The organism is Sediminibacterium sp. FW305-C-269, assembly GCF_058231045.1.
On sequence record NZ_JBIQXQ010000003.1, the window covers coordinates 1 to 46,953 of the forward strand.

Here is a 46,953-nt window from a genome sequence, read left to right on the forward strand (position 1 = left end):
TCGACCAATGCAACAATCACGAACCTGAGCGGCTTGAGTGGCCTGACCACCAGTGGCACAGTAACAGCTGGAACTCTGAGTGCATCAACTGCGAATATCACTACTTTAAATGGTCTGAATGGCCTGACTACTAGCGGAACCGTATCTGCTGGAACAGTAAGTACAACTACTCTTACTGGTCTGAATGATCTGACAGCAAGTGGCACAGTAACAGCCGGAACTCTGAGTACATCAACTGCGAATATTGCTACCTTAAATGGCTTGAGTGGCCTGACTACTAGTGGAACAGTATCTGCTGGATCAGTAAGCACAACTACTCTTACAGGTCTGAATGATCTGACGGCATCAGGTACAGTAACAGCTGGAACTCTGAGTACATCAACTGCGAATATTACAACCTTAAATGGTTTGAGTGGCTTGACTACTAGTGGAACAGTATCTGCTGGATCAGTAAGCACAACTACTCTTACAGGTCTGAATGACCTGACTGCATCAGGCACAGTGACAGCCGGAACTCTGAGTGCATCAACTGCGAATATTGCTACTTTAAATGGTCTTAATGGTCTGACCACGAGTGGAACTGTATCTGCTGGAACAGTAAGCACAACTACTCTTACTGGTCTGAATGATCTGACAGCAAGTGGCATAGTAACGGCCGGAACTTTAAGTTCGACCAACGCAACGATTACGAACCTGAATGGCTTGAACGGTCTTACCACCAGTGGCACAGTGATAGCTGGAACTCTGAGTGCATCAACTGCGAATGTCACAACCATAAATGGTCTTGGCAGCTTGACTACTAGTGGAACTGTATCTGCTGGAACAGTAAGTACAACTACTCTTACAGGTCTGAATGACCTGACTGCATCAGGCACAGTAACAGCCGGAACCTTGAGTACATCAACTGCGAATATTGCTACCTTAAATGGCTTGAGTGGCTTGACTACGAGTGGAACAGTATCTGCTGGAACAGTAAGTACAACTACTCTCAGTGGTCTGAATGATCTGACAGCAAGTGGCACAGTAACGGCCGGAACTTTAAGTTCGACCAATGCAACGATCACGAATCTGAGTGGCTTGAGTGGTCTGACAGCGAGTGGCACAGTGACAGCTGGAACTCTGAGTGCGTCAACTGGGAATATTACGACCTTAAATGGTCTGAGCAGCTTGACAGCGAGTGGCACAGTGACAGCCGGAACTTTAAGTTCATCAACTGCGAATATTGCTACCTTAAATGGCTTGAGTAGCTTGACTACTAGCGGAACAGTATCTGCTGGATCAGTAAGTACAACTACTCTCAGTGGTCTGAATGATCTGACAGCGAGTGGCATAGTAACGGCCGGAACTTTAAGTTCGACCAATGCAACGATCACGAACCTGAGTGGCTTGAGTGGTTTGACAACCAGTGGCACAGTAACAGCTGGAACTCTGAGTGCATCAACTGCGAATATCACAACCATAAATGGTCTTGGCAGCTTGACTACGAGCGGAACTGTATCTGCTGGAACAGTAAGTACCACTACTCTTACAGGTCTGAATGATCTGACTGCATCAGGCACAGTAACAGCCGGAACTCTGAGTACATCAACTGCGAATATTGCTACCTTAAATGGCTTGAGTGGCTTGACTACTAGTGGAACAGTATCTGCTGGAACAGTAAGTACCACTACTCTTACAGGTCTGAATGATCTGACAGCGAGTGGAACTGTAACGGCCGGAACTTTAAGTTCGACCAACGCAACGATTACGAACCTGATCGGCTTGAGTGGCCTGACCACCAGTGGCACAGTGACAGCTGGAATACTGAGTGCATCAACTGCGAATATTGCTACCTTAAATGGCTTGAGTGGCTTGACTACTAGTGGAACAGTATCTGCTGGAACAGTAAGCACAACTACTCTCAGTGGTCTTAATGATCTGACAGCAAGTGGCACAGTAACGGCCGGAACTTTAAGTTCGACCAATGCAACGATCACGAACCTGAGTGGCTTGAGTGGCCTGACCACCAGTGGTACAGTAACAGCTGGAACTCTGAGTTCATCAACTGCGAATATCACAACCTTAAATGGTCTTAGCGGCCTGACTACGAGCGGGACTGTATCTGCTGGAACAGTAAGTACCACTACTCTTACAGGTCTGAATGATCTGACAGCAAGTGGAACAGTAACAGCTGGAACTCTGAGTGCATCAACTGCGAATATTGCTACCTTAAATGGTTTGAGTGGCTTGACTACTAGTGGAACAGTATCTGCTGGAACAGTAAGTACCACTACTCTTACAGGTCTGAATGATCTGACAGCGAGTGGAACTGTAACGGCCGGAACTTTAAGTTCGACCAATGCAACGATTACGAACCTGAGCGGCTTGAGTGGCCTGACCACCAGTGGCACAGTAACAGCTGGAACTTTGAGTGCATCGACTGCGAATATTACTACTTTAAACGGCCTTAATGGCCTAACCACGAGTGGAACAGTATCTGCAGGAACAGTAAGTACAACTACTCTTACTGGTCTTAATGATCTGACAGCAAGTGGAACAGTGACAGCCGGAACCTTGAGTGCATCAACTGCGAATATTGCTACCTTAAATGGCTTGAGTGGCTTGACTACGAGTGGAACAGTATCTGCTGGAACAGTAAGCACAACTACTCTCAGTGGTCTGAATGATCTGACAGCAAGTGGCACAGTAACGGCCGGAACTTTAAGTTCATCAACTGCGAATATCACAATCTTAAATGGTCTTAGCAGCCTGACTACCAGCGGCACAGTATCTGCCGGAACAGTAAGTTCGACCAATGCAACGATCACGAATCTGAGTGGCTTGAGTGGTCTGACAGCGAGTGGCACAGTAACAGCTGGAACTCTGAGTGCATCAACTGCGAATATCACAACCTTAAATGGCTTAAGTGGTCTGACCACGAGTGGAACTGTATCTGCTGGAACAGTAAGTACCACTACTCTTACAGGTCTGAATGATCTGACAGCAAGTGGTACAGTGACAGCCGGAACTCTGAGTGCATCAACTGCGAATATCACAACCTTAAATGGTCTTAGCAGCCTGACTACCAGCGGCACAGTAACGGCCGGAACGGTAAGTTCGACCAATGCAACGATTACGAACCTGAGTGGCTTGAGTGGTCTGACCACCAGTGGCACAGTGACAGCCGGAACTTTGAGTGCATCAACTGCGAATATTGCTACCTTAAATGGCTTGAGTGGCTTGACTACTAGTGGAACAGTATCTGCTGGATCAGTAAGCACAACTACTCTTACAGGTCTGAATGATCTGACAGCAAGTGGCACAGTAACAGCCGGAACGGTAAGTTCGACCAATGCAACGATCACGAACCTGAGTGGCTTGAGTGGTCTAACAACCAGTGGCACAGTAACAGCCGGAACCCTGAGTGCATCAACTGCGAATATCACAACCATAAATGGTCTTGGCAGCTTGACTACGAGCGGAACTGTATCTGCTGGAACAGTAAGTACCACTACTCTTACAGGTCTGAATGACCTGACTGCATCAGGCACAGTAACAGCCGGAACTCTGAGTGCATCAACTGCGAATATTGCTACCTTAAATGGCTTGAGTGGCTTGACTACCAGCGGCACAGTAACTGCCGGAACTTTAAGTTCGACCAATGCAACGATTACGAACCTGAGTGGCTTAAGTGGCCTGACAACCAGCGGCACAGTAGCTGCCGGAACTTTGAGTGCGTCAACTGCGAATATTACTACCTTAAATGGTCTTAATGGCCTGACCACGAGTGGAACTATATCCGCTGGTACTGTAAGTACTACAACGATAAATGGTGTGAATAACCTGACTGCATCAGGCACGGTAACTGCTGGAACCCTAAGTGCATCAACTGCGAATATTACTACCTTAAATGGTCTGAGTGGCCTGACTACTAGCGGAACCGTATCTGCTGGGACAGTAAGTACTACGACAATAAATGGTGTAAATAACCTGACTGCATCAGGTACAGTAGCAGCTGGAACTTTGAGTGCATCAACTGCAAATATCACAACCTTAAATGGTCTTAGCGGCCTGACTACGAGTGGGATCGTATCTGCTGGAACAGTAAGTGCTACAACGATCAATGGTGTGAATAACCTGACTGCATCAGGCACGGTAACTGCTGGAACCCTGAGTGCATCAACTGCGAATATTACTACCTTAAATGGTCTGAGTGGCCTGACTACTAGCGGAACCGTATCTGCTGGGACAGTAAGTACTACAACGATAAATGGTGTGAATAACCTGACTGCATCAGGTACAGTAACAGCTGGAACAGTAAGTGCGACCAATGCAATGATCACGAACCTGAGTGGCTTGAGTGGTCTGACAGCCAGTGGCACAGTAACAGCTGGAACTTTGAGTGCATCAACTGCGACTATTACTACTTTGACTGGTCTTAGTGGCCTGACAACGAGTGGTACCATATCAGCAGGGACTCTTAGTGCATCTACACTGAACGGTTTAAGTAGCTTGACAGCCAGCGGAACCATCACTGCGGGTACCTTAAGTGCCAGTACGGTAAATGCTTCTACGCTTAGTGGAGTAAATAACCTCACTGCCAGCGGAACGGTTTCTGCAGCAACTTTGAGCGCTACCACGCTTACTGGTACCCTCAGTACGGCTGCGCAACCCAATGTTACCAGTATCGCAACCTCAACCAGTATTGGAACGGTAAGTATTGCCAATGCCGGCACAGCCAGCAATACAGTTACTATAGGTAACGGAAATACTTCGGTAGGTATTGGTGCAACTCCAAGTGGAAGCTATAAACTGGAAGTGGCTGGTAGATTAAAAACCAGTGCCATCAATGAAACTTCTGATCGCCGGTATAAAAAAGATATCACCGTGCTCACCAATGCATTGACCAAGGTTATGGCATTGCGAGGGGTGAATTACAACTGGAGAACAGATGAGTTTCCAACGAACGGTTTTGATACTACCAAACAAATGGGTTTAATTGCCCAGGAAATTGAACAGGTGGTTCCTGAAGTTGTTCGTACCGATGAGAGAGGATTTAAAACAGTAGAATACTCCAAATTGGTGGCACTGCTTATTGAAGCGATGAAAGAGCAGCAGCAAACCATCGAACAGCAGAAATCAGATATCCAAAATCTGAAAACTGAGGCATCAAGGGTAGATAAGCTGGAGGCAGATTTGAATGCGATCAAGACTATGTTGCAAAATAAGCCCAAGGATGCCAAACCTGTTGAAAATAAAAAGTAATATCCTGTAGTTATAAAGAGGTGAATGAACTGCAAGAAGATCTTCTTGCAATATGTGTCATCTAATTTTCTTAAAATGTGTTGTTTCTATTCTAAATATTATTTGCCGGCAAAAAAACTGCAGAGGAATCCTGTTCCGAAAAAAGTTGTGCTACGAGTGGCTGTTTTTTTACTGATAATATTTTTCATTCCGGCCTCTTTGAAGGCGGCGACTTATTATCTGACGACGGCAGGCAGTGGTACTGCTAATACTGCTACGAATTGGAATACAGGTGGTATAGGCGGAGGGGGGACTGCTGCGAGCTCATTTACTACGTCAGGTGATGTGTTTATTATAAGTGATGGCATCGCCGCTACATTTGGTTCGAACACTACATTCGGAGCTGGTGTTACACTTCAGGTAGCTCCAACGGCAACGTTAACTATAACTAATAATGGTGCGACTTTGACAATTAATGGAATCGTCGATTTTGCATCAACCAGTTCTACACAAGTTACTTTAGCCGGTTCGGGACCTGGAAATACATTTGCTTTTTCCGGTACTTTATTTCGAACGGCTAATGCCAATGGCGTGTCTGGCACAAATTGTTCTTTGCCAGCATCGGCTTCCAAAAAAACCGTTACGCTGAGTTCTACAGCCGATTATGAATTTTATAATGCAGGCGCTCAGGCTATGGCAGGGATTCCATCAACAATAAATAACCTCACGCTTAGCGGAAGTGGTATAAAAACCGTTTCACTTTTGACGACAATTAATGGAGACCTGACTGTGGGTTCAGGTACTACCTGGGACAATTCTGCAAATAATCTTGCACTTACTATAGCTGGTAACATTTCTAATTCGGGATCTTTTACTGCGGGTACAGGGGTGTATACATTAAGTGGAACTAGCAAGACTATTAGTGGAACATTGACCATACCCAGTGTAACGGTGAGTGGAAGTTACCAGAACAACGGAACCCTCACGGTTTCCACTGCTCTTGCAGGAGCGGGTATACTTACGCAGGGGGCAACCGGTATACTCAATATCAATTTTACCGGTACACCGGGTATCACCACTTTAGATGCATCCTCTGCCGGTAATACCGTTAGCTATGGTTTTGCCGGAACCCAGACATTACTAGGCATTACCTACCATCATCTTACACTCGCCGGCAGCGGGGTTAAAACCATGCCTGCAGGACTGACTATCATCAACGGTAACCTGACCCTCAGCGGAACAGCTTCTACCGCAGCAGCAGCTACATTGACAATCGGCGGAGATTTTGTTATGGGATCTGGGACCGGTTTTACAGCCGGTTCGCGATCCCATAATGTTGCCGGTAACTGGACCAACAATGGTGGCACCTTTACGAATACCGGCTCAACCATTAATTTTAATGGCACTACACAAACAATTGGAGGCTCTGCCGGCACAACATTTAATAACCTTAGTACAAGTGGGGCAACAAGTGTTTCTACAGGTATTGCCACAACCATTTCTGGAACGCTTACCGTGGGTGATGGTACCACATTTACAGCAGGTGCTTTTGCCTTAACGGTTTCAGGCACCACAACAGTGGGCGGTGGTACGAGTGGTGTATTAACCATTGCTTCGGCAACCGGTACGAAGGCTTTTAACGGAGACGTAATTGTAAATGCGGGTGCCACCTGGAACAATACAGCAGCTAATGTGGCTCTAACACTTCCTGGTAATATTTCAAATACAGGAACTTTTAACGCGGGTACAGGTGTTTATACTTTGAGCGGAACCAGTAAAACCATTTCCGGAACTTTAACCATACCCAGTGTAACGGTGAGCGGAACATACCAAAACAATGGTACTTTAACAGTTACAACTGCACTCGCCGGTACAGGAACATTTACGCAGGGGAGCAATGCAACACTCTTTATTGGCGGTACAATCAGTATTAGCGCATTAGCCGCTACAGCATCTGGCAATACGGTTGATTTCAACGGAACAGCCGCCCAAAACATTCCTGCAGTCAATTATTATAACCTTACTATTTCCGGTAACAAGGGGAATGGGGCCATTACTCTGGCTAGCAGTGGTACGATTGGCGTGGCAGGCACCTTCTCTGTTACCGCTACCAGTACATCCTACATCATTACTGGCAGTACCATCAGCTTTAACGGAACAGTCGCTCAGGGAATCCCTGCTTTTAATTATAATAATCTCACTATCACAGGCGACAAAGCAACGGGCTCCATTACTTTCGCCAATGTCGGAACCATCGGCGTAGCCGGCACTTTCACCGCCTCAGCCACCAATACTAACTATGTTGTTACCAACAGTACCTTTGATTACAATGGCTCCGGTGCACAAACCATCACAGCCAATGTCTCCCCGTTTACAACATATAATAATTTGGTCATCAGCAATGCAGGCGTGAAAACTATTTTAACGGCCACCAATGTAACCTGTCTTACCTATACCATCAATGGCTCGGCAACTCTAACCATTGCCGGAACGGGCACCATCAATGTAACACAATAAAAGATCTGGTTAGGGTAGGGTTACGTTTGTGTGAAACAATACCATGAAAAAGACCGGGTGTTTCATCATGTTACATAGCTCCTTTGTATCGACAACCTAAATGGCCGGTATTTATTCTATGCCTGCTGGGTATGACGAAAAAGGGAATAACCAGATTCCACCCAACAGTGCGCTGCTGATACTCGTAGAGCTGATCGAAATTCAGCTACCCCCAATAATGCCCCTTCTTCAGGCTCAGTCAAGCTCCTGCAAAATGTTATCCCTGCAATATTTTATGTGGCCTTAACATTTTTTGGTATTTAAATAATTGTCTGCTTATCCGATAAACATACCCCCCTGTCCGTAACTTAACCTGAACAGGGGGCTATACCTGTGGCCCAAGTTCGTCTGTACACTTTCGTTCCACACCTAAAGGGCCTTCCTAATTCTGTGAACTGACCATATATTACATTACATTACATTATATTATATTATATTATATTATGCTGCTTATATTCCGCCCTTTGAAGAAGTAGGTTATCTGCAGGTCATCAACCTGATATATGCCTATTATTTACATAATCAATAGATTCCGGGCTGGTGATGTACTTTACAGGGTAGAGCAAGGCGCTATTTTAAGGGCCATCCTGCCTGTGGCTACGGCTTATGGCGAACAGGGTACGGCTGCCATTCCGTCGAATTCTGCCGTCATCTATGATATTGCCCTGGTAATTGTGAAACCAAGTAAATAATCAAGTTGTTGATAATCAATTGTTTGAATGCATTAATGTAAAAATCAAAAGTGAAAAGTCAAAAGGTACGAGTGCTCATTTGGGCTTTTGACTTTTGACTTTTGCCTTTTCACTAGTTTTCCACAGGATAATTTAATGGCAGCCAAAGAATCGAACAATCGTTAGAATTACTACCTTTGCGGCTCGAAAAAATTTGGACACCTGGCCAAACATCAAACTTAAAACAAGAACTTTTTTATGGCTGACTTGAAATTTCAACGCAACTTCGGTATTGCCGCCCACATTGATGCCGGTAAAACCACCACTACCGAGCGTATCCTGCGCTATACCGGTATGATCCACAAGATTGGTGAGGTGCACGATGGTGCCGCCACCACCGACTGGATGGAGCAGGAAAAAGAAAGGGGTATTACCATCACTTCTGCGGCTGTTAGCTGCCAGTGGAATTTCCCGACCGTACTGGGTAAAACAACCCCTGATACCAAAAAATACTATTTCAACATCATCGATACTCCCGGACACGTGGACTTTACCGTTGAGGTAGAGCGTTCTATGCGTGTACTGGATGGTCTGATCGCCCTGTTCTCTGCTGTGGATGGCGTTGAACCACAGTCTGAAACCGTGTGGCGCCAGGCAAACCGTTACAAAGTACCCCGTATCGGTTTCGTGAACAAGATGGACCGTTCCGGCGCTGACTTCCTGAACGTGGTAAAACAGGTGAAGGAAATGCTGGGTGCCAAAGCGGTGCCTTTGCAGCTGCCGATCGGTGCTGAAGATAACTTTAAAGGTGTGGTTGACCTGATCAAAATGAAAGGGATCATCTGGCACATGGAAACAGAAGGAATGACCTTTGACGAGATCGACGTTCCTGCTGATATGGTGGAAGAAGCCAATGAATGGAGGCAGAGCCTCGTGGAAGCCGTAGCTGAGTATGATGACAAACTGATGGAGAAATTCTTTGAAGATCCTAACAGCATTTCTGAAGCAGAGATGCATGAAGCGATCCGCAAAGCTACCATCGACCTGAGCATCGTTCCGATGATGTGTGGTTCTTCCTTCAAGAATAAAGGGGTACAGACCGCACTGGATGCCGTTTGCCGCTACCTGCCTTCTCCTGTTGATATTGAAGATACCGTAGGTACCAATCCTGATACCGGTGAAACGGAAGTTCGTAAGGCTGATGCCAAAGAGCCATTTGCGGCCCTGGCATTCAAGATCATGACCGATCCTTTCGTGGGTCGTCTGGCGTTCTTCAGGTGTTATTCCGGTCACCTTGATGCCGGTTCTTATGTATTGAACGTAAGAAGTGGTAAGAAAGAGCGTATCAGCCGTATCATGAAGATGTTTGCCAACAAACAGAATCCTGTGGATTTCATCGAAGCTGGTGATATCGCTGCTGCCGTTGGTTTCAAAGAGATCAAAACCGGTGATACCCTTTGCGATGAAGATCATCCAATTACTCTCGAGAACATGTTCATTCCTGAGCCTGTGATCGCGATCGCTGTTGAGCCTAAAACACAGGCCGACGTTGATAAAATGGGTATGGCCATTGCTAAACTGGTAGAAGAAGATCCTACCCTGCGTGTCAATACAGACGAAGATACCGGTCAGACCATCCTGCGTGGAATGGGAGAGCTGCACCTGGAGATCATCATCGACCGTATGCGCCGCGAATTTAAAGTAGAAGTAAACCAGGGCGCTCCCCAGGTTGCCTATAAAGAAGCATTCGGTACCACTATTGAACACCGCGAAGTGCTGAAGAAGCAGTCAGGTGGTCGTGGTAAATTCGCCGATATCCAGTTTGCTATCGGACCTGCTGATGAAGAGTGGCTGAAAGAAAACGAAGGAAAACATTTCCAGTTCGTGAACGACCTGTTTGGTGGATCTATCCCTAAAGAATTCGTTCCTGCCATTACCAAAGGTTTCGAAACCGCCATGTCTACAGGTGTTCTGGCGGGCTACCCGGTTAACAATATGAAGGTCCGCGTATTCGATGGTAGCTACCACGATGTGGACTCTGATGCGATGAGCTTTGAATTATGTGCCAAGTCTGGTTTCCGTGAAGCTGGTCGTAAAGCCAAACCAACCCTGCTTGAGCCGATCATGCGTGTGGAGGTGTTGACTCCGGATCAGTACATGGGTGATGTAACAGGTGACCTGAACCGTCGTCGCGGTATGCTGGAAGGTATGGATAGCCGTGCCAACCTGCAGGTGATCAAGGCCAAAGTTCCTTTGAGCGAAATGTTCGGTTATGTAACCCAGCTGCGTTCATTGTCTTCCGGCCGTGCTACTTCAACCATGGAGTTCAGTCATTATTCTCCAGCACCAAACAACGTTGCGGAAGAGGTAATTGCCAAGAACAAAGGGAAAGTAAAAGTAGAAGACTAGTCGTATTGTGAAGTGAATAAGGAAAGAAAAAGCCCCGTTATTGTAACGGGGCTTTTTCGTGATGTAAGTGAGTAGGAAGTTGCGGCAATGGACAATGATTAATTTATTGACAATTGCCCATTCACGCCTCACTACTCACCACTCACTACTTACAATTGGCGTTTATGATGGTTTCAGCATCTTTCCATCCCTTGGCCAGCGCAGCTTTCAGGTTGGTACAGCCGGCATCTTTCTGTCCCAGGTTATACAGGGCAACCCCTTTGAAATATTCGGGTTTACCATTTACGGATTGTTTGGTAGCAAGTACTTTATTAAAATAAGTGATTGACTTTTCCCACTGTTTCATATTGAAATAGCAGATGGCTGCATTTTCATAAGCTACATAATTTCCGGGATTGAGGGCAGCGGATTTTAAAAAGTAACTGGCAGCTTTTTCCAGATCGTCTTTGCCAAAAACACCGGCACCGAAACTGGCAACCCCATCAGTATAATATTTGTTGGCCATGGCAAGATCTGCAGAATTGATGCCATTTGCTGCAGTTGTAGTAGACGCTGGTGTATTCATGAACTGGATGATCTCTTCCCTCACTTTTGCAATGGCAGCCACGCCTTCCTGGTTGGCAAACATCTTCAAGGCACTATCGGCCATCATAAGCAGGTGTTTACTGCCCTGGCCCTGGGCATTCAGCATGCCGCGCAGGTACAGATCCCATCCAATGGGCTCATGCCGGTATTTATCAAATTCGGCAAAAGCTTTTTTGATGCCACTGGTATCTTTCACTTTGGCTAACACTGCGATCAGGGTCTGGTAATACGTTTTTGCTTTCGGACGTGTATAGTAGGCATACGTGGCATTTCTTAAAGCGCTGTCTAATTTGCCTGTTTTGAAATACAGTCCGGCTTTCAGAAATTCACTGTACGCGATAAAGGGGTTGGCCACACGGCCTTTGTCCAGTAAAACCAGGGCCTCTTCGTACTTACCTGCTTCATACAGGTATCTGCCTTTAATGGCTTCAACGGGTTGTGCCGTTGCAGTCAGGTTAGGGATGGATGGAAAGGACGCAACGGTTGTTTTCCAATCCAGTTTAAGCGGTTCATTGTTCAGATCGGCCATTACCGTTTTTTGAACCGAGAGCGATTGATAAGTAAGGTATGCAATATAGGATGCCGGTATTAACAGGAGTAATGCTGTGATACCAAACAAAGCTGCCCGGGCTTTTTTTGCGGGCTTGCTTTCGGGTGATGTATCTTCTTTTGCTTCTTTGCCGGAAAGATAGGCGGATACATTCAAAGCAGCGATGAATACAAAAAACATCTGACTGATCGGTCTTTCCATGGGGAAGTTGAAGAATGCGTCGACAGCGTATCCGATGAAAGCCAGGAATGAAATCAAGGAGATCAGTTTGGTATCTTCCGTGGCTTTTCCAAAAAAGGTTTTGAAAGTGAATACCACAATACAGGTGAACATGGCCAGGTAGAGTAATCCGCCGGCAATACCCATTTCGGCAAACTGCTCTACGAAATCATTATGCGAATGGATCGGAACAAAGAGGTCATTGGTAATTACCCGTTGATAGGGGATAGAGGCGATTTTCCAGTTGCCATAACCACAACCCAGCCAGGGATGTTGTGAAGTATAATCCAAAGCATGGCGCCAGAGGTCGATCCTCACCTGGTTGCTGGTGACAGTAAAAGTAGCCACCCTTTCTGCTACGGTACCAAAACCTTCCCCTTTCTGCTCCTGGAGGCTTTTTACATTACTCAGTTCTACCTGCGAAATAAATAAAGCCACCATAACAGGTATCAGGACATAGCCCAGGCGGGACAGCATTTCTTCTGTCTTTTTCTCTGTGCGGTAATTCCACAAGCAGTAGAGGATATAGACAATTGTGATCAATGCTAAACTGACGTAACTGGCACGGGCATTTACCAGGAAGATGGTCAAAACTGCCAGCAGCAGTATGATGGCATTCAGTATTCTTCCAACCAGCCTTGATGACTGGATACAATAAATGGCAAAAGGTATTTTGACAATGGTACTTGCCGCAAAAATGTTCTTATTGCCGGTGGTACCTTTTAATTCCAGGATGACCGTGGTCATATCCGTTGTCTCAACACCTTTCAGGAAATGAGCGATAGCCTGGCAGGATTCTACTAACAGCACCAGGGCAAGCAGCTGGGAAAGTATCTTAAATAAGTCATTTCTTTTATATAAAAGGATACTCACATTAAAAAAAGCCACGATCGTGGCGATCAGCCTTGCATAACAGACCCAGCTCTCAGTTGGATTGATAGCTGTTATAATGGAGATCCCTGCCAAAAGAAAAAAAGCGATATAGAGCCGGGAGAAAAGGTTGCCGAAGACCTTTGAAGCAGCTTCATCGTACCTATTCTTGCGGGTCAGGATGAAAATGACCACCAACATATCTACGATGATCATATATAACCATTGTGAACCCATGGCGTCATATGCACCAAAGTCAGGCACAAAGTGAATGGCAAAATAGAGCAGGGCTGTTACAAGGGGAATTAGGTTATGCGCTTTCCAGCTGAACCCCTGGGATGTTGTAACTGTCTGTGAATGAACAGCTTTGCTTTCTTTCGTCTTGGGTATTTTTGCCATGATGGTAGTCTTGCCGTAAAATTATCAAATTGATGCTATTCCCCTGTCAATCACCCTTGAATGGGTGGGAAATTCTTGCTGTCTGATAAACGTTTGGAATCATTCCTTTATGCGGGTTTGCCCGTCGTCTAAGCATAGGCCGGCCCGGGATAACTGGATAACCCGGTTTTTCCGGGACAGATTCACCTGGCCACAGGGCTTTTTGGGGGATATTTTTTCGGATTTATTTGGGAAATGCACAAAAAAACTTCCAAAATACTTGTCGGTTCAGTTGCAGGCTCTTACCTTTGCAACCCCAATCAGAAAATTGGGTTTCGACTATGTCTCAACGAATCAGGATCAAATTACAATCATACGATCACAACCTGGTGGATAAATCTGCCGAAAAGATCGTTAAAACCGTACGTAGTACCGGTGCCGTGGTAACAGGACCTATTCCTTTGCCTACTCATAAGAGAATTTTTACCGTTCTGCGTTCACCACACGTGAATAAGAAGAGCCGTGAGCAGTTCCAGTTGTGCACGCACAAGCGTTTGCTGGATATCTACACTTCTTCTTCAAGAACTGTAGATGCACTGAGCAAGCTGGATTTGCCTTCAGGTGTGGAAGTTGAGATCAAAGCCTGATAAAGCAGCTGTGAGCCGGTAGCTGTAAGCTATGAGCCACTTAGTTCTTATAAATTATTTTCATCTGCCAAACCCGCTTCAGGCGGGAGAAAGCAGCTCTGAATAGAAACGATCCGGGGTTGAAAGAGAGGCTTCATCATATGAATCTTTTCAAAATCATACAATCCGCGATCATAACATATAAACAGGCCCTTCGAGGTTTGTTTACTACCGGTACTTCCTCTTCCTGCTTACAGCAGGAAAACAACGGAAAAGGTCGGTAGCGAACAAGGATTGAATCCCGATTCATCATCGGGATGTCCTCATAACCAAGCGGGGCTATAAACCGCAAAAGATGAAAGGTATTATTGGTAAAAAGATCGGGATGACCAGCATCTTCGCCGCCGATGGAAAGCAGACCGCCTGCACCATCATCGAAGCTGCTCCCAACACAGTGACCCAGGTGAAGACGATCGAGTCTGACGGGTACACTGCCATTCAATTAGGCTTAGGCGACAAGAAAGAAAAACACTCCACAAAAGCCGAGCTGAATCACTACGCTAAAGCGCAAACTGCCGCTAAGAAATTCGTTAAAGAATTCCGCAATTATTCCATAGAAAAAGCATTGGGCGAAACCATTACGGTTGATATTTTCTCTGAAGGAGAAAGTGTTGAAGTAGTTGGTACCACCAAGGGTAAAGGTTTCCAGGGTGTTGTAAAACGCCACGGATTCTCCGGTGTGGGTGAAGCATCGCATGGTCAGCACGACCGTCAGCGTGCACCCGGTTCTGTGGGTGGTTCATCTTATCCTTCCCGTGTATTCAAGGGAATGAGGATGGCTGGCCGCATGGGCGGTGACCGCGTGAAAATGAAAGGTTTAAAAGTGGTTAAGATCTTCCCTGAAAAGAATTATATCCTGATCAGCGGTTCGGTTCCTGGCCATAACGGTTCCATCGTTTTAATCCAGAAGTAATCACCTATTTAACTGAAAGAACATGCAAGTAGACGTATTAAATATAAAAGGACAGAAGACCGGCAGAACGGTTGAATTACCTGCTGATGTATTCGGTATCGAACCGAACGATCACGTGATTTACCTGGCTGTGAAACAATACCTGGCCCAGGGCCGTCAGGGTACACACAAAGTGAAAACCCGTGCCGAAGTACATGGTGCCAGCCGTAAGCTGCATAAGCAAAAAGGAACCGGTGGTGCCCGTAAAGGTAATATCCGTAACCCGCTGTACAAAGGTGGTGGTACCATCTTCGGACCTAAGCCGCACTCTTACGATTTCAAATTGAACCGTAAAGTGAAGGACCTGGCCAAGATGTCTGCCCTGAGCTACAAAGCCAAGGATAACGCCATCGTGGTTCTGGAAGACATCAACATGGATGCTCCCAAGACCAAGCAGGTGGTTGATATCATGAATAACCTGAACGTGGCTAATAAGAAAACATTGATCGTATTACCAGAGTACAATGACAACCTGTACCTGAGCACACGCAATATTCCAAATATTACCAGTTCATTACTGGCTGATATCAACACTTATGAGATCATGAATGCTGATGTCCTGGTGATCACTGAAAACACCGCCAAGATCTTCGCAGAAGAAGAAGGCGTAACCGCTTAATTTAAGTAACGTTTCAAACAGATACAAATGAAACTGACTGAAGTACTGATAAAGCCCATTTTAACTGAGAAAGCCAACGCTCAACAGGAAAAATTAAGAAGGTATGCTTTCCGAGTAGACCGCAGGGCCAACAAACTGGAGATCAAAAAAGCAGTAGAAGAATTCTACGGAGTAAATGTAGTGGATGTGAATACTGCTGTTGTTCCAGGTAAGAACAAAACCCGTTACACCAAAGCCGGTTTCATACAGGGTATGAAAAGTGCTTACAAGAAAGCGCTGGTGACCGTAGCAGAAGGTGAAACGATCGATCTGTATTCAAACATTTAATTATAGCACGCGGAGCTGAAAAGTCCGTAGTAAAAAGAGTAAAAAATGGCACTTAAAAAGTACAAACCAATCACAGCAGGAACACGTTGGAGAATTGGTAATGCTTATGCTGAGATCACTACCAATGAGCCTGAGAAGAGCTTGCTGGAGCCTCAGAAGAACACTGCCGGCCGTAACTCATCCGGTCGCCGAGTATCCCGTTATATGGGTGGTGGTAACAAACACCACTATCGTATCATCGATTTCAAAAGGAACAAGACCGGCGTTAGCGCTACGGTAGCTTCTATCGAGTACGATCCGAACAGAACAGCTTTCATTGCCCTGCTGCAATATGCGGATGGTGAGAAAAGATACATCATTGCCCCACAGGGCTTACAGGTAGGCGCCACTGTTATCTCTGGCGACGAAGTAGCTCCTGAGATCGGTAACGCCCTGTTGATGAAGAATATGCCTTTGGGTACTATGATCCACAACATCGAATTACAGCCTGGTCAGGGTGGTAAACTGGTAAGAAGTGCAGGATCTTCTGCACAGCTGGCCAACAAAGAAGAGAAATACGCAGTATTGAAGATGCCTTCTGGCGAATTGAGAAAAGTATTGATCAACTGTTATGCTACTGTAGGTGTGGTTTCCAACAGCGACCATAACCTGGAAACTGCCGGTAAAGCGGGTAAGAACCGCTGGAAGGGTATCCGCCCACGTGTTCGTGGTGTTGCGATGAACCCGGTAGATCACCCGATGGGTGGTGGTGAAGGTAAAGCTTCCGGTGGACACCCACGCAGCAGAACCGGTAAGTATGCAAAAGGTGAGAAGACTCGTACCAAAGGAAAGGGTAGCGATAAACTGATCATCCAGCGCAGAGACGGAAAAAAATTAGCAAAATAGCAATTTGAAAATACGGCAATTTGAAAATTTGAAAATGATTTTCAGATCGCCACAAAAACAAAATTTTCAAATTTTCAAATTTTCAAATTAACCAATATGGGTCGTTCGATAAAAAAAGGTCCTTACGTAGACGCAAACTTAGAAGGTAAAGTGGTTGCGATCAACGACGGTAAAAACAAGAAAGGTGTCATCAAAACTTGGAGCCGCCGTAGCACCATCACGCCTGATTTCGTAGGTCACACATTTGCTGTGCATAACGGAAACAAGTTCATCCCTGTTTATGTAACAGAATTCATGGTAGGTCACAAACTCGGTGAGTTTGCCCCAACCAGGAACTTCAGAGGACACGCAGGAGCCAAAAAATAGTAAATAGTCTGTGGTCGCGAGATCACACACCATAAACAAAGAAAGAAATGGAAGCAGTAGCTAAACTGAACAATTACCCGACCGGCCCACGCAAAATGCGTTTGCTGGCTGATGTGATCCGCGGTATGGAAGTAGAGAAAGCCCTGGCTATTCTTGAACACCATCCACAGCACAATGCCACTCCTTTGGCAAAACTGCTGAAAAGTGCCATCAGTAACTGGGAGCAGAAAAACGGCGGAGCCAGTGCGGCGGACAGCAGCCTGGTGGTAAAGACCGTATTTGTAGATGGAGGCCGTGTACTGAAGCGTATGCGCCCTGCACCACAAGGCCGCGGATACAGGGTTCGTAAACGCAGCAACCACGTAACATTAATCGTAGATTCTAAAAACTAATTGTAAAACCATTATATGGGTCAGAAAGCAAATCCAATTGGTAACAGGTTAGGTATCATCCGCGGATGGGACAGTAACTGGTATGGCAGTAAGAAAGATTACGCATCCAAACTGATCGAAGATCATAAGATCCGTACTTACCTGAGTGCCCGTATTAACAAAGGTGGTATTGCCAAAATTGTTATTGAGCGTACACTGGGTAAGTTAATCGTAACCATCCATACTTCCAAGCCTGGTATCATCATCGGTAAAGGTGGTGGTGAAGTTGACCGTATTAAGGAAGAATTGAAGAAATTGACCGGTAAGGATGATGTTCAGATCAACATCCTCGAGATCCGTCGTCCTGAGCTGGATGCCACCATCGTAGGTGACACCATCGCACGCCAGATCGAGAACCGTATCAACTTCAAACGTGCTACCAAGATGGCGATCGCTTCTACCCTTCGTATGGGTGCAGAAGGTATCAAGGTGAAACTGAGCGGACGTTTGGGTGGATCAGAGATCGCCCGTAGCGAAGAGTTCAAACAAGGACGTACACCTTTGCATACTTTCCGTATGGATATCGATTACGCTAATGTATTTGCACAGACTGTTTACGGAAAGATCGGTATCAAAGTGTGGATCTGTAAAGGGGAAGTATTAGGCAAGCGTGAACTGAATCCGAACTTTGTAGGTGGTAAGAACGACATGAGCGACAGAAGGGATGGTGGCCGTGAAGACCGCAGACCAGGTGGCGACAGGAGAGATGACCGCAGAGGTGGTGGCGATCGTGGTGGCCGCGATAACCGTGGAGGCGGAAGAGGTAGAAGTTAAAAACTGAATTTGAAAATGTGGCAGTTTGAAAATTGGAAATTGATTTTCAGATAACCACTCTCAGCAGACCATTTTCAGATTTTCAAATTAACAAATTTTCAAATTGAAATAAATGTTACAGCCTAAAAGAAGTAAGCATAGGAAGCAGCAAAAAGGACGCATTCGCGAAGTAGCAAAGCGTGGTACTTCCATTTCATTCGGATCTTTTGCCCTGAAGGCACTGGAGCCAATCTGGTTGACCAATCGCCAGATCGAGTCTGCCCGTCAGGCGATGACCCGTGCTATGAAGCGTGAGGGAAATGTATGGATCCGTATTTTCCCTGACAAGATCATTACCCGTAAGCCAGCCGAAGTGAGGATGGGTAAGGGTAAGGGTAATCCTGAATTCTGGGCTGCTGTGGTAGAACCAGGACGTATCATCTTCGAATGTGATGGTGTTACAGAAGCTGTTGCCAAAGAAGCAATGGGCCTGGCCGCACAGAAATTACCAATCGCAACCAAATTCATCGTAAGAAGAGATTTGCAAGCATAAAGACAATTTGAAAATGTGTTGATCCGAAAATTTAAAAGAAATTTTCAAAAAAGCACAAGCCAAATTTTCAAATTTCCAAATTCTCAAATTTTCAAATTGACCCAATGGCAAACAAACAGACATACGAATTTAACAGGTCTATCAAGGATCTGAATATCGCAGATCTGAAAACAAAGATCCAGGAAGACCAGTTACGCCTGAAAAAGCTTGAGTTCGCCCACGCGATCTCTCCGCTGGAGAATCCAATGAATATCCGCGGTCTCCGCAGGGATATCGCCCGTTTGAAAACGGAATTGAAGAAAAAAGAAATGGGTATTTAAAAAGCTGTGAGCTTATAGCTGTGAGCTGTGAGCTTATAGAAAACATACAGTTGCTCGAGGCCCGAAGCTCGTAGCTCAAAGCTTAAAAAACTTAAACAATGGCTGAAGTAAGAAATTTGCGTAAAACAAGGACCGGGGTGGTTACAAGCGACAAGATGGATAAAACCATCACCGTGGCTGTAGAAAGAAAAGTAAAGCACCCTATCTATGGTAAGTTCGTAAAGAAAACCACCAAGTTCCATGCTCATGATGAAAAGAGTGAGTGTGCCATCGGTGATGTAGTTAAGATCATGGAAACCCGTCCGCTGAGCAAAACAAAGCGCTGGAGACTGGTGGAAATCATAGAAAAAGCGAAGTAAGCTTTTTACATGCTGTGTGCAGTTGGTAGACCAAAGCCACAGCCTCTGAAACAAATTGTTATAAATGCCGGGATCTAGGTCCCAGGCTCAAAGCTAAAAAAGATGATTCAGCAAGAAAGCAGACTAAACGTAGCTGATAACAGTGGTGCCAAAGAGGTCCTGTGTATCAGGGTACTCGGAAACAGTGGTCAGGACTATGCCAAGATCGGCGATAAGATCGTAGTAACCGTAAAGGATGCGATCCCTGCAGGTGGTGTTAAGAAGGGTACTGTATCAAAAGCAGTGATCGTTCGTACCAAGAACAAGTTGCGCCGTAAAGACGGTTCATATATCCGCTTCGACGACAACGCGGTTGTGTTGTTGAACAACGCAGATGAGCCTCGTGGTACACGTATCTTCGGACCAGTAGCACGTGAATTGCGTGATAAGGGTTACATGAAGATCATTTCACTGGCGCCAGAAGTATTGTAGAAAACTGCCGTTAGCTGTTGGCGATAGCTGATAGCCGATACGGTTGATATAATAAATTGGTCAGCGAAAGGCTGACCGCTAAAAGCTAAAAGCTCAAAATAATGAGTACAAGATTCAAACCCAAATTCAACATCAAAAAAGGAGATACCGTTGTGGTGATCGCCGGTGATGACAAGGACTTGAAAAAGCCCCGTAAGGTGTTGGAAGTTATCGTTGACAAGGGACGTGTAGTGGTAGAAGGTGTTAACATCGCTACCAAACACACCAAACCTTCTGCTGCCAACACAAAGGGTGGTATCGTAAAGATCGAAGCACCTATCAGCATCAGCAATGTGATGTTATGGGATGCCAAGAAAGGTGAGCCAACGAAAGCAAAACGCACCCGTGAAAATGGCAAATTAGTACGTATCTCTAAAAAATCAGGGGAGGTAATCAAATAATGAGTACTGTAAAATATACTCCGAGATTAGCAGATAAATATACCAAAGAGGTTATTCCTGCTTTAATGAAGAAGTTCGCTTACAAAACTGTAATGCAGGCTCCTAAACTGGAAAAGATCTGTATCAACCGCGGCGTTAACGGTGCGGTGACTGATAAGAAACTGGTTGACATCGCAGTTGAAGAACTGAACATGATCACCGGTCAGAAAGCAGTTCCGACCATGTCTAAGAAAGACATTTCTAACTTCAAACTGCGTAAAGGCATGCCGATCGGCGCACGCGTTACACTGAGAGGGGAGAAGATGTATGAATTCCTGGACAGGCTGGTTTCTGTGGCCTTACCACGTGTGCGTGACTTCAAGGGTATCAGCGACAAGGCATTCGACGGACGCGGTAACTACACCCTGGGTGTGACCGAGCAGATCATCTTCCCTGAGATCGATATCGATAAAGTGAACAAGATCACCGGTCTGGATATCACTTTCGTTACTACGGCGAATACCAACGAAGAAGCTTACGAGCTGCTGAAAGAACTGGGTATGCCATTCAAAAATGCTAAAAAAGAAAACAACTAATATCACATGGCAAAGAAATCAATTACCGCCAGGCAAAACAAGCGTGAGAAAATGGTTGCCAAATTCGCAGAAAAACGTGCTGCTCTGAAAGCTGCCGGTGACTATGCTGCTTTGGACCTGCTTCCTAAGAACGCTTCACCTGTAAGGTTGAAAAACCGTTGTCAGTTAACCGGCCGTCCAAAAGGATACATGCGTTACTTCGGTATCTCAAGGATCGTGTTCCGCGATATGGCACTGAACGGCCAGATCCCTGGTGTGAAGAAAGCCAGCTGGTAAATTAAGACATGTTTCCAGGTGCGGGCAGCCGCAAACCGGTAACAAACAAAATTTTGAACAAGATTTAATTCTAATAAACATGGTAACTGATCCTATAGCAGACTTCTTAACCAGAATTCGTAACGCTCAGTTGGCTGGCCACAGGCTGGTTGAAATTCCTGCTTCTAATCTGAAGAAGCGCTTAACAGAGATCCTGTACGAACAGGGTTATATCCTGAAGTACAAGTTTGAAGATGACAACAAGCAAGGTCTGATCAAGATCGCCCTGAAATACGATCCTCAAACCAAACAGGCTGCTATCCGCTCTCTGGAAAGGGTTAGTCGTCCGGGTCTGCGCCAGTACGCCAAACCTTCTGAGATCAAACGTGTGATCAATGGCCTGGGTGTTGCTATCCTGAGTACATCAAAAGGTGTATTGACCGATAAGCAGGCAAAAGCTCAGAACGTAGGTGGTGAAGTATTGTGCTATATCTACTAATTGAATTACGATGGCATACAAGTGCCATTGAGAATAAACCCTGGACTGACAATTAAGCTTTTTAGTCGGAGCTGAACACGGAACAGGATATTGCATCAAATAAAAAAAGAAAACGACTATGTCTCGTATTGGAAAACAACCGGTGGTAATCCCAGCAGGCGTTACCGTTACCGTTAGCAGCGATAATGTTGTTGCTGTGAAAGGTCCTAAAGGTGAATTAAAGGAAACTATTGACAGGGATATCACTGTAACTGTTGTGGATGGCCAGGTTAACCTGACCCGTCCTACAGACCAGATCCGTCACCGTGCTATGCACGGTCTGTACCGTTCACTGGTAAGCAACATGGTGAAAGGTGTAACTGAAGGGTACAAGAAAGAACTGGAACTGGTGGGTGTGGGTTTTAAAGCCGCCAACACCGGAAACCTGCTCGATCTGGCCCTGGGTTATTCTCACAATATCGTGATCGAAATTCCAAAAGAACTGAAAGTAGCCACTGTTACTGAAAAAGGACAGAACCCGAAGATCATGCTGGAAGGTATCGACAAACAGCTGATCGGACAGGTTGCCGCTAAACTCCGCAGCTTACGTAAGCCTGAGCCATACAAAGGAAAAGGTGTGAAATACGCTGGTGAGATCCTGAGAAGAAAAGCAGGTAAAGCAGCAGGTAAATAAATAAAACAATAACAAACTTTCCGGCAGAATCGGAAGGCTAAAAAATAAAACAATGGGTAAATTAATTCAAAGGCAGAAGATCAGGTACCGCATCCGTAAGAAAGTGGCTGGTACAGCAGTGAAACCCCGTTTATCTGTTTTCAGAAGCAACGCGGAGATCTATGCTCAGCTGATCGACGATGATAACTCGGTAACCCTGGCAGCTGCTTCATCAAGAGATAAAGACATCGCTGCTCAGAAGGTAACCAAGATCGAGAAAGCGAAACTGGTTGGTGCTGCAGTAGCCCGCAAAGCCATCGAGTTAGGGCTGACTACCTGTGTATTCGACAGGGGTGGTAACCTCTACCATGGTCGTGTGAAATCAGTAGCGGATGGTGCCAGAGAAGGTGGTCTTCAATTCTAATTTGCTAACAACAATTAATCGTTAGATAAATGTCTAAAGTAAACGTAAATAAGGTAAAATCCGGTGGCGAACTGGAACTGAAAGAGAAAGTAGTTGCCATTAACCGTGTAGTGAAAACTACCAAAGGTGGTCGTACTTTCAGCTTCTCAGCATTGGTAGTGGTAGGAAACGAAAATGGTGTGGTAGGCCAGGGCTTAGGTAAAGCGAAAGAAGTACAGGAAGCAATTTCAAAAGGTATCGAAGATGCCAAGAAGAACCTGGTGAAAGTTCCGGTTATGCATGGAACCATCCCTCACGATCAGTGGGCGAAAGACGGTGCAGCCAAAGTGTTGATCAAACCAGCTGCTCATGGAGCGGGTGTGATCGCCGGAGGCAGCATGCGTGCTGTACTGGAAAGTGCCGGTGTGACCGACGTGTTGGCCAAGAGCCTCGGTTCTGCCAATCCGCACAACGTGGTAAAAGCAACCATCAAAGCATTGGGTCTGTTAAGAGAACCCATCCAGGTTGCCAAGAACCGCAGCTTGAAACTGAGCAAAGTATTTAACGGATAATACCTGGCGCCTGTCGCTAGCCGACAGCAGTCAGTTCAAATGATAACATCATGAAAAAGATTAAGATCACACAGGTTAAGAGCGGTATCGACAGATCTGAGCGTCAGAAACAAACCCTGATTGCTTTGGGTTTGAAAAAGCTGAATGCTTCCAAAGAAGTAGAAGCTACTCCCCAGATCCTGGGTATGGTTAACAAAGTTAGCCACCTGGTGAAGGTAGAAGAGATCGCATAGCAATTTCAATTTGAAAATGTGAAAATGTGCTAATTTGAAAATGAGTCAGCTTCTGTTGATTCATTTTTGTTTTCATTTTCAAATTTTCAAGTCCTCAAATTTTCAAATCATTTGCGAGGGGAGATACCCCGTAAGTTCAAATCAGATACACATGAAACTACACACACTCAAGCCTGCAGCAGGCTCAACTCACAAGGAAATCCGTATTGGTCGTGGTGAAGCATCCGGTAAAGGTGGTACATCAACAAAAGGTAACAAAGGTGGACAAAGCCGTGCCGGTTACAAAAGCAAAATGGCTCACGAAGGTGGTCAGATGCCAATTCAGCGTCGTATCCCCAAGCGTGGATTCAAGAACAACAACCGTGTTGAGTTCAAAGTATTCAACCTGGGTCAGATAGATCAGCTGGCAGAAAAATATGGTTTTACCGAGTTCAGCCTTGAGAACCTGTATATCAATGGACTGATCAGCCGTACCGACAAAGTTAAAGTACTGGCAACCGGCGAGTTAAAGGCAAAACTGACCTTTAAAGTGAACGCCATCAGCGAAAAAGCAAAAGGAGCTATTGAAGCTTCCGGCGGTACTGTTGAAATTGTAAAGTAATTTCACGTAAATTGCCAGACGCACCCAGTGCGTCTTTTTGGTTTTGAGTATTAACGCTTTCAATTGCATTTAAGTGAAAAAATTAGTTAAGACTTTACAGAATATTTGGACCATTGAAGAGCTGCGTAACAAGATCATCTTTACGCTGGCCCTGGTATTTACTTACCGCCTGGGTAACCATATCGTGTTACCTGGTCTGGATCCCAACAAAATTGAACTGGCCCAGAAAGCTGCCAAGAGCAATGGCTTGCTGGGTATCTTCGATATGTTTGCGGGGGGGGGGTTCTCTCAGGCATCAATTCTGGCCCTGGGTATCATGCCTTATATCTCCGCGTCTATCTTCATGCAGCTGATGACCATCCTGGTTCCTCAATTGCAGAAAGTGCAGAAAGAAGGTGATAGTGGCCGTAAAAAGATCAATCAATGGACCCGTTATCTCACCGTGATCGTAACGGTATTCCAGGCAGGTGCTTATGTGGCTTACCTGAACAGTCCTGGTTATGCTGAAGCCATCCTGCCTGCCTATAAAGCATTCTTCGGATTCTCTACCGTGATCACCTTAACAGCAGGTACCCTGTTTGTGATGTGGCTGGGAGAGAAGATCCAGGATAAAGGCCTGGGTAACGGTACTTCCATCATCATCATGGTCGGAATCTTATCCCGTTTGCCTATATCTATCATCCAGGAATTTACCGCGAAAGAACAGCGTGGTGGTGGTGGTCTGTTGATCTTCCTGATTGAGATTGCTATTCTGGTTACCATCATCATGGGACTGATCATCCTGGTTCAGGGTGTAAGAAAGATTCCTGTGAACTATGCCAAGCAGATCATCGGAAATCGCCAGTTCGGTGGTGCCCGCCAGTTCCTGCCTGTAAAAGTGAACAGCGCCGGTGTTATGCCGATCATCTTCGCCCAGGCAATCATGTTCCTGCCTACTCTGGTCTCTTTTACCAATATAGATTCAGCGCAGGGTATCGTTAAGATATTCAACGATCACAGTAACGTTTGGTATATGGTCATCTACTCTGTAATGGTGATCGGATTTACCTTCCTGTATACTGCATTGATCTTCAATCCTAAGCAGATTTCTGAAGACCTGAAACGTAACAATGGTTTTATTCCAGGTGTAAAACCAGGTCAGCCTACTGCTGATTATATCGGTTCTATCATGGATAAGATCACTTTACCAGGTGCCATTTTCCTGGCGTTTGTTGGTATCCTTCCTGGTTTTGCGCAGCGTTTGGGTGTTACGCAGGGCTTTAGCTCTTTCTTCGGAGGCACTTCCCTGCTGATCATGGTGGGTGTGGTACTTGATACCTTACAGCAGATCGAAACTTACCTGTTGATGCGTCAGTACGATGGCCTGATGAAGAGTGGTCGCGTACAGGGAAGACAAACCGTATCTACCACAACGATTTAATAGAAATAATCACGAACTTTGTAAACCTGTCTCCCCGCTACCATGGGACGACAGGTTTCTTTTTTTTGAATAATGACAAGACGCAGTAACATGATGATCCATAAGACAGAGGCGGAGATCGCCTTAATGAAAGAAGCAGCGCTATTGGTAAGTAAAACGCTTACCGAAGTGGCGAAAGTGCTGAAGCCTGGTATGACCACCCTGCAGATCGATAAGATCTGTGGTGATTTTGTGAAAGATCATAAAGCCATTCCCTCGTTTTATAATTACCGGGGTTATCCGTTTAATGTCTGTGCGTCTGTAAACGATGTGGTGGTACATGGTTTCCCCAACAATATCGCTCTGAAAGAGGGGGATATTGTTTCTGTAGATATGGGCGTGATTCTGAATGGCTGGCATGGAGATCATGCTTATACATTTATCCTGGGTGAAGTATCACCTGAAGTATTGCAACTGGTTAAAGTGACCAAAGAGTCTTTATACAAAGGGATTGAAAAAGCTATTGTGAATAACCGGGTAGGAGATATCTCTTATGCCATACAGGAACATACTGAAAGGAAGTATGGATATGGTGTGGTGCGGGAATTGGTAGGTCACGGGCTGGGCCGCAGTCTTCACGAAGACCCGCAGGTGCCCAATTATGGCAAACGTGGAACAGGACCCAAACTCAAAGAAAACCTGGTGCTGGCCATTGAGCCAATGATCAATCTTGGCTCACGCGAAGTGTATACGGAAGAGGATGGCTGGACCGTTAGGACCCGCGATGGCAAACCATCGGTCCATTTTGAACATGATGTTTGTATCAAAAGGAACCAGGCATTGGTCTTGTCTGATTACAGCATCATAGAAGCGGCCGAGAAGGCAAACACCAACCTGAACACCCGTTATTACTGATCTTTTCTTGTTATCTTACGGTAAAACCGGTAAGATGAGAAAATTGCTGATATGCTTATTGCTTCCTCTATTTGTTCATTCGCAATCGGATGAGATCCTTCGGATCCGTTCTGTACGCGAGCAGAAGGAGACTATATGGATGCAGGAATATATCCGTTTTTTATCCATCCCCAATATTGCTTCGGATAAAGCGGGCCTGAGCAGGAATGCCGCTTTTATCATGCAGATGATGCAGCAGAGGAATATACAACATGTACAGTTGCTGCACAATGAATCCAGGACCGCCACACCTGCTATTTATGGAGAAGTAATGGTGCCAGGCGCTACCCGTACACTCATTTTTTATGCGCATTATGATGGTCAGCCGGTAGATAGCACACAGTGGGCAAAAGGCTTGAAACCATTTATGCCGAAGTTGGTAAATGGCTCGCTGGAGCAGGGAGCCGCTATCATACCATTTCCCGGAATAGCGGGTAAATATGATCCTGACTGGCGCATGTATGCCCGTGGAGCTTCGGATGATAAAGCAGGTATCATGGCCATACTCAACGGTTATGAAGCCATACAAAAAGCAGGTTTACCGTTGCATTATAATATCAAGTTCTTTTTTGAAGGGGAGGAAGAAGCAGGATCACCCAACCTGGGAAGCCTTTTTGACAAACACAAAGCTTTACTCAAGTCGGATCTTTGGATCATCTGTGACGGGCCTGTTCATCAATCAGGCAAAAAAGCCATATTATTTGGTGCCAGGGGTGATGCGCATGTAGACGTTACGATCTATGGAGCAACCCGCCCTTTGCATAGTGGGCATTACGGCAACTGGGCACCGAATCCCGGATTGTTACTGGCCAGGTTATTGGCCTCCATGAAAGATGAAAAAAGTCGTGTGACCATCCGTGGATTTTATGACGACGTAATACCGTTGACAACGGAAGAGAAAAAAGCGATCAGTGAAATGCCTCCCGTTGGTGACCAGTTAAAGGAGGAATTACATTTTGTTACGGAAGAAATGCCCGGCATTGATCTTGGAGAAGCGATTATGATACCTTCCCTGAACATCAATGGCATGCAAAGTGGCAATGTGGGGGCGAAAGCCAGTAATGTGATACCCACAACGGCTTCAGCAGTACTTGACCTTCGAATGGTTCCGGGTAATGATTATAAAAGGCAGCAGGAGCGGGTCGTGAACCATATCCGTGAACAAGGGTATTATGTTACGGAAGAAGAACCGACAGATGCGGAAAGAAAAATATTTCCCCGTATTGCCAGGGTGAAACTCAGTGGAGGGTATAATGCGCAAAGAACTCCCATGGACCTGCCGGTGGTAAAGGATGTGATCGAAGCTGTGAAAAGTACGACTTCTGATAAAGTAGTGTTGATCCCTACCATGGGTGGCAGCTTGCCGCTTTTCTTGTTCGAGAAACATCTGAAAGCCACTACCATTACGGTTCCCGTAGCGAACCACGATAATAACCAGCATGCCGAGAATGAAAATATACGCATCCGGAACTTGTGGAATGGTATAGAAACCATGGCGGCGATTATGATGATGCATTAATATGAGAGACAAATCACTGTTTGTAATTGGAGGCGGAGCTGCCGGATTTTTCTGTGCAGTGAATGCGGCACGCATGAACCCGGAACTGAAAGTGACCATAGTTGAAAAATCGAATAAATTATTGTCGAAAGTAAAAGTGAGCGGTGGCGGACGATGTAATGTTACACATGCTTGTTTTGATATCCCTGAACTGGTGAAACAATATCCGAGGGGACAGCATTTTGTTAAAAAAACCTTTCACTCTTTTAATCCCCGTGATACCATTGCATGGTTTTCGGAACGTGGTGTTCAATTGAAAACAGAAGCAGACGGCAGGATGTTCCCTGTAACGGACGACTCACAAACGATCGTGAACTGCCTGTTGAAAGAAGCCGACAAATATGGTGTGAAAATACTGATGCAGTGTGAAGTAAAGCGGATAACGGTCACATCGGATGGCTTTTCCATCCATACTCCCAATGCGGTATTTACAGCTGGTCATGTGTGCATTGCCTGTGGCGGTTATTCGAGATCGCCTATGTTCGGTTGGTTGCGGGAGTTGGGACATAGTATTTCCGAACCTGTTCCCTCGTTATTCACGTGTAATATGCCGGGCAACAGTATTACAGAACTGATGGGTGTTGCAGTAGAAAACGCTGCTGTAAAAGTACTGGGTACCAAACTGACAGAGCAGGGGCCGCTACTGATCACTCATTGGGGTATGAGTGGACCTGCCATCCTGCGCTTATCTGCCTGGGGCGCCAGAGAACTGGCCGATAAGCAATATCATTTTACCTTACTGGTAAACTGGCTGCCTGGTCAGACAGAACAGGATCTGCGTATGGCCTGGTCTTCTTATCGGGAAACCCATGCCACCATGAAAATGAGTAACAGGAACCCGTTTGGTCTGCCCAACAGGTTGTGGTCATACCTGTTACAGGTAAGCGATATTAACCCCGATATAAGATGGGCTGAATTACCTGCTAAACAACAGAATAAACTGATCAAAAACCTTTCTGCACAGGAATTTCCGGTGAAAGGCAAAACCACTTTTAAAGAAGAATTTGTTACCTGTGGGGGTATTCAGCTGGCAGAAGTAGATCCCAATACCCTGCAAAGCCGTAAACAAACCGGGATCTATTTTGCCGGAGAAATACTGGACGTAGATGGTATCACCGGTGGCTTCAATTTTCAGCATGCCTGGACCAGTGGCTGGATCGCTGCACGATCTGTAGCGGCCGCAGCAATTGAATAGCAGGGTATTTCCGCCATTTATAGCAGGATTTGGACAGTTTATGTAAAAGTGCTTATTCCTAGTACGGACAGTTAACAGCGGATGATTCGCCATAGGATCATGGATCCAGGGCAGCAGCTTTGTATCCAGTGAAAAAACACAGAACCAGATTATCGGCTGCTGTTTCCGGAAATGAGGAAATCAAAGCGCACAGGACGAATATGATCTTCCTGATCAATAAGGCTTTGAAAACAGATTAATTTACACGCTGACATATACGAACATAAGACATAAAAAAACCTTCCATTATGAGGAAGGTTTTTTTATGCGCATACATGGGTTATCCTTTCTTTTTAGCTGCAGCTTCTTTATTGGCTTTGTGGCGCATATCCGGTGTGCCATCTTTTTTCAATGGACCGGCAGGGGCAGCTTTGGTGGCTTCCTTGTTGGCTTTGTAACGCATGTCGGGCGTGCCGTCTTTTTTAACAGGTGCGGCAGTACTGGCTTTTTTTGTATCCGCCGGGGTGGTCTTGCTGGTGGCTGCTTTGGCTTTTTCTGACGAAGGTTTGGCCTGGGCAAATGAAGCGGTAGCCAAACCAAAAACAGCAACAACGATGATCAGTATTTTTTTCATATAACGCGTTTTAATGAGTATTAAGTTACAGAACTGTAATGGGGTTTGGAATACCCTATTCTCTTTTTTTGCTCAAATCTCTGGTTGGTCTTGCTATAAGACGTTTTTAAATCTGATTTTCAATTAGTTAGTATGGGTTAAAAAATATCCGGCTTGTCAATCCGGAGAAATTGTGTTAACTTATGTGATAAATCCTGCCATATGCATAAAGTAAGCGATATTCTAAAAAGAAAAGGGAACCGGGTAACTACCGTAACGCCAGATACTACTGTTATCGCCGCATTAAAGATCATGTCTGAGCAGAATATTGGTTCTGTGGTGATCATGGAAAATGATACTTTCCTGGGTATTATGACAGAACGCGATTATTCCCGGAAAGTGATCCTGATGGGACGTCATTCAAGTGAAACCCCGGTGCGGGAAATTATGACCACTGATTTTCCTGTGATCAAACAGTCGGATACGGTGGAAGCCTGTATGCAGCTGATGTCGGATAAACATATTCGCTACCTGCCTGTGATCGAAAATGGTCAGCTGGCGGGTATCATTTCTATCAATGATGTGGTTACGGAAACTATTTCAACACAGCAGGAAACCATCTCACACCTGCATAGTTACATACAATCGTAAGGATAAACGATCGGAAAATATTTTGTGCTGTTTACCGGATAAACAGCTGAAGTATCCATATTCCTGCGAGGCCGATGATGGAGATTAATGTTTCCATGACCGTCCACGACAGGAATGTTTCTTTTAAAGACAACCGAAAGAATTCCTTATACATCCAGAAACCTGAATCGTTGATATGCGATCCAAATACGCTGCCGGCCCCTACAGCCAGAACCATCAGTTCAGGTGATACATGACCAGCAACGACAAGTGGTGATACAATACCTGCTGCCGTTAATCCAGCAACGGTTGCTGAACCCATCGTAACACGTAATAGTGCTGTTAAGATCCAGGCAAACAAAAGGGGAGGCATTTCCAGTTTACTGCTGAAAGAGGAAATATAACTGCCGGTACCACTATCTATCAGCACCTGCTTGAATACTCCACCTGCCGTAATGGTCAGTAGGATCACCGCAATACCGGAAATGGCATCAGATGCCCATTGCATTACCTGTGGCATGGTTTTGTGGATCCGTAATCCAAAGAAATAGATAGCGGCAATAACGGCGAGCAATAAGGCAATGGTAGAGTCACCGGTAAAAGCCAGAAAACGACGAAGCATATTTTCTTTGTCAAGGATAAGATTGGCGATCACAGCTATACTGATCAGTACAACCGGCATCAGGGCAATGCAGAAACTGGACAAAACAGAAGGGAGGTGTTGGTGTGCAACCGGGTCCGTATCTCCAAAAAGATCGTAACTGCCTGCTTTCCTGTTTTTTAAAATCCTTCCCAGCACAGGTCCGGCAATGATCACTGCAGGAATGGCTATCACAAGACCATACATCAGTGTTTTTCCCATATCGGCATGAAAGGCATTGACCAGTACTACCGGACCGGGATGAGGAGGAAGAAAGCAGTGTGTTGTTGACAAGGAAGCCGCCATGGGCATAACGATATACAATAAAGGAAGGCCGGTTCTCCGGGCGATAGAGAATACCAACGGTACCAGTATTACAAAACCTGCATTGTAATAAAGCGGGATTCCGATGAGAAAACCGGTGAGTAGTACAGCCCACTGAATATTTTTTTCGCCAAAACCATTAATCAGTGTTCCGGAGATCTGTTCGGCGGCACCGCTGGTTTCCAATATTTTCCCAAGAATGGCGCCCAGGCACACAATGAGGGCAAGTCCACCGAGCGTGCTGCCCACCCCTTTTTCAATAGAAGCCAGCAGTGCCGAAGGTTCCATGCCTAACAACAGGCCGGATACAATGGCAACCACCAGGAGCGACAGGTATGGACTTATTTTTTTTACGGTAAGGAATACCTGTAATGCAATCGCAAATAAAATGATGAGGAATACCATGGGCTTTGTATTGGATTTAACGTACGGTATTGATAAGTGTTCCTATTTTATCTATACTGATGCGGATCTCATCGCTCTGCAGTAAGGTAAAATCGCTGGCAGGTACAATGCCTGTTCCTGTCATGATCAGGCAACCGGCCGGAAAACTGCATGCCCGGTATACGTAAGAGACCAGCTCTTCCGGCGTTCGTTTCATCTGGCTGATCTTTACCTGTCCGGTAAACACTTTCCGGTTGTTACGGCAGATGTCAAGTTGTATCTGGGTATTCAGTTCTATGGGCTGCCCTGGTACATAAATACAGGGCCCGATGGCGGCACAGGCATCGTATGTTTTTGCCTGCGGCAGGTACAAAGGATTCTCTCCTTCAATGCTGCGACTGCTCATGTCATTGCCAATTGTGTACCCGACAATTTTCCCGGAAGAAGTCACCGCCAGCGTTAGTTCAGGTTCCGGTACATCCCAGATAGAGTCTTCCCTGATATTCACTTTTGCTCCTGGCCCCACTACCCGGTGTGGGGTGGCTTTAAAAAATACTTCGGGCCGTTCGGCATCATAGACTCTCGCGTAAAAATCACTGCCGCCTGCATTCTTTGCTTCCTCTTGCCGTCCCAGTTTGCTTCGCAGGTAAGTAACTCCGCAAGCCCATAGTTCCTGTGATCCGATTGGCGCCTGCCATTCGAGTGCTGCTATTGGCTCGCTCAGCGCCTCACTGTTCCTGATGATATGCTCCATTTTCTCAAACAGCGAATCATCATTAATAAAGCTATCCCAGTTTTTTTCTGCTACAGGATAAAACTGATTTTTTTTCTCGATAAATAGGCCGCCACTTGTTTTATACAGTCTCATATGTTTATTGGGAGCGGATTGTGAATGAATGTAATGCATCTTCCGGAAATTTCAGGAAGATGCATAAAATCATTGCCTGATAGCATGATCATAATTTAGTATTACTCACAAAAGCAATTTTTTTACTATCGGGCGACCAACTGGGAACATTGATGGTTCCCTGTCCGCCATACACATACCCAATGGTTCTGGGAACACCGCCACCTGCAGGCATCAATCGCAGATACACTTTCTGGTAAAAAGGATGGGAGGAAGGGTCGATCTCTTTGGGAAAGGAAATGAACACGATCCACTTGCCATCTGGTGATATATGCGGGAACCAGTCGTTGTATTCATCAAATGTTACCTGCTCCTGTTTTGAGCCATCTGGTTTCATTCTCCAGAGTTTCATGGTGCCCGTACGGACGGAATTGAAATAAATATATTTGCCGTCAGGGGTATATTCGGGTCCGTCATCCAACAAGGGGTCTTCTGTTAACCGGGTTTGTTTTTTAGTAGCAATATCAACAGACCAGATATTCCAATCTTTTCCGCGTTGCCCGGTAAAAAGCAGTTTGCTGCCATCCGGCGACCAGCCATGCAGGTAAGAATGCCCGTCTTTTTCGGATGTGATCTGTTTGGGTTTGTCGGATCCGCCAATGGGTAAAGTGTAAATGACTGAAGTATGTTCGGGTCCTGTATGGTTACTGATAGCCATTTGTTTGCCATCAAATGAAAGTACATGGTCGTTATTGTTTTCTTTGGCAAAGCCCGTATTCAGTATAGAAATTTTTCCTGTGGCCAGTTCATATCTGCGTAACAGGCCCTCTTCGTTGTAAATAAGGTATTTGTTATCGGGTGTCCAGTTAGGTGCCTGCAATGAATTGGGAGCGCTATGCAAAATCTTGCGGTGTCCGGTAGCGATATCCATTACTTCGAGGTGACTTCCCAGGTAATCGCGGTAAGTCTGAAAATCACGGGAGGGAGGAATGATGATGCGCACATTGCTGAATACAGCTTGTTCCAGACTATTTTCTGCATGGGAACAGATATAAATACCCGCATATACTTCTTCATTCAGGATGATTTCTTTACGCACTGATTTATAGTTTTCGCCGGTACTGGCGGCAGAAAAAGTAAATACATTGCCTGAGCGTTCCAGTTCTATTTCAGTAGGATGAAAGGAGGATATGGGTAGTTCCCTGGTAGAGTCTCCTTCCGACTGCCTGTATTGCAGGGAACTGAGTATGTTTCCATGTACACAGGCGTTTACATGGCGTGAACCGGGAGTCAGCTGATCTCTTGCGATGATGCCAATTTTTCGGTGTTCATCTGCGCCCTTGCCTATAAAACGGATAGTGGCTTTTATGATGAAATCACCCTTGATCTTTTTCCAGGCAAACTGGAACTGGTCCTGATTGAACCACATATTCTTGCCGGCACCCGAAAGCAGGTATGTCTGTTCCTTTTTGTTGTACATGACCATCCCTTTTAAGGCAGGTTCGCCTATGTCTCCCTGATGGTCAAAAATACCCAGTGAGTCGGACTGAGCCTGAGTTGAAGTAAATGACAACAGAGACAGCAATAGCAGACAGGTTATGCGCCAGTTGACAACAGTTGTTTTATTATGCATACATTTTATTTTAGGATAAATGAATCAATGATTTTATTTCATTTCCAGTACCACAACGGAAAAAGGAGGCAAGCTCAATTTTACAGAGGAACCTGATAGGGTTGCGCCGGTAAAAGTTTTTGGAGTGACACTTTCCGGAGCTTCAAAACTGTTGTGACTCTGGAGTTTATCGGCACTCAGGATGCTGCCACTGATAGAAGTATATTGGGCGCCACTGATCTGTATGGTAATTTCCTGTGAAGCCTTTGCGTCAATATTTACCAGCGAGATATGGGTCAACCCGTTTTTATCTTTTGAGGCGGATGCTGAAATAGCTTTCAGCTTCTCTTTACCCATTTTGTATTCATTGCTGTTGATCGATATCGGTACTAAAGTTGCATCCTGGTGTACGTTATACATTTCCATTACATGATAGGTCGGCGTCAGAATCATTCTCTCTTCATTGGTAAGGATTACCGCCTGCAGTACGTTGATGATCTGTGCAAGATTCGCCATTCTTACCCTGTCGCAATGATTGTTGAAAATATTCAGGGTTGTGCCGGCAATCATAGCGTCGCGCATGGTGTTTTGCTGGTACAGGAAGGATCCATTGGTGCCGGGCTCTACATCATACCATCCGCCCCATTCGTCTACTACCAGTGCCACTTTTTTCCTGGGATCGTATTTGTCCATGATGGCGCTGTGTTTTGTTACCAATTCTTCCATTTCCAGAGCCCGCTGCATGGTGGTATAGTATTCTTCTTCGTTAAAATCTTTGGCGGAACTTTTTTTATTCCAGTTGATCACAGAATAATGGTGCAGCGCTACTGCATCCAGCATATTATGCGGAATATCACGCATCAGCACTTCTGTCCAGTTGTAATCGGCATCACTGGCTCCGGAAGCGATCCGGTAAATTTTCTCTTTATTGCTCCAGTCTGTCATGAATGTTGCATATTGCCTGTATATATTGGCATAATACTCCGGTTTCATGTTGCCTCCGCAACCCCAGGCTTCATTACCGATACCCCAGAAAGTTACTTTCCAGGGATTGGCTCGGCCATTCTGTTGCCGCAGATCTGTCATGGGACTGCTGTTATTGGGATGATTTACATATTTTACCCAGTCGGCCAGTTCCTGTGATGTACCGCTACCTACATTTCCGCTCAGGTAAGGTTCGGCTCCTAGTATTTCGCACATGTTCAGGAATTCATTGGTGCCAAAACTGTTGTCTTCTTTTACATTGCCCCACCATACATTCAGCATTGAGGGACGTTTGTTTTTTGGACCCACACCATCCTTCCAGTGATAGGTGTCAGCAAAACAGCCACCGGGCCAGCGTAATACAGGCACTTTCAGTTTTTTTAAAGCGGCGATCACATCCAGTCGCACCCCATCTTTGTGCGGAATAGTTTTGTTGTTTTCGCCAACATAAAAACCACCGTAAATACAATGTCCCAGATGTTCTGCAAAATGCCCGTAGATATTTCGGTTGATGGTTTCCTTGCCTTTGTCAGCCTGAAGGGTAATTATATTTTGTGCTAATAGACCGGATGAAACCCCCAATGCAACTAAAAAAGAAATTTTTTTCATGTACGGAATTTTGATGAGGCGTGATTTATGAGTTTGGTACTACGTTTCAATCATTATGCTTCTGTCGGGATATACTGAATAAGTATGCAACAGTGGATGTTACGGACTTACCTGTTTTTTCCTTTCAATGACGATGCCCTTGCGATCAGCTCTGATTTTATGATAATGGTGTTGGTCAGGTTGATATTTGAACCGCCCTGCAGGTGATTGATGAGATTCCTGGCCACAATCTCACCAATTTCCATACCCGGGTAGTTGATGGTGCTGAGTTTGGGCTCGATGATCTTGCAAATGGCATCATTGTTGAAACCAACTACAGCAATATCTTCCGGTATGCGTATGCCAGCTTCTTTCAGCACCTGCATGCATACGGCTGCGCAATAATCATTGGTGATAAAGATTCCGTCGGGCAACGGTTTCATCGCCAGGATTTTTTTTGCGGAACGTATGCTGGCTTCTTCACTCAGGTCATCAACGATCACCAGTTTGTCATTGTATCTAAGCTTGTGTTTGGTAAGTGCCTGCTGATAGCCCTTCAGTCTTTCTGAATATACGTTTCGTTGCAGGTTAGCCGTAATGTGGGCAATACGTTTGCATCCCTGTTCTATGAGGTGAGTGGTGGCGTCGTAACCGGCTTTTCGGTTATTGATGATTACTTTGGCACCCTCTGCATCCTCAAATACACGATCAAAAAAAATGACTGGTATACCCTTCTTCTCAAATGTTGTAAAGTGGTCAAGGTTGGTGGTGTCAAAAGAGAGTGATGCGATAAGTCCGTCTACTCGTTTGTGAAAAAGATTGAGTGCATTCGCTGATTCTTTGGCGGCACTTTCAGATGAATGGGCGATGATCAGGTCATAATTGGCTTCGGTGGTCACTTTTTCAATGCCTGCAAGTACCGATGTGATGAATTGGCTTCTCAATTCATGTACCATCACACCGATGGTATTGCTGTGCTGTTTCCGCAGGTTGCTGGCAAAACTATTGGACCGATAACCCAGTTTTGTAGCTAGTGCGGCTACTTTCTTCTTGGTGTGTTTATTGATGGAAGGATGGTCTTTCAGCGCACGACTTACTGTAGCGGCCGACAGGTCGAGCTGTTTTGCAATGTCGTAGATTGTAATCTCTTTTTCGCGGCGCATATTAGTCAATCGGTTACAATATAAGTTTTTACTTAAAAATCTCCCTTATCCACCACTTTGTTTTTTACGATCATCGTTTTCGTGATCATTTATTTACCCGGATACCCCATGCAATACTGACTATTTCTGAATATCTGGTCATAGCTATTTTGTTTTTTTGGGTATCATCTCTCCAGGCGATATGCTTGGAGGGGCGAGTTGGTAGAAACGAATGAAAAAAATATTTTACGCAATCGGTTGCACTCTCAAAAAAACTCACGACATTAGATAGGTCATGCCTGCGGGTGCCGGGAACTTCCGTGTTCAGAAGACCAGAAATGACACAAGAATACTGTCTGAAGATTAAAAATTTGTCATGTTATTACTCGGTATAGATGTTGGCACTTCTTCGATCAAGGTATCTGTGGTAGATGCCGTTACCCAGCAACCCATAACATCGGTGCAGTACCCCGAATCCGAATCAGGTATCAGTTCCCCACAATCAGGTTGGGCAGAGCAGTCGCCCGAAATGTGGTGGCAACATGTACAGCAGGCTATTCTAAAAGCCCATGCCACCGGAAAATATCATCCAGCAGATATAGCGGCAATTGGTATCGGTTACCAGATGCATGGACTGGTATTGGTGGATAAAAGACAACATGTTCTCCGGGATAGTATTATCTGGTGCGATAGCCGTGCAGTAAGCATTGGTAATGCAGCTTTTGCTGCTATCGGTCCCGAGAAATGCCTTTCCCATTTATTGAATTCACCGGGTAATTTCACTGCATCCAAATTGGCTTGGGTAAAAGCCCATGAACCGGAGCTTTACGAGCAGATTGACCAGGTTTTATTGCCCGGAGATTTTATTGCCATGAAATTCACCGGCCAAACGAGCACAACACTTTCTGCTCTGTCGGAAGGAATCTTCTGGGATTTTGCCGAACAGGAACTGTCGAAAGATGTGTTTGCCTATTATGGTTTTGATACGGCAATCATCCCGCCAGTCAAAAAAGTATTTGAACCTCATGGAATGGTAAGCCCGGAGATCGCTGCCATGCTGGGATTAAAAGCCGGTATCCCGGTATCATATAAGGCGGGCGATCAGTTGAATAATGCCTTATCGCTGAATGTGCTGCAACCCGGTGAGATCGCTGCCACTGCCGGAACATCTGGTGTGATTTATAGTGTTAGCGACATACTGACTTACGATCCGCAATCCCGTGTCAATACGTTTGCACATGTCAATCATAGTGCACTGCAGCAGCGGCTGGGAATCCTGTTGTGCATCAATGGAACAGGTATCCTCAATAACTGGATACGCAATATAAGCGGGGCGCAGCTGGACTATCACGAAATGAATATAGCAGCAGCTGCCATTCAACCGGGTAGTGAGGGACTTTTTATCCTGCCTTTCGGTAACGGCGCGGAGAGAATGCTGAATAATGCAACCATTGGGGCACATGTGCTGAATATTGATCTTAACAAACATGGATCAGCACATTTATTCCGGGCGGCACAGGAGGGTATCGCTTTTTCTTTCCGTTATGGACTGGATATTATGCGTAGCAATGGTTTGCAGCCCTCAGTGATACGCGCAGGCAGGGCCAACCTGTTTCTTAGTGATGTATTTACAGAAACCTTTGTCAATACCACCGGTGTCCCTGTTGAATTGTATGCCTGTGATGGAAGTGTGGGTGCCGCACTAGGTGCCGGTATTGGCGCAGGTATTTATTCAAATGAAAAAGAAGCTTTCGAGAACATGAAGAAATTGAAAGTAGTGGAGCCCTCCGATACAAAACCTTATGACATCCTGTACCAGGAGTGGGAAAACTTGCTGCAGAAAAAACTTACCTCATCATAAAATTTTTCATGATCAAACCATCACAATATGAAAGTAATAACAGGCAGTAAAGAATTTTTTCAGGGGATAGGCCAGGTAAAATATGAAGGAACCGGCAGTGATAATCCATTGGCCTTTCGTTGGTACGATGCAGACAAGGTAGTAGCCGGCAAAGCCATGAAAGACTGGTTACGTTTTGCCTGTGCCTACTGGCATTCCTTTGTAGGAAATGGAGGCGATCCGTTTGGGGAACCTACGCATCTGTATCCATGGAACGCAAAAGCAGATGCAGTAGAAAGAGCAAAGGACAAGATGGATGCAGCTTTTGAGTTCATTACCAAAATGAATATTCCATACTACTGTTTTCATGATGTGGATGTAGTGGACTATACGGATAATGTACTCGAGAATGAGAGAAGGCTACAGGCGCTGGTCGAATATGCCAAAGAGAAACAGGCTGCCAGCGGTGTAAAATTGTTATGGGGTACTGCGAATCTTTTCAGTAACCGTCGCTACATGAATGGAGCAGCCACGAATCCCGATTTTCATGTGTTGGCACATGCCGGCGCACAGGTAAAAGCGGCATTGGATGCCACGATTGCACTGGGAGGTGAGAACTATGTATTCTGGGGTGGACGTGAAGGGTATATGAGCTTGCTGAATACCGATATGAAACGGGAGAAAGAACATCTGGCCCGATTCCTGCACACGGCCAAAGATTATGCACGCAGGCAGGGTTTTACCGGAACCTTCTTTATAGAGCCCAAACCTTGTGAGCCAAGCAAACACCAGTATGATTATGACAGCGAAACAGTGATCGGTTTCCTACGCCAGTTCGATCTGCTGAATGATTTTAAATTGAATATTGAAGTGAACCATGCAACACTTGCCGGGCATACTTTCCAGCATGAACTCCAGGTGGCAGCTGATGCAGGGGTACTGGGCAGCATGGATGCCAACCGGGGCGATTATCAGAACGGTTGGGATACGGACCAGTTTCCCAATAATATCAATGAGTTGGCAGAGACTATGCTGGTAGTGCTGGAAGCAGGTGGCTTTGCAGGAGGTGGTATTAATTTCGATGCCAAACGCAGACGGAATTCTACCGACCCGGCAGACCTTTTTTATGCCCATATCGGTGGTATGGATGTGTTTGCCAGAGCGCTGATTGTGGCGGACCAGGTACTGCAGCATTCAGATTATCAAAAAATCCGGAAAGACAGGTACGCATCATTTGACAGTGGTGCAGGGAAGGATTTTGAGACAGGCAAGATGACGCTTGAGGGGCTACGCGAGTTCGCCATCGCACAGGGAGAACCCAGAGTCGTTAGCGGAAAACAGGAATATCTGGAAAACCTGATCAACCGGTTTATTTAAACTAATTTTAAAACGGATACTGGTCAGAGTCTGAGGTGTTTTAAGCAAAGTATGATATAACAGAAAGTGTAGAGCGGAAAACAGCCTAATCCGGATATATAAAATAAACATATGAATAAACAGGGTCTTTTTTTTCTGGCAGTCATGTTGGTATTATTCAGCTCCTGCCAGAACAGTACAACCCATACCGAACCTTCTCAAATGGGCTTTAAAATAACAGAGCAGCGTTTTGGAATTATCCAAAATGATACAGTGGTACAATATACACTGACCAACCCGCAGGGTATGCGGGTAAGCATTCTGAACTATGGCGGAACCGTTACACAGCTGTGGGTTCCTGACAGAAAGGGGATCTTGGGAGATGTGGTACTGGGCTTCGATTCACTGTCCGGATACCTGCAGAAAGCAAATCCATATTTCGGATGTCTGGTGGGACGTTATGGCAACCGGATTGCCAAAGGAAAATTCATATTGGATGGCCGGACTTATCAGCTTACCCTGAATGATCATGGTAATACTTTACATGGAGGTCTGCAGGGACTTGATAAAGTGATCTGGCAGGCCAGTAAGCCGGCCGGCGACAGCAGTCTGAAACTTACGTATACCAGTAAAGATGGCGATCAGGGTTTCCCGGGTAATCTTATGATAGAAGTAGTGTACACACTCAGTTCCGATAATGCCCTGCAGATCGCTTACAGCGCCACCACAGATAAAGCCACCCCGGTGAATCTGACCAATCATTGTTATTTTAATTTATCTGCCGGAAACCAGAATACCATCCTGGATCATGAAGTGATGATACAGGCAGAAAAGTTTACGGCAGTGGATAGTCTGTTGATACCGACAGGCCAGTTGCCTGCCGTAAAAGGAACCCCAATGGATTTTACATCTCCCAAAAAGATCGGTGCAGAACTGGCTGCTGTAAAAGGGGGGTATGATCATAACTGGGTATTGAACCGTAAGGGCAATGACCTTGAAAAAATGGCGACTGCATATGATGCCTCCAGTGGCAGGTTTATGGAAGTATTCACGACAGAGCCCGGACTGCAATTCTATACCGGAAATTTCCTGGATGGGACCCTGAAAGGAAAGCAGCAACAGCCATACCGGCAACATGCTGCTTTTTGTATGGAAACGCAACATTTTCCGGATGCTCCCAATCAACCGTTTTTTCCGAATACAATTGTAAAACCTGGCGAGACCTATCGTTCCCTCACACGTTACCAGTTTTCTGTTAAATAAACGCCGGCATGAAAAGAACCATACTCTTTGGCCGTCTTTTATGTTTTATCAAGATTCAAAACCACACCCCCACCAATAAATAACCGTCATTATGAGATCATTGCAAACTGCGGATTACATTGTTTTTCTCGTGTACTTTATCATTGTTGCTTCCTATGGATACTGGGTGTACCGGCGTAAGAAAAAAGCGAGCACTACTGCTTCACACGATTATTTCCTGGCCGAAGGATCACTTACCTGGTGGGCCATCGGCGCATCGCTGATCGCTTCTAATATTTCTGCCGAACAGATGATCGGAATGAGTGGTAATGGATTTAAAATGGGACTCGCCATCTCAACCTACGAGTGGATGGCAGCTGCCACATTGTTGATCGTAGCCATCTTTTTTATTCCGGTATACCTGAAGAATAAGATCTATACCATGCCGCAATTTCTGAACCAGCGTTATAACAGTACGGTGGCAATGATTATGGCGGTATTCTGGTTGTTATTGTATGTCGTAGTGAACCTGACGTCGATCTTATACCTGGGCGCATTGGCTATCCATGCCATCTCCGGGTTGCCTCTGTATCTCTGTATGATATTCCTCGCCTTATTTGCCATTGTCATCACATTGGGTGGTATGAAAGTGATCGGTTATACGGATGTGATCCAGGTGTTCTTCCTGATTGTGGGTGGATTGGCTACTACCTATCTTGCATTGACACTGGTATCCGAAAAGTTCGGAACAACAGGTGTCATGAATGGGTTGAAGCTGCTTACTGAAAAAGCCGATGATCATTTTCATATGATCCTGAAAAAAGATAATCCCAATTTTATCAGTCTGCCAGGCCTCACCGTATTGATCGGCGGCATGTGGATCGTAAACCTGAACTATTGGGGTTGTAATCAGTATATCACGCAGCGAGCGTTAGGGGCCGACCTGAAGACAGCAAGAAGTGGTCTGCTCTTTGCCGCATTCCTGAAACTGTTGATGCCTGTGATCGTTGTGCTGCCAGGAATTGCTGCATATGTATTGTATAACGAAGGCGGTTTCCAGGACCAGATGATGGTGAATGGAGAACTGGTGCAGGACAATGCCTATCCCGTTATGCTGAACCTGTTAGGGCCTGGTTTGAAAGGACTGGCATTTGCCGCTCTCACTGCTGCGGTGGTAGCGTCCCTGGCAGGCAAGGCCAATAGTATCGCCACTATTTTTACGCTCGATATCTACAAGAAAAAAATCGATCCTGATGCCAGCGAAAAGAAAATGGTCTGGATCGGAAAGATCTCAGTGATCATGGCCCTGCTCGTTGCTGTTCTTATTGCGCCGTTCCTGGGTATCGATAAAAAAGGCGGCTTTGAATTCATACAGGAATATACCGGCTTTGTATCGCCCGGTATCTTCGCCATGTTCATCCTGGGTTTTTTCTGGAAAAAGACCACTTCCAATGCAGCATTGTTTGCAACCGTGGGCGGATTTGTGTTCTCCGTATTCTTCAAGTTCCTTCCCAAATTTGCCGACCTCTCTTTCCTCGAACCCATGGGCTTCGCCGCAAAAGTGGAAGGAATCTATGAAATACCTTTTATCGACAGGATGGGTTTCGTATTTGTGATCTGTATCATCGGCATGTGGATCATCAGTACTGTTGAAAATAAACGCGGTGTCAAGACCAACGGACTTGAGATAGATAAATCTATGTTTAAACTCAACCCTGCTTTTGCGGTAGGGACTTTGATCGTAGGCGGTATTCTGACAGCGTTGTATACGATTTTCTGGTAGGGGGAGCGTGAGTAGTGAGTCGTGAATCGTGAGTAGTGAGTAGTCAATGGTGAGTGTTTTACTTCCTACTCACTACTCACTACTCACGAACGACGTTCCCGCCATCGATTTCGCAAATTTTTTCTGTCGGGATCGATGAAATATGTGGGGATACTTTTAGGTTTGACAAAAAGCAAGCGTTATGGCAATGGAACACACTATGCGATGGTATGGACCGGAAGACCCGGTTGATCTTTGGGATATACGCCAGGCCGGATGTACCGGCGTGGTCAGCGCTTTGCACCAGATTCCGGTAGGGGAGATCTGGACGGTTGAAGCCATCAACGAACGGAAGGCATTGATCGAAGCTGCGGGCATGACCTGGACCGTGATTGAAAGCCTGCCCGTGCATGAAGATATCAAGAGGCAGTACGGCAACTTCCAGGAGTGGATCGAAAAATATAAGATCAGCCTGCACAATGTAGCCACCTGCGGTCTGAAAGTGGTCACCTACAATTTCATGCCGATACTGGATTGGGTAAGGACAGATATTGCATACGAAATGCCCGACAGAAGTCGTGCCCTGTATTTTGAGAAAGCGGCTTTCATCGCGTTCGACCTGTTCCTTTTACAAAGACCCGGCGCAGAAAAAGATTATACTCCGGAAGAGATCGAAAGAGGTAAACAGAAGCTGGCTTCCATGTCGCAGGAAGAGAAAGACCTCCTGTGCAAGAATACTTTGCTGGGATTGCCCGGTAGTCGCGAGCAGTTTACGCCGGAACAGATCTTTGACGCGCTGAAGAAATACGAAGGCATTGACCGCGCCAAACTGAAAGAACATCTTTTCCATTTCCTGCGCGAAGTGGTTCCCGTGGCAGAATCACTTGGATTGAAAATGGCCATCCATCCGGATGATCCTCCCTATTCAGTGCTGGGGCTGCCACGTATCATGAGCACCGAAGCGGACGCCCATGACCTGCTCGCTGCTGTTGCTTCACCTGCCAATGGTTTTTGTTTCTGTACCGGCTCTTTCGGGGTACGCCCGGATAATGATCTGCCCGGTATGGTAAAACGCCTGGGTGATTATATTCATTTCCTCCACCTCAGAAGTACCCGAAGGGATGACCTGGGTAATTTCTATGAAGCCGATCACCTGGATGGCGACGTGGATATGTATGCTGTGGTGAAGGAGATCGTTCAGGTGCAGAAACGCCGCGGTATCTCCATTCCTATGCGCCCGGATCATGGTCACCAGATGCTGGACGACCTGAAAAAATCCGGAGCCTACCCCGGTTACACCGCCATCGGCCGTTTAAGAGGCCTGGCAGAATTGAGGGGCCTGGAACTGGGAATTGAGAGAAACCAGTAGAATATTGAATGGTGAACAAGGAATTTTGAATGTTGAAGTGTACACACTTCAACATTTTTTTATTGATTATCAATAAGTTACATCATTCATCCTTCCTTGTTCACCATTCAATATTCAATATTCCCTACCTTTGCTCCCCCGAAATAAAACCATCGGGTATTTTATGAATCTTATTAACAAACAACTAAACGCAGATGCTCAGGAGAACGCTGCAGCTTCAGAAGCTGTAGAAGTTACTACTGCGACAACAAATGCACCTGTGGCAGAGCCGGTAATTGAAACCGCTCATGATGATTTTGACTGGAGCATTGACAAGCGTAATGTGAGTCACTATGCTGAAACAGAAAGAATGAAGTACGACAAAGTGTATGATGACACTTTCGTACAGATCAATGATGGCGAGATTGTAAGAGGTGGGGTAGTTGCTTTGACCAAAACAGATGTGGTTGTAAACATCGGTTTTAAAAGTGATGGCCTCGTTTCCCTGAACGAATTCCGCGATGTGCCAGGACTGAAAATAGGTGATGAAGTGGAAGTGATGGTAGTGGAGAAAGAAGACCGTTCCGGTAACCTGCACCTGAGCCGCAAATCAGCCCGCATTTTCCGTGCATGGGAAAGAATTGTGGAAGTACATAAGACCGGAGAAGTGATTACCGGAACCGTTACCAGCAAAACCAAGGGTGGATTGATCGTAGACGTGTTTGGAATGGAAACATTCTTGCCAGGTTCTCAGATCGATGTGAAGCCAGTAACTGATTACGATCAGTTCGTAGGCAAGACCATGGAATTCAAAGTGGTTAAGATCAACGAAACCATCAAGAATGCCGTAGTATCACACAAAGCCCTGATCGAAAGCGATATCGAAGCACAGCGTGCAGAGATCATGAGCAAACTCGAAAAAGGACAGGTACTGGAAGGTGTGGTGAAGAACATCACAGATTTCGGTGCATTCATGGACCTCGGTGGTCTGGATGGTCTGTTGTACATAACCGATATTTCATGGGGCCGTATCTCTCACCCAAGCGAAGTGGTGAAGATGGACCAGAAATTACAAGTGGTGGTACTGGATTTCGACGACGACAAGAAACGTATCAGCCTGGGTCTGAAACAACTGACGCCACATCCATGGGATGTGCTGCCTGAAGGCCTGGCCGAAGGTTCAGTAGTGAAAGGTAAAGTGGTGAATATTGAAGATTACGGTGCGTTCCTGGAAATTCAGCCTGGTGTGGAAGGTCTGGTACATGTATCAGAGATCACATGGGCCAATACGCCGATCAACGCGAAGGAATTCTTCAAACTGGGCGATGAGTACGAAGCAAAAGTGGTTACCCTGGATAAGGATTCCCGCAAGATGAGCCTGAGCATCAAACAAATGAGCCAGGATCCCTGGAATACCATCGAAACCAAATTCCCTGAAGGCAGCAAACACAAAGGTCTGGTGAAAAACATCACTCCTTACGGTGTATTTGTTGAGCTGGAACCAGGTATCGGCGGTATGATCCACATCAGCGACCTGAGCTGGTTAAAGCGTTTCAACCACCCAACCGACTACACCAAAGTTGGCGAGCAGATCGATATCATCATCTTAAGCATTGATAAAGAGAACCGCAAACTGCAGTTGGGCCACAAACAACTGGAAGAAGATCCCTGGAATGCACTGGAAGATACCTTTGCTGTAGGTACCATCCACGAAGGCACTGTTACCCGTAAGGATGACAAGGGAGCCCTGGTTCAGTTACAGTATGGTCTCGAAGGTTTTGCCCCTAACCGTCACCTGAACAAGGAAGATGGCAAACAGGTGCAGGCCGATGAAACTGCTCAGTTCATGGTGATCGAGTTCGATCGTAACGAAAAACGTATCGTTCTTAGCCATGCACGTATCTGGGAACAGAACGTAGCTGATGCGGTAGCAGCGGAGAAAAAAGAAGCCAAAGCTGAAGCGGATAACACCAAAAAAGCGGTGAAAAATATCCAGTCTAAGGTAGAAAAAGCAACCCTGGGCGACCTGGGTGCACTGGCCGAGATCAAAGCCAAATTACAGGAAGGAGAGGGAGACGCTAAATAAGCGACTCTTTCTGGGAAATAGACAAAAAAGCCACCTGAAAAGGTGGCTTTTTTGATG

General features: G+C 45.7%; 44 protein-coding genes. 36 read left to right on the forward strand and 8 right to left on the reverse strand.

Going from position 1 to position 46,953, the window contains the following annotated elements:
* A partial coding sequence (locus ACH3Y6_RS09935; protein WP_490835459.1) for a hypothetical protein occupies positions 1–4,103 on the reverse strand: 4,103 nt, incomplete at its 3' end.
* 4 nt (positions 4,104–4,107) lie between these two features.
* On the opposite strand from ACH3Y6_RS09935, the gene ACH3Y6_RS09940 reads away from it, so the two are divergent.
* From ACH3Y6_RS09940 to fusA, 4 genes are all read left to right on the forward strand, one after another.
* Positions 4,108–5,244, forward strand: coding sequence for a tail fiber domain-containing protein (locus ACH3Y6_RS09940; RefSeq protein ID WP_490835460.1), 1,137 nt, complete (start codon positions 4,108–4,110; stop codon positions 5,242–5,244).
* 24 nt (positions 5,245–5,268) lie between these two features.
* Complete coding sequence (locus ACH3Y6_RS09945; protein ID WP_490835461.1) at positions 5,269–7,740, forward strand: beta strand repeat-containing protein; 2,472 nt, start codon at positions 5,269–5,271, stop codon at positions 7,738–7,740.
* A gap of 542 nt (positions 7,741–8,282) precedes the next feature.
* On the forward strand, positions 8,283–8,471 hold the full coding sequence (locus ACH3Y6_RS09950; protein WP_490835462.1) for a hypothetical protein: 189 nt from the start codon (positions 8,283–8,285) through the stop codon (positions 8,469–8,471).
* Positions 8,472–8,708: 237 nt separating this feature from the next.
* Positions 8,709–10,859 (forward strand): elongation factor G, encoded by a 2,151-nt coding sequence (fusA, locus tag ACH3Y6_RS09955; RefSeq protein ID WP_490835463.1) that lies wholly within the window; start codon positions 8,709–8,711, stop codon positions 10,857–10,859.
* Between the two features lie 145 nt (positions 10,860–11,004).
* On the opposite strand, the gene ACH3Y6_RS09960 is transcribed toward fusA, so the two are convergent.
* Positions 11,005–13,482: an O-antigen ligase family protein gene (locus ACH3Y6_RS09960; RefSeq protein ID WP_490835464.1), complete on the reverse strand. Its 2,478-nt coding sequence runs from the start codon at positions 13,480–13,482 to the stop codon at positions 11,005–11,007.
* Positions 13,483–13,802: 320 nt separating this feature from the next.
* Between ACH3Y6_RS09960 and rpsJ the strand changes: the two genes are divergently transcribed.
* From rpsJ to ACH3Y6_RS10085, 25 genes are all read left to right on the forward strand, one after another.
* A complete protein-coding gene (gene rpsJ, locus ACH3Y6_RS09965) occupies positions 13,803–14,108 on the forward strand; it encodes a 30S ribosomal protein S10 (RefSeq protein ID WP_068242832.1) in 306 nt (101 codons plus the stop codon).
* Positions 14,109–14,442: 334 nt separating this feature from the next.
* Complete coding sequence (gene rplC, locus ACH3Y6_RS09970) at positions 14,443–15,060, forward strand: 50S ribosomal protein L3 (RefSeq protein ID WP_490835465.1); 618 nt, start codon at positions 14,443–14,445, stop codon at positions 15,058–15,060.
* 22 nt (positions 15,061–15,082) lie between these two features.
* The gene (gene rplD / locus ACH3Y6_RS09975) at positions 15,083–15,718 is read left to right on the forward strand and encodes a 50S ribosomal protein L4 (protein ID WP_490835466.1); all 636 of its coding nucleotides are present in this window, start codon (positions 15,083–15,085) and stop codon (positions 15,716–15,718) included.
* Positions 15,719–15,745: 27 nt separating this feature from the next.
* Positions 15,746–16,045, forward strand: a complete 300-nt coding sequence (gene rplW, locus ACH3Y6_RS09980; RefSeq protein ID WP_490835467.1) for a 50S ribosomal protein L23 — start codon at positions 15,746–15,748, stop codon at positions 16,043–16,045.
* Positions 16,046–16,090: 45 nt separating this feature from the next.
* A complete protein-coding gene (rplB, locus tag ACH3Y6_RS09985) occupies positions 16,091–16,930 on the forward strand; it encodes a 50S ribosomal protein L2 (RefSeq protein ID WP_490835468.1) in 840 nt (279 codons plus the stop codon).
* 96 nt (positions 16,931–17,026) lie between these two features.
* Positions 17,027–17,296 (forward strand): 30S ribosomal protein S19, encoded by a 270-nt coding sequence (gene rpsS, locus ACH3Y6_RS09990; RefSeq protein WP_490835469.1) that lies wholly within the window; start codon positions 17,027–17,029, stop codon positions 17,294–17,296.
* 47 nt (positions 17,297–17,343) lie between these two features.
* Entirely contained in the window at positions 17,344–17,688 is a 345-nt protein-coding gene (gene rplV / locus ACH3Y6_RS09995; RefSeq protein WP_490835470.1) for a 50S ribosomal protein L22, read from the forward strand.
* Positions 17,689–17,703: 15 nt separating this feature from the next.
* On the forward strand, positions 17,704–18,501 hold the full coding sequence (gene rpsC, locus ACH3Y6_RS10000) for a 30S ribosomal protein S3 (RefSeq protein ID WP_490835471.1): 798 nt from the start codon (positions 17,704–17,706) through the stop codon (positions 18,499–18,501).
* A gap of 112 nt (positions 18,502–18,613) precedes the next feature.
* Complete coding sequence (gene rplP / locus ACH3Y6_RS10005) at positions 18,614–19,033, forward strand: 50S ribosomal protein L16 (RefSeq protein WP_161818190.1); 420 nt, start codon at positions 18,614–18,616, stop codon at positions 19,031–19,033.
* A gap of 104 nt (positions 19,034–19,137) precedes the next feature.
* Entirely contained in the window at positions 19,138–19,353 is a 216-nt protein-coding gene (rpmC, locus tag ACH3Y6_RS10010; protein ID WP_490835472.1) for a 50S ribosomal protein L29, read from the forward strand.
* A 98-nt stretch (positions 19,354–19,451) separates the two neighbouring features.
* Positions 19,452–19,712, forward strand: coding sequence for a 30S ribosomal protein S17 (gene rpsQ / locus ACH3Y6_RS10015; protein WP_490835473.1), 261 nt, complete (start codon positions 19,452–19,454; stop codon positions 19,710–19,712).
* 102 nt (positions 19,713–19,814) lie between these two features.
* Entirely contained in the window at positions 19,815–20,183 is a 369-nt protein-coding gene (gene rplN / locus ACH3Y6_RS10020) for a 50S ribosomal protein L14 (protein ID WP_490835474.1), read from the forward strand.
* Between the two features lie 101 nt (positions 20,184–20,284).
* Positions 20,285–20,623, forward strand: coding sequence for a 50S ribosomal protein L24 (gene rplX / locus ACH3Y6_RS10025; RefSeq protein ID WP_490835475.1), 339 nt, complete (start codon positions 20,285–20,287; stop codon positions 20,621–20,623).
* The gene (rplE, locus tag ACH3Y6_RS10030; RefSeq protein WP_490835476.1) at positions 20,623–21,198 is read left to right on the forward strand and encodes a 50S ribosomal protein L5; all 576 of its coding nucleotides are present in this window, start codon (positions 20,623–20,625) and stop codon (positions 21,196–21,198) included. The genes rplX and rplE overlap by 1 nt, the downstream gene beginning before the upstream one ends.
* Positions 21,199–21,204: 6 nt before the next feature.
* Complete coding sequence (gene rpsN, locus ACH3Y6_RS10035) at positions 21,205–21,474, forward strand: 30S ribosomal protein S14 (protein ID WP_490835477.1); 270 nt, start codon at positions 21,205–21,207, stop codon at positions 21,472–21,474.
* A 79-nt stretch (positions 21,475–21,553) separates the two neighbouring features.
* Positions 21,554–21,952: a 30S ribosomal protein S8 gene (rpsH, locus tag ACH3Y6_RS10040; protein ID WP_490835478.1), complete on the forward strand. Its 399-nt coding sequence runs from the start codon at positions 21,554–21,556 to the stop codon at positions 21,950–21,952.
* Positions 21,953–22,070: 118 nt separating this feature from the next.
* Positions 22,071–22,625 (forward strand): 50S ribosomal protein L6, encoded by a 555-nt coding sequence (gene rplF, locus ACH3Y6_RS10045; protein ID WP_490835479.1) that lies wholly within the window; start codon positions 22,071–22,073, stop codon positions 22,623–22,625.
* A gap of 52 nt (positions 22,626–22,677) precedes the next feature.
* Entirely contained in the window at positions 22,678–23,028 is a 351-nt protein-coding gene (gene rplR, locus ACH3Y6_RS10050; protein WP_490835480.1) for a 50S ribosomal protein L18, read from the forward strand.
* 29 nt (positions 23,029–23,057) lie between these two features.
* Positions 23,058–23,579, forward strand: coding sequence for a 30S ribosomal protein S5 (gene rpsE / locus ACH3Y6_RS10055; protein WP_490835481.1), 522 nt, complete (start codon positions 23,058–23,060; stop codon positions 23,577–23,579).
* A 50-nt stretch (positions 23,580–23,629) separates the two neighbouring features.
* Positions 23,630–23,812, forward strand: a complete 183-nt coding sequence (gene rpmD, locus ACH3Y6_RS10060) for a 50S ribosomal protein L30 (RefSeq protein WP_490835482.1) — start codon at positions 23,630–23,632, stop codon at positions 23,810–23,812.
* Between the two features lie 151 nt (positions 23,813–23,963).
* Positions 23,964–24,413 carry a 50S ribosomal protein L15 gene (gene rplO, locus ACH3Y6_RS10065; RefSeq protein WP_490835483.1) on the forward strand — a complete coding sequence of 150 codons (450 nt, stop codon included), beginning with the start codon at positions 23,964–23,966 and terminating at the stop codon, positions 24,411–24,413.
* Between the two features lie 73 nt (positions 24,414–24,486).
* Complete coding sequence (gene secY / locus ACH3Y6_RS10070) at positions 24,487–25,833, forward strand: preprotein translocase subunit SecY (RefSeq protein WP_490835484.1); 1,347 nt, start codon at positions 24,487–24,489, stop codon at positions 25,831–25,833.
* A 72-nt stretch (positions 25,834–25,905) separates the two neighbouring features.
* Entirely contained in the window at positions 25,906–26,727 is an 822-nt protein-coding gene (map, locus tag ACH3Y6_RS10075) for a type I methionyl aminopeptidase (RefSeq protein WP_490835485.1), read from the forward strand.
* 34 nt (positions 26,728–26,761) lie between these two features.
* On the forward strand, positions 26,762–28,285 hold the full coding sequence (locus tag ACH3Y6_RS10080) for a M20/M25/M40 family metallo-hydrolase (protein ID WP_490835486.1): 1,524 nt from the start codon (positions 26,762–26,764) through the stop codon (positions 28,283–28,285).
* A 1-nt stretch (position 28,286) separates the two neighbouring features.
* Entirely contained in the window at positions 28,287–29,519 is a 1,233-nt protein-coding gene (locus tag ACH3Y6_RS10085) for a BaiN/RdsA family NAD(P)/FAD-dependent oxidoreductase (protein ID WP_490835487.1), read from the forward strand.
* A 319-nt stretch (positions 29,520–29,838) separates the two neighbouring features.
* On the opposite strand, the gene ACH3Y6_RS10090 is transcribed toward ACH3Y6_RS10085, so the two are convergent.
* Positions 29,839–30,132 (reverse strand): hypothetical protein, encoded by a 294-nt coding sequence (locus ACH3Y6_RS10090; protein WP_490835488.1) that lies wholly within the window; start codon positions 30,130–30,132, stop codon positions 29,839–29,841.
* Between the two features lie 201 nt (positions 30,133–30,333).
* On the opposite strand from ACH3Y6_RS10090, the gene ACH3Y6_RS10095 reads away from it, so the two are divergent.
* The gene (locus ACH3Y6_RS10095; protein WP_490835489.1) at positions 30,334–30,762 is read left to right on the forward strand and encodes a CBS domain-containing protein; all 429 of its coding nucleotides are present in this window, start codon (positions 30,334–30,336) and stop codon (positions 30,760–30,762) included.
* Between the two features lie 31 nt (positions 30,763–30,793).
* On the opposite strand, the gene ACH3Y6_RS10100 is transcribed toward ACH3Y6_RS10095, so the two are convergent.
* From ACH3Y6_RS10100 to ACH3Y6_RS10120, 5 genes are all read right to left on the reverse strand, one after another.
* Positions 30,794–32,110: a gluconate:H+ symporter gene (locus ACH3Y6_RS10100; RefSeq protein ID WP_490835490.1), complete on the reverse strand. Its 1,317-nt coding sequence runs from the start codon at positions 32,108–32,110 to the stop codon at positions 30,794–30,796.
* A gap of 16 nt (positions 32,111–32,126) precedes the next feature.
* On the reverse strand, positions 32,127–32,957 hold the full coding sequence (locus ACH3Y6_RS10105; protein WP_490835491.1) for a fumarylacetoacetate hydrolase family protein: 831 nt from the start codon (positions 32,955–32,957) through the stop codon (positions 32,127–32,129).
* A gap of 88 nt (positions 32,958–33,045) precedes the next feature.
* Positions 33,046–34,569 (reverse strand): TolB family protein, encoded by a 1,524-nt coding sequence (locus tag ACH3Y6_RS10110; RefSeq protein WP_490835492.1) that lies wholly within the window; start codon positions 34,567–34,569, stop codon positions 33,046–33,048.
* Positions 34,570–34,602: 33 nt separating this feature from the next.
* A complete protein-coding gene (locus ACH3Y6_RS10115) occupies positions 34,603–36,141 on the reverse strand; it encodes an alpha-N-arabinofuranosidase (RefSeq protein WP_490835493.1) in 1,539 nt (512 codons plus the stop codon).
* 107 nt (positions 36,142–36,248) lie between these two features.
* The gene (locus ACH3Y6_RS10120) at positions 36,249–37,283 is read right to left on the reverse strand and encodes a LacI family DNA-binding transcriptional regulator (protein ID WP_490835494.1); all 1,035 of its coding nucleotides are present in this window, start codon (positions 37,281–37,283) and stop codon (positions 36,249–36,251) included.
* 355 nt (positions 37,284–37,638) lie between these two features.
* Between ACH3Y6_RS10120 and ACH3Y6_RS10125 the strand changes: the two genes are divergently transcribed.
* The 6 genes from ACH3Y6_RS10125 (at position 37,639) to rpsA (ending at position 46,896) form a co-directional block, all read left to right on the forward strand.
* The gene (locus ACH3Y6_RS10125; protein ID WP_490835495.1) at positions 37,639–39,123 is read left to right on the forward strand and encodes a xylulokinase; all 1,485 of its coding nucleotides are present in this window, start codon (positions 37,639–37,641) and stop codon (positions 39,121–39,123) included.
* 27 nt (positions 39,124–39,150) lie between these two features.
* Complete coding sequence (gene xylA, locus ACH3Y6_RS10130; protein WP_490835496.1) at positions 39,151–40,479, forward strand: xylose isomerase; 1,329 nt, start codon at positions 39,151–39,153, stop codon at positions 40,477–40,479.
* Positions 40,480–40,590: 111 nt separating this feature from the next.
* Positions 40,591–41,721, forward strand: a complete 1,131-nt coding sequence (locus tag ACH3Y6_RS10135) for an aldose epimerase family protein (protein ID WP_490835497.1) — start codon at positions 40,591–40,593, stop codon at positions 41,719–41,721.
* A gap of 91 nt (positions 41,722–41,812) precedes the next feature.
* Complete coding sequence (locus ACH3Y6_RS10140; RefSeq protein WP_490835498.1) at positions 41,813–43,483, forward strand: sodium:solute symporter family transporter; 1,671 nt, start codon at positions 41,813–41,815, stop codon at positions 43,481–43,483.
* A gap of 181 nt (positions 43,484–43,664) precedes the next feature.
* A complete protein-coding gene (gene uxuA, locus ACH3Y6_RS10145; RefSeq protein ID WP_490835499.1) occupies positions 43,665–44,831 on the forward strand; it encodes a mannonate dehydratase in 1,167 nt (388 codons plus the stop codon).
* A gap of 163 nt (positions 44,832–44,994) precedes the next feature.
* On the forward strand, positions 44,995–46,896 hold the full coding sequence (gene rpsA, locus ACH3Y6_RS10150; RefSeq protein ID WP_490835500.1) for a 30S ribosomal protein S1: 1,902 nt from the start codon (positions 44,995–44,997) through the stop codon (positions 46,894–46,896).
* Positions 46,897–46,953: the final 57 nt, after the last annotated feature.

Coding starts and splice junctions, on each gene's coding strand:
- ACH3Y6_RS09945 (WP_490835461.1), top strand. CDS start 5,269: ATGAACTGCAAGAAGATCTTCTTGCAATATGTGTCATCTAATTTTCTT.
- ACH3Y6_RS09950 (WP_490835462.1), top strand. CDS start 8,283: ATGCCTATTATTTACATAATCAATAGATTCCGGGCTGGTGATGTACTT.
- fusA (WP_490835463.1), top strand. CDS start 8,709: ATGGCTGACTTGAAATTTCAACGCAACTTCGGTATTGCCGCCCACATT.
- ACH3Y6_RS09960 (WP_490835464.1), bottom strand. CDS start 13,482: ATGGCAAAAATACCCAAGACGAAAGAAAGCAAAGCTGTTCATTCACAG.
- rpsJ (WP_068242832.1), top strand. CDS start 13,803: ATGTCTCAACGAATCAGGATCAAATTACAATCATACGATCACAACCTG.
- rplC (WP_490835465.1), top strand. CDS start 14,443: ATGAAAGGTATTATTGGTAAAAAGATCGGGATGACCAGCATCTTCGCC.
- rplD (WP_490835466.1), top strand. CDS start 15,083: ATGCAAGTAGACGTATTAAATATAAAAGGACAGAAGACCGGCAGAACG.
- rplW (WP_490835467.1), top strand. CDS start 15,746: ATGAAACTGACTGAAGTACTGATAAAGCCCATTTTAACTGAGAAAGCC.
- rplB (WP_490835468.1), top strand. CDS start 16,091: ATGGCACTTAAAAAGTACAAACCAATCACAGCAGGAACACGTTGGAGA.
- rpsS (WP_490835469.1), top strand. CDS start 17,027: ATGGGTCGTTCGATAAAAAAAGGTCCTTACGTAGACGCAAACTTAGAA.
- rplV (WP_490835470.1), top strand. CDS start 17,344: ATGGAAGCAGTAGCTAAACTGAACAATTACCCGACCGGCCCACGCAAA.
- rpsC (WP_490835471.1), top strand. CDS start 17,704: ATGGGTCAGAAAGCAAATCCAATTGGTAACAGGTTAGGTATCATCCGC.
- rplP (WP_161818190.1), top strand. CDS start 18,614: ATGTTACAGCCTAAAAGAAGTAAGCATAGGAAGCAGCAAAAAGGACGC.
- rpmC (WP_490835472.1), top strand. CDS start 19,138: ATGGCAAACAAACAGACATACGAATTTAACAGGTCTATCAAGGATCTG.
- rpsQ (WP_490835473.1), top strand. CDS start 19,452: ATGGCTGAAGTAAGAAATTTGCGTAAAACAAGGACCGGGGTGGTTACA.
- rplN (WP_490835474.1), top strand. CDS start 19,815: ATGATTCAGCAAGAAAGCAGACTAAACGTAGCTGATAACAGTGGTGCC.
- rplX (WP_490835475.1), top strand. CDS start 20,285: ATGAGTACAAGATTCAAACCCAAATTCAACATCAAAAAAGGAGATACC.
- rplE (WP_490835476.1), top strand. CDS start 20,623: ATGAGTACTGTAAAATATACTCCGAGATTAGCAGATAAATATACCAAA.
- rpsN (WP_490835477.1), top strand. CDS start 21,205: ATGGCAAAGAAATCAATTACCGCCAGGCAAAACAAGCGTGAGAAAATG.
- rpsH (WP_490835478.1), top strand. CDS start 21,554: ATGGTAACTGATCCTATAGCAGACTTCTTAACCAGAATTCGTAACGCT.
- rplF (WP_490835479.1), top strand. CDS start 22,071: ATGTCTCGTATTGGAAAACAACCGGTGGTAATCCCAGCAGGCGTTACC.
- rplR (WP_490835480.1), top strand. CDS start 22,678: ATGGGTAAATTAATTCAAAGGCAGAAGATCAGGTACCGCATCCGTAAG.
- rpsE (WP_490835481.1), top strand. CDS start 23,058: ATGTCTAAAGTAAACGTAAATAAGGTAAAATCCGGTGGCGAACTGGAA.
- rpmD (WP_490835482.1), top strand. CDS start 23,630: ATGAAAAAGATTAAGATCACACAGGTTAAGAGCGGTATCGACAGATCT.
- rplO (WP_490835483.1), top strand. CDS start 23,964: ATGAAACTACACACACTCAAGCCTGCAGCAGGCTCAACTCACAAGGAA.
- map (WP_490835485.1), top strand. CDS start 25,906: ATGACAAGACGCAGTAACATGATGATCCATAAGACAGAGGCGGAGATC.
- ACH3Y6_RS10080 (WP_490835486.1), top strand. CDS start 26,762: ATGAGAAAATTGCTGATATGCTTATTGCTTCCTCTATTTGTTCATTCG.
- ACH3Y6_RS10085 (WP_490835487.1), top strand. CDS start 28,287: ATGAGAGACAAATCACTGTTTGTAATTGGAGGCGGAGCTGCCGGATTT.
- ACH3Y6_RS10090 (WP_490835488.1), bottom strand. CDS start 30,132: ATGAAAAAAATACTGATCATCGTTGTTGCTGTTTTTGGTTTGGCTACC.
- ACH3Y6_RS10095 (WP_490835489.1), top strand. CDS start 30,334: ATGCATAAAGTAAGCGATATTCTAAAAAGAAAAGGGAACCGGGTAACT.
- ACH3Y6_RS10100 (WP_490835490.1), bottom strand. CDS start 32,110: ATGGTATTCCTCATCATTTTATTTGCGATTGCATTACAGGTATTCCTT.
- ACH3Y6_RS10105 (WP_490835491.1), bottom strand. CDS start 32,957: ATGAGACTGTATAAAACAAGTGGCGGCCTATTTATCGAGAAAAAAAAT.
- ACH3Y6_RS10110 (WP_490835492.1), bottom strand. CDS start 34,569: ATGCATAATAAAACAACTGTTGTCAACTGGCGCATAACCTGTCTGCTA.
- ACH3Y6_RS10115 (WP_490835493.1), bottom strand. CDS start 36,141: ATGAAAAAAATTTCTTTTTTAGTTGCATTGGGGGTTTCATCCGGTCTA.
- ACH3Y6_RS10120 (WP_490835494.1), bottom strand. CDS start 37,283: ATGCGCCGCGAAAAAGAGATTACAATCTACGACATTGCAAAACAGCTC.
- ACH3Y6_RS10125 (WP_490835495.1), top strand. CDS start 37,639: ATGTTATTACTCGGTATAGATGTTGGCACTTCTTCGATCAAGGTATCT.
- xylA (WP_490835496.1), top strand. CDS start 39,151: ATGAAAGTAATAACAGGCAGTAAAGAATTTTTTCAGGGGATAGGCCAG.
- ACH3Y6_RS10135 (WP_490835497.1), top strand. CDS start 40,591: ATGAATAAACAGGGTCTTTTTTTTCTGGCAGTCATGTTGGTATTATTC.
- ACH3Y6_RS10140 (WP_490835498.1), top strand. CDS start 41,813: ATGAGATCATTGCAAACTGCGGATTACATTGTTTTTCTCGTGTACTTT.
- uxuA (WP_490835499.1), top strand. CDS start 43,665: ATGGCAATGGAACACACTATGCGATGGTATGGACCGGAAGACCCGGTT.
- rpsA (WP_490835500.1), top strand. CDS start 44,995: ATGAATCTTATTAACAAACAACTAAACGCAGATGCTCAGGAGAACGCT.